Here is a 57671-nt window from a genome sequence, read left to right as displayed (position 1 = left end):
CGACCGCCGCCGTACAACCCGCAACCAGCGAAATATGCAGCGGTTCGCCCAAAAACCACGCCGAAGACAGCACACCGAAAATCGGCACGAGCGTAATATACGCCGCCGCGCTGCCTGCACCCAAAGTCTTCACGCCTTCGAAATACCACGCGTAGGCCAATACCGTCGCGCCGATGACCAGCCACGCCAAGGCTGTCCAGCCTCGCCCATCCATTGCCGCTATCGCCTCAAACGGCATTCCGTCCGTCCACAACGCCACCACCGACAACATCAACGCACCAATGAACGATGTTGCCGCCGTTACCGTCAGCGCATCTATCCCACGCAAAACCGCGCGACCAATTAAAGTATAAGCCGCCCAACAAACCACGCAACCGAAAATCAGCCACTCTCCTGCCTTGATGCCGCCGGATAACACCGTCAACGGCTGCCCTTGCGTTACCACCATAATGGCACCGCCAACCGCCATGAGCATACCCGCCAAAATCTTCGCATTTAAACGCTCGCCGAAAAACCAAGTCGCCATCAGCAGCGTCAGCACGGGATTTACCGCCACGACCACCGCCGCCTTGCCTGCCGGCATAGTCTGCAAACCCAGCATAAAAAACACTGCATAGCCGCACACGCCGACGGAAGCGGCTGCAGTCAAGCCCAGCCATTGCCGCGCCGATAAAGCCGCCAAAGTCGCAAACCTGCTGCGCACAAACAACCAGCCCAACAACAAAACCGAAGCCAAGACAAACCGAACCGCCCCGCCCGTCAGCGGCGGCAGCGACTGCCCCAGCATCCGCCCCATCGGCCAGGACGCGCCCCACAACACCGCCATTCCCAGCAGTTTCAAATGTACAGAATAACGTTCCATCTCATCCCTTTATCGACAAAGGCCGTCTGAAAACCAGATTTCAAGTTTTCAGACGGCCTTCAATATAGCGACTGCAAACAGATTACTTAGGCTGCCAAGAATCTTTCAGCGTGACCGTGCGGTTGAACACGGGATGCTCGGAGCTGTGGTCTTTGCGGTCGGTGACGAAGTAGCCGATACGCTCGAACTGCCAACGGCTTTCTGCCGGCAAATCTTTTGCGACAGGCTCGGCGTAGGCGGTGATTTCCTTAATGGATTCAGGGTTGAGGAAATCGGTAAACGGCAGGTAGTTGCCGTCTTCGCCGCGCACGGCATCGGGACGCTCGACGGTAAAGAGGCGGTCGTAGAGGCGGACTTTGATTTCGGCGGCGTGTTCGGCAGAAACCCAGTGAATCACGCCTTTAACTTTGCGGCCTTCGGGATTTTTACCCAAGGTATCGTGGTCGATGCTGCATTTGAGTTCAACCACATTGCCTGCCTCGCCTTTGACTACTTCATCGCATTTGATGACATAGCCGTGGCGCAAACGCACTTCGCCGCCGGGAATCAGGCGTTTGAAGCCTTTAGGCGGATTTTCGGCAAAGTCGTCGGCTTCGATGTAGATGGTTTGGGACACGGGAATTTCGCGCTCGCCCATTTCTTCGTGATTGGGGTGGAACGCTGCGCGACGGCTTTGGGTTTTGCCGGCTTCAAAGTTGGTCAGGGTTACTTTGAGCGGGTTCAAAACCGCCATCAAACGCGGGGCGGAGTTTTCCAGCTCTTCGCGAATCGCGCCTTCCAACACGCTCATATCGACGATGTTTTCAGATTTGGAAATACCGGCGCGTTTGGCAAACAGGCGCAGGCCTTCGGGCGTGTAGCCGCGGCGGCGCATACCGGAAATCGTCGGCATACGCGGATCGTCCCAGCCGGCAACGTGGCCGTCTGAAACCAGTTGGTTCAGCTTGCGTTTGGACGTGATGGAATACAAAAGCTCCAAACGGGAAAACTCATATTGGCGCGGGCGGTTAGGAAATGGACTCAACAGACTCATAATTTCTTTTATTAAATTTGAATAATCTGAAATTAATTCAGCAATTCTTGTCCATTCTTCATCCCAAAATCCTCCCTCATAGCTACGCAAAGAAATATCAACTAATTTTTGCAATATATTTACATTTAACTTAGATTCTAACTTTAAGTTTTTAAGCTGAAAAGAAATTATCATTCTCATATTTGAAATTTCATTATAAATTTCATCATAAATTTCAATATGCTTATTAATATTATTTCCTAAATCTAGTTGTATATATTTACTTTGCAAATTTGAAAGAATATAACTTAACCTATTGATTGCTAATCTTGTTTTATCATTAGTAACAATAATATTATCCACAACCCAGTCATACAGAGGACGGTGTGCTTCAAATTCGAGCGTACACAAGGAATGCGTGATGCCTTCGATGGCATCGGAAATGCAATGCGTGTAGTCGTACATCGGGTAGATGCACCATTTATCGCCGGTGTTGTGGTGATGGGCGCGGCGGATGCGGTAGATGACCGGATCGCGCATATTGATGTTACCTGAAGCCATGTCAATTTTCAGGCGCAGGGTTTTACTGCCATCGGGAAATTCGCCGTTTTTCATGCGCGTGAACAGGTCGAGGTTTTCTTCGATACTGCGGTCGCGATAAGGGCTGTTTTTACCTGCTTCGGTCAGCGTGCCGCGGTATTCGCGCATTTCTTCAGGGGTCAAATCATCGACATACGCTTTGCCGTCTTTGATTAAACCGACGGCGTAGTCGTAAAGCTGGTCGAAATAGTTGGAAGCGAAACGCGGCTCGCCCGCCCAATGGAAGCCCAACCACTCGACATCCTCTTTGATGGCGTTGACGTATTCGTCGTTTTCTTTTTCAGGGTTGGTATCGTCAAAACGCAGGTTGCACAAGCCGTCGTAAATATACGCCAAACCGAAGTTCAAGCAGATGGATTTGGCGTGGCCGATGTGCAAATAGCCGTTCGGCTCGGGCGGGAAACGGGTTTGGATGGCTGTATGTTTACCGCTTTTGAGGTCTTCTTCGATGATGGTACGGATAAAGTGGTTGTCCGCGAATTGGTCTTTATTCAACATAATATTTCTTTGATGGGAAAATGATTTTCTGTTTTCAGACGGCCTGAGCATTCAATCAGGCCGTCTGAAAGGAATGGAATGATGGCTCAATTGTACCCGACTTGGCTACTTTGATACAGGGTCGGCAACCTGCCACGCTACACCGCGCTCGTTTAGGGTTTTCTGCATGGCGGCGGATGGTATACGGTCGGTAAACAGCTTATCGAATGCGCCGATATCACCCAGTCTGACCAAGGCATTGCTGTTGAACTTGCTGTGGTCGACGCCAAGATAGCGCACGCGGGCATTGTTCACCATCGCCTGCATGACGCTGACTTCCTTGTAATCGTCATCCAAAAGCGAGCCGTCGTTTTCTATGCCGTGGGTACTCATGATGGCATAGTCGACTTTAAATTGGTTGATGAAATCGACGGTCGCCACGCCGGTAATACCGCCGTCCAAGGGGCGGACCACGCCGGAAGCGATGATGACCGTGTAATCGGTACGCGCCGCAGTGATGGAGGCGGCGTAAATATTGTTGGTGATAATCCGCAGGTTTTTACGCTGTCTGACCAACTCGGCGGCAACGGCTTCCATGGTGGTGCCGATGCTGATAAACAGCGAGGCATTGTCGGGAATGGTGGAAGCAATCAGACGGGCAATGGCGTTTTTTTCCTGCTGCTGATGGTTGCGTCGTTCCTGCCCTGCCGTTACGACTGAAACATCGCCCAAAGATGCGCCGCCGTGATAGCGTTTGAGCTGTCCAGTCTCGCTTAACTCTTGAACATCGCGGCGTATGGTTTGCGGCGTAACATCCAAATTTGCCGCCAATTCTTCTACCGTCATAAAGTTATGTTCGCGGACAAGGCTGAGGATATGTTCGTGTCTTTGGATTTTGGGTTTCATGGCGTTTCGTTTTGTAGGGATAAACCAATGGCCGTCTGAATATTTCAGACGGCCTTTTTAATTGTCAAACCGATTACATCTCGAGTTTCTGTTCCAAGCGTTCCATGCACGCGCCCAAGTGGCGGCGCATGACTTTGGTCACACGGTTGCGCTTGCCTGCCAGCAACAAATCGAGGATTTCTCGGTGTTCATGGTGCGAATTGGAATCGATGTTGCGCTTTTCTTTGCGAAGCGGATCGGAAACAGCCACAATCAATGAAGAACGTGCGCACAAGGTATTCATGATTTCAAACAGGACATCGTTGTCCAGCAGCCGCGCCAATTCGACATGGAAGGCATTGGACAGGCGGTTCCAACCCACGCGGTCGCCGCTTTCGGAGGCTGCGCCCTCTTGCTCAATCATGGCGTAAAGCGGTTTCAGACGCGTTTCCAAATCAGGCATATCGATAAGGACGCTCAAAATCATGCTTTCCATTTCGATACGCGTATTGAACACGTCTTTCATTTCTTTCAAGTCCGGCACATGGACAAATGCGCCGCGGTTGGGCTGCAAATCGACGATTTTATCGTGCGCCAAAAGTGACAATGCGCCACGCACGGTATTGCGCGAGCAAACCATTTGCCGGCAAAGCTCGGACTCGGTCAGTTTTTTGCCCGGCAGCAGCAGATGGTCGGTAATGCCGTCCAAAATCAATGCGTACACGCGGAAGAGTTCCGAATCGTGACGCTCTTCCAAAATAAGCGATGAAGTTGCAGGCGCAATGTTGGTATTATTTTCGTAATCCATACTGTTTCCCCAGTATCCGTATTAAGGCGCAAGCGTTTACAAACCTGCAGCTTTCGGGGTTGTTTAAAATATAATTAAAAATTGTTGACAATGTTAAACGAAACTTGCACAATGAGATCAACAAGCCAAGTTATAAAGGCTGATAGAGAGAGAGAAAAAGGAATAAAAAGCAAGCAGATATATTCATGTTAATGCGTGAATATATCTGCTTTTTTTGTGGGTAGCCGGTTCACGCTCCGATACTCCCACCCTGAAACTGCCCTATTCTGTTTCGACGATCTCGAAGCTGTGGCTCATTTTTGCCGCTTTGCCCAGCATAATCGATGCGGAGCAATATTTTTCGGCAGACATCTGTACTGCGCGTTCAATCGCGCTTTCCTGCAAATCCCGACCATACACTTTGAAGTGGATATGGATTTCGGTAAACACGCGCGGCGCGGTGTCGGCGCGTTTGGCAGTCACTTCGGCACGGCAGTCGGTGATTTTTTGGCGTTGTTTCTCGGCAATCATCACGACATCGATGCTGGAACAGCCTGCTACACCCAACAACAGCATTTCCATCGGGCTGGGACCGCGTTTGACTTCGCCTTCAGCCGCCGCGCCTTCCATCACAACGCTGTGTCCGTTTGCCGTTGTACCGACGAAGCACATTCCATCTATCCATTTTGAAGTAACTTGCATGGTGTCTTTTTTATCCGTAAAAGCATTAATCCGATATTGTAAACAATTTCAAGTGATAAACCTAGTCAGGCCGTCTGAAAAATACAATCAATTACAATCGGCCTAAACGCATTATTCGTCCCGATACGCCCAATGGTTGACCGGCCCGTGTCCTGCCCCGATGCCCAAAGGATGGGAAATGGCGGCAGCAATATAGTTTTTTGCCGTTTGAACCGCCTCGGGCACGCTAAACCCTTTTGCCAACTCGGCAGTGATGCAGGCAGAAAACGTGCAGCCCGTGCCATGCGTATGCGGCGTCGGGAAACGTTTGCTGTTCAGCTCGATGGTTTCATATGGCGTAAACAGCCAGTCGGTGCAATATTCGCTTTGGCTGTCGGCAAGATGGCCGCCTTTAATCACCACATTTTTCACGCCCCAATCCTGAAGAATTTTGGCGGCGCGTTCCGCATCTTGGCGGTTTTCAATATTAATACCCGTCAATGCCTGCGCTTCGGGCAAGTTTGGAGTCAAGACGTCCGTATGCGGCAACAACAGGCGTTTCATGGCTTCGACGGCTGAATTTTCCAACAACGGTGCTCCGCCTTTGGCAATCATGACCGGATCCAACACGCGTTTGCCGAAGTCGCATTCGGCGGTTTGTTCCGCCACGCATTCGATGATTTCCGCCGTACCCAGCATACCGATTTTATAGGCGCGGATTTGAAAATCCTCCTGAATCGCAGCAATTTGCGCGGCAATCATGTCAGTCGGTATCGGATGCACTGCCGATACGCCCAAGGTATTTTGTGCGGTAACCGCGGTCAGTACGCTGGTGCCGAACACGCCGCGCATCTGAAATGTCTTCAAATCCGCCTGTATGCCCGCGCCGCCGCCGGAATCTGAGCCGGCAATCGTCAGCGTTTGAATAAAAAGTTCGTCCATCGTGTCCTCCTGTTTTTCAGACGGCCTTATGTTTATCGTTGTTGAGAGCAGTTTGGTTTTATCCGCAAACAAAGGCATTCGCCATCTATCTTTCCGAATGCCTTATCTGTTGTTTTACCCAAAACAAACGTACGTTCTCGGGCGGAATATCTTAACAAACAAAAGGCCATCTGAAAACTATTTTCATTTTCAGACGGCCTGTTCAATTTTAAACCTATTCAGGCTTATTCTTCGTATGCGTCAATCGGCAAGCAGGAGCAAACCAGATTGCGGTCACCATACACTTCATCTACCCGTTTGACGCTCGGCCAGAATTTGTGTTCGCGTACGAACGGCAATGGGAAGACAGCTTCTTCGCGGGAGTACGGATGCGCCCATTCACCGGTTACATCTGCTGCGGTATGCGGAGCATTCACCAGCGGATTATCCTCTTTCGGCCATTCGCCGCGCTCGACTTTCAGCACTTCCTGTTTGATTTGTTTCAGGGCAGCGATGAAGCGGTCGAGTTCGGCTTTGCTTTCGCTCTCAGTCGGCTCAATCATCAGCGTACCGGCAACAGGGAAGGAAACCGTCGGCGCGTGGAAGCCGTAATCCATCAGGCGTTTGGCGATGTCAGTTTCAGTGATGCCGCTTTCGGCTTTAAGCGGACGCAAATCGACGATACATTCGTGCGCGACGCGGCCGTTTTTGCCTGTATACAGGATCGGATAGTCTTCGCTCAGACGCTTGGCAACGTAGTTGGCGTTGAGCAATGCCCAGCGTGTCGCCTGTTCCATGCCTTGTTTGCCCATCATGGTCAGGTACATCCAAGTAATCGGCAGGATGGACGCAGAACCGAAGGCCGCAGCAGCAACGGCGGTTTGGTCGGCACTGGCGCTGTGGATGTCGGTCAAAGCATGTCCCGGTGCAAACGGGGCAAGGTGGGCTTTCAAACCGATAGGGCCGACGCCCGGACCACCGCCGCCGTGAGGGATACAGAAGGTTTTGTGCAGGTTCATGTGCAACACGTCCGCGCCGACTTCGGCAGGCTGCATGATGCCGATTTGGGCGTTGAGGTTGGCGCCGTCCATGTAAACCTGTCCGCCGTTTTCATGGATGATGCGGCAGATGTCGCGGATGCCTTCTTCATACACGCCGTGGGTGGACGGGTAAGTAATCATGATGGCGGACAAAGCGTCGCGGTGTTGCTCTGCTTTGGCTTTCAAATCATCGATGTTGACGTTGCCGTGTTCGTCGGTATCGACGACGACGACTTTCAAACCCAGCATAGCGGCAGTCGCAGGGTTGGTACCGTGGGCGGATTTGGGAATCAGGCAGATGTTGCGGTGTCCCTCGCCGTTGGCTTCTTGATAGCGGCGGATGGAGAGCATGCCGCTGTATTCGCCCTGCGCGCCGGAGTTGGGCTGGAAGGAAATCGCGTCAAAGCCGGTGATGGCTTTCAGGCTGTTTTCCATGTCGGTCAAAAGCGCGCGGTAGCCTGCGGCTTGGTCTTTGGGGGCGTAGGGGTGGATGTCGGTGAACTCTGCCCAAGTAATCGGCAACATTTCCGCAGTCGCGTTGAGTTTCATGGTGCAGCTGCCCAATGAAATCATGCTGCGATTCATCGCCAAATCGCGGTCTTCGAGTTTTTTCAGATAGCGCAGCATTTCGTGTTCGGTGTGGTAACTGTTGAACACAGGATGTTGCAGAATGTCGTCCTGACGCAGCAATTCGGCATTCAGACGGCCTTTGACATCATCGGCAAATGTAGCCGTATCTTTGCCGGTAAACGCACGGTACAAATCGACCAAATCTTCATATGCCGATGTTTCATGGAATGCAGCCGCAATTTGAGTATCGTTGACGCGGCGCAGGTTGTAACCCGACTTCAAAGCAGCGGCAAACACTTGGTCTGCTTTCTCTTTGCTGCCGAAATCGACGGTAACGGTATCGAAGAAGACCTTGTGAACCACATTCAGGCCGTCTGAAACCAGCACATTGGCAAAGGTAGAAGCCAGCGCATGGATACGTTTGGCAATGCGTTTCACGCCTTCAGGACCGTGGTAAACGGCATACATACCGGCCAAGTTCGCCAGCAATGCTTGTGCGGTACAAATATTGGATGTCGCTTTTTCGCGGCGGATGTGTTGCTCGCGGGTGGACAAAGCCATGCGCAAGGCAGGTTTGCCCGATGCGTCTTTGGATACGCCGATGATGCGGCCCGGAGCGGAACGTTTGAACTCGTCTTTAAACGCGAAATAAGCAGCGTGCGGACCACCGAAGCCCATCGGCACGCCGAAGCGTTGGGTGTTACCCAAAGCAATATCCGCGCCCAATTCAGCCGGAGACTTCAGCAAAACCAAGCTCATGATATCGGCGGCAACGGCCACGATTGTGCCTTTGGCTTTCAGACGGCCGATAACGTCCTGCAAGTCTTGCACGTCACCGTCTTTGCCGACGTATTGGAACAGCGCGCCGAAGTATTCGCCCTCGTCGGCTTGGGCAAAATCGCCGACCACCAGTTCAAAACCGAAATATTTAGCGCGGGTTTTCATCACGTCCAAAGTTTGCGGATACACGCGCGCATCCACAAAGAAACGCTCGGATTTCACTTTGCCCACGCGGTGCGCCATCGCCATCGCTTCGGCGGCGGCAGTTGCCTCGTCCAGCAAAGACGCGCCTGCCACAGGGAAACCGGTCAAATCGATACACACTTGTTGGAAGTTCAACAAAGCTTCCAAACGACCCTGTGCAATTTCCGCCTGATACGGGGTGTAGGCGGTGTACCAACCCGGATTTTCCAATACGTTGCGCAAAATCACATTCGGCACGCGGGTCGGGTAATAGCCCAAACCGATATAGGATTTGTTGATCACGTTTTTCGACGCGATGCCTTTCAATTTCGCCAACGCGTCCGCCTCGGTCAACGCTTCGGGCAAATCGAGTTCGGACGGCATACGGATGCTTTGCGGCACGGTATTGCCGACAAAATCATCCATGCTCTTCTCGCCGAGCGCTTCCAAAAGCGCAGCCTCGTCGCCAAAGCTCAAATGGCGCGCGGCAAATTCGTTCGGGTTGAACAATTCAGATAGTTTCATTTCTACTCCTTTGGTGTTATCGATATCAACACTGTTTTTTCTTGCAGATGTTGTTTCAGACGGCCTCCGCCCACTTCGGACGACATGCCAATATTTCCCTATAAACCGGACAGGTTTCCACATGCGCGCCGGGCAGGTAGCCGGTACTCATCAGAAATTCGCCGACGATTTCGCCACCGACAAATTTAAAATGTTTTTTAAACAGCTTCACCCATTCAGCCTTGTCGAGCGGATGGTTCGCATCCAGCCAGTTTTTGAATGAGCCGTATTCTTGCTGTATTTGTTTGATTTGTCGCGCATTGTAGATGGCTGCGTTGATTTTCAGGCGGTTGCGGACGATGCCTGCATCGGCAAGCAGTCGCTCAATATCGGCTTCGTCAAATGCGGCGACCGTATCGATGTCAAAACCTTTAAATGCCGTCTGAAATGCCTGCTGCTTCTTCAGCATCAGCGTCCAGCTCAATCCTGCCTGATTGATTTCCAACACCAGTCGCTCAAACAATTCATTGTCGTCCTCAATCGGAAAACCGTATTGCGCGTCGTGATAATGTTTGTTGGGATTGTCCGTATCGTCAGGAAGCGTGTCGACAAATTCGCAGTAATTCATGTTTGCTGAGGAAAAATTGAAACAAAGGCCGTCTGAAAGCATTTTTCAGACGACCTAAGACCTGCAATATCAAACAGATGAAAAACCTGTTTGGATGTTTGCAAAAATCAAGCTACTTCGCCTGCGTATTGTTCGGCAGTCAGCAGACCGTCGTAATCGGCAGGGTTGGCAGGTTTGATTTTGAAGAACCAGCCTGCGCCGTAAGGGTCGCTGTTGGCAGTTTCCGGAGCGCTTGGCAAATCTTCGTTGACGGCAACGACTTCGCCTGCAATCGGCGCGTACACGTCAGATGCGGCTTTTACAGACTCAACCACACCGGCTTGCTCTTCGGCAGCCAGGTTTGCGCCGACTTCAGGCAGCTCGACAAACACGATATCGCCCAACAGCTCTTGCGCGTGATGGGTAATGCCGACGGTGATGGTACCGTCTTCTTCAAGGCGCAGCCATTCGTGGCTGGCAACGTATTTCAGTTCTGCTGGGATGTTGCTCATGGTTTGATACTCCATTGATAGGGGGTTATTTTCAGACGGCATCTGCATGAATCAATATCCACAGATGCCTTGTTCGATGCTTTCTACAAACGTCCGTATCGGACGACAATTAAAACCTGCTTTCAGACGGCCTTAATTCAAATAAAGGCCGTCTGAACCGATATTAATCAAACTGTTTTTGACCGTTGCGGACAAACGGCAGCTTCAGTACGCGTACGTCCACTTCTTTGCCACGCATCAGCACTTTGGCGGTATCGCCGTCAAAGTCTTTCGGTACGCGTGCGATGGCGATGGATTGTTTCAGGCTTGGAGAAAATACGCCACTAGTGGTTTCGCCTTGGCCTTTGTCGGTCAACACTTCCATATGCGCGCGCAGGATGCCGCCTTTTTCGAGCAACAGACCGACCTGTTTCACGGCAACGCCTTTTTCTTTCAATGCCAGCAAGGCGGCTTTACCGACGAAATCGCGGCTTTCGTCTTTCAAGTCAACGGTCCAACCCATGCCTGCTTCAAGCGGGCTGGTTTCGTCGTCCATATCGTTGCCGTAAAGGTTCATACCGGCTTCCATGCGCAGGGTGTCGCGTGCGCCGAGGCCGCAAGGCTGTACGCCTGCTGCTTGCAGGGCTTTGAAGAATGCGACGGCTTCGGTACCCGGCAGAATCACTTCGACGCCGTCTTCGCCGGTATAGCCTGTACGGGCGACAAACCAGTCGTTGCCCAAGTCTGCACCTTGGAACGGTTTGAGGCCGTGAATCACGTCCGCCCATTCAGGTTTGACGGTCAGGAGTTTTTCGATGGCTTTAGGACCTTGTACGGCGAGCATGCCAAGGTCGTAGCGCGGATTGAAGGCAACGCCGAACTCTTGTCCGACTTTGTGGAATTGCGCCGTGTCTTTTTCGCGGGTCGCGCCGTTGGACACGATGCGGTATTGGGTTTCGGCTTCGTTGGTGCGGTAAACGATCAAATCGTCAATCACGCCGCCGTTGTCGTTGAGCAAAGCGGAATAAAGGGCTTTGCCGACAAAAGCGAGTTTGGCGACATCGTTGGCAATCAATTTGCGGAAAAAGGCTTTGGCATTTGCGCCTGCTACGTCGGTAACGAGCATATGGGATACGTCAAACATACCGGCATCGGTGCGCACGGCTTCGTGTTCGGCGATTTGTGAACCATAATGGATGGGCAGCTCCCAGCCGGCAAAATCTACCAGCTTCGCGCCTGCATCTTGATGGGCTTGATGAAATGGGGTGGTTTTCAGAGCAGTCATTCTCAAGTTTCTCCGGATTTTTTGTTCAGATGCCGCCCGCGCACCTGTGCGCGGATGACCCTATCTGTCCTTGAACCTGAGATTTTCGGCCGTATCCGCATGATGGCAAACCAGTCTGCTCACTGCTTTGCGCGGTTGTCTGAATGGTGGTTCAGACGGCCTTCTCCCCTTCGGTGGACGTTATTCCAACGCCGCTCTCCAGATTGTTTGTTTCAATGTGCAGTCCCTGATACCTGAGCGATTTAAGGGTGTCTGCGCCTTCGGTGGCCACATGTAGTTGGATGTAGCTCTCTCCTGCACATTTCTCGATTATGGCTTGAATCGGCGGTTTGGGCAAGTGGCCGACGAATATTTATGATGTGAATATTCATCTTTTTATCAAAACGGCCGACCGCAAACCTTTGCTAAATTGCCGGATATGCGGCAAACATTTTTGCAAAAGTCTCAGGCCGTCTGAAGCCCTTACCCGTTTTTCCTATATAATTCTGTTTTTTCGATTTATCCGCGCCCACTATGAACCGCCTCAAACGCATCAAAACCATCCTCTGCACGCTCTACCGCTACCGCCTCGCCGAGCTGATTGCCTCGCTGGTCCGTCCGGGTTGGGCGCGGACTTTTCTCAATATGCTGCCGCAGTCGTCCAAGTTCAAACACGAGACGCCTGCCGTGCGCCTGCGTCTGGCTTTGGAAAGCCTGGGGCCGATTTTCATCAAATTCGGACAGGTATTGTCCACGCGCCCCGATTTGATTCCGCATGATTACGCGGTCGAACTGGCCAGGCTGCAAGACAAAGTGCCGCCGTTTGACGCGCAGCTTTCGCGCTCGCAAATCGAAAAATCTTTGGGTCAATCCATCGACACTTTATACGCGGAATTTGAAACCGAACCTGTCGCCAGCGCGTCCATCGCCCAGGTACACAAAGCACGCCTGCATTCTGGCGAACAGGTCGCAGTGAAAGTCTTGCGCCCCAACCTTCTGCCCGTTATCGAACAGGATTTGTCGCTGATGCGCTTTGGTGCAGGCTGGGTGGAACGTTTGTTTTCAGACGGCAAGCGTTTGAAGCCGCGCGAAGTGGTGGCCGAATTTGACAAATACCTGCACGACGAATTGGACTTAATGCGCGAAGCCGCCAATGCCAGCCAGCTCGGACGCAATTTCCAAAACAGCGATATGCTGATTGTGCCGAAGGTGTTTTACGACTACTGCACCAGCGACGTGCTGACCATCGAATGGATGGACGGCACGCCGGTATCCGATATTGCCAAACTCAAAGCAGACGGCATTGATTTGCACAAACTCGCCGATTACGGCGTGGAAATCTTCTTCACGCAAGTTTTCCGCGACGGCTTTTTCCATGCCGATATGCACCCCGGCAATATTTTGGTCGCCGCCGACAACCGCTACATCGCCCTCGATTTCGGCATCGTCGGCACGCTGACCGATTACGACAAACGCTATCTCGCCATCAACTTCCTCGCCTTCTTCAACCGCGATTACCACCGCGTCGCCACCGCCCACATCGAATCGGGCTGGGTGCCTGCCGACACGCGTGCGGAAGAATTGGAAGCCGCCGTCCGCGCCGTGTGCGAACCGGTGTTCAACAAACCGATTTCGCAAATTTCCTTCGGCTTGGTGCTGATGCGCCTGTTTGAAGTCAGTCGCCGCTTCAATGTCGAAATCCAACCGCAGCTGGTATTGCTGCAAAAAACGCTGCTCAACATCGAAGGCTTGGGCCGCCAGCTTGATCCCGATTTGGACTTGTGGAAAACCGCCAAACCGTTTTTGGTGCGTTGGATGAACGAACAGGTCGGCCCCAAAGCCCTTTGGCGCAACCTCAAAAACGAAGCCCCCGACTGGGCGCAAATCATCCCTTCCCTGCCGCGCAAAATCAGCGCGCTGGTTGATGAAAACCGCCAGCAGGAAATGCGCGATGCCTATGTGCATTTGGTCAAAGTACAGCAACGCCAAAGCCTTTGGTTGGCTGTGATTGCGGTTGTTTTGCTGCTGATTTTGCTGTTTAAGTAAACCGTAATACAACTTTAAACGACATATAAAAGGCCGTCTGAAATTTAGTTTTCAGACGGCCTTTTATATGCCGATCTATTCTTTTTTCTCGTGTTGGACATGTCCGCTTTCGGCTTCGATATGCCGTCTGAAGCGCAAACCTGCGGCGTGGTAAAACGGATGCGGCGAGAATTGGCGCGAGACTTGCGAAGCGAAGATGCAAGTCAGCAGCATCCAAAACAGTAAATTCTGTCCGCCTGTCATTTCCATTACCACCACGGCGGCGGTCAACGGCGATTGGGTTGCGGCGGCAAGGAACGCGGCCATGCAGAGCAAAACCGCGACATTGGACGCGTCGCCCAGTTGCGCGAAAGAAGCCATGTGTTCGCCTATCATCGCACCGATGGTTAACGATGGCGTGAAAATACCGCCGGGAATCCCTGCCCAGTAGCTGAACACGGTTGCCGCCCATTTTGCGGCTGCCAAGCCGATTGGTGCTTCATACGCGCCTTTGAGTGCGGCGGCGGCTTCGTGATAGCCCGTGCCATAGGTTTTGCCTTGATAAAACGTACCGAGCAGCGCCAGCAAAATGCCCATTACAAAGGCGACCACCAATAAATGACGGCGGATGAAACTGCGCCAGCGCACCGGTGCGAATGCCGCCGCGCCGCGATACAAAAAGCTGCCGAACAATCCACCAGCCACACCGCAAACGATGCCCGACACTGCGGCCCACATCAGCATATTTGGCAGCTCGTGTCCTTGAAACCCTGAAAAATACGGGTTGTTGCCCTGTATCGCCACTTGAATGAAACCGGCCGCCAACACGCCCATCAGGATTTGGCGTTCCCAACGCAAAATCACGCCGCGCCCCAATTCTTCGATGGCAAACACCACGCCGGCCAAAGGCGCGTTAAACGCCGCCGCCAAACCGCCAGCTGCACCTGCGGCAATCAAATCGTTTTCCTGCATACCCCTAAACGCCAGCCCGTGCTTTTTACACCACGCGCCCCAAGCGTTCATGACCGCCGCACCCACTTGTACAGACGGCCCTTCCCTACCGATCGACGCCCCCAAAATCATGCCCAAAAACGTCAGCGGAATCTTAAAAAAGGTTTCGCCCAGACGAATCAGACGGGTTTTCTGCGCACCATACGGCAAAGACAACGAAGCGATGACCTGCGGAATACCGCTGCCGGAAGTGTACGGCGCAAATTTGCGCGTAAACCACGCCAAAAGCGGCAAGCCCAGCGGCAAGGCCACCCACGCAAACCACGGATATTTGCCCGCCAGCAAAGCATTCCATTCCAAAGCCAAATCCGCCAAACGCGCAAACAGCAAAGCCGTCAGGGCAACCAGTGCCGAGCCTGCCAGCAAAAACAAAAAGGCAATGCTCTTTTTCGACAGGCGTTTGGTTTGGCGGATTTTGTGGGCGAGGCGCGCCGCCCAAGTCTGGGGAAATTTCATCATAAACACGCAGTCAATGTGTTCAGACGGCCTTGATACTTTTCTCAAAGGCCGTCTGAAAACAAGGATAAAAGTTTTTAAGAACGGTAATCCGCGTTAATCGACACATATTCGTGCGACAAATCGCAGGTATAAACAGCCGCCGTCGTATCGCCGCGTTGCAAATCGATGCGGACGGTGATTTCCGGACGGTTCATCACGGCTTGCCCTGCCTCTTCGGTATAGCTTTCCGCACGGCCGCCGTTTTCGGCCACCAACACGTCATCCAGCCACATTTTCAAAGCATCGACATCCAAGTCTTCAATACCGGCATAGCCGACGGCGGCCAACAGACGGCCCAAGTTCGGGTCGGAGGCAAAGAAAGCGGTTTTCACCAAAGGCGAATGGGCGACGGCATAAGCCACTTTGCGCGCCTCTTCGCGGTTTTTTGCGTTTTGCACTTCAATCGTGATGAACTTGGTCGCACCCTCGCCATCACGGACAATCGCCTGCGCCAATTCCAAAGCCAACGAACCGAGCAAGGCTTTGAGCTGCGCATAGCGCGGATCGGCGGTATTGTCGATTTCGCTCTGACCGCAACGGCCTGTCGCCATAATCACGAAGCTGTCGTTGGTGCTGGTATCGCCGTCCACGGTAATCGTATTGAAACTTTCGTCTGCGATTTCTTGCGTCATCAGCTGTAAAATCGGCTGGGACACTTTGGCATCGGTGGCGATAAACGACAACATGGTCGCCATGTTCGGATGAATCATGCCCGAACCTTTGGCGATGCCGGTGGCGCGGACTGTGTGTTTCTCGCCGACCAAGCCTTGGCGCGAAGCGGCTTTCGGTACAGTGTCCGTCGTCATGATGGCACGCGCCGCGTCCGACCAGAATGCAGGGCGCACTTGCGGCAAAGCGGCCACGATTTTATCCACAGGCAGCGGCTCCAAAATCACGCCGGTCGAAAACGGCATCACCTGATTGGATTGGCAGCCAACCTGTTCCGCCACGGCCGCACACACTTTAATCGCGTCCAGACGGCCTTGTGCGCCGGTACCCGCATTGGCATTGCCCGTATTAACGACCAAGGCACACACGCCGTCTTGGTCAAACAGGTGCGACTTGGCGATATGCACCGGCGCGGCGCAGAAACGGTTTTGCGTAAACACCGCACCCACCGTATGGCCGCCGCCCAACACCATCAGCGTCAAATCGTCGCGGTCTTGTTGCTTGATGCCGGCACGACCCGTAAACAAACGGATGCCGTCGATTTCCAACAATTCATCTGCACGTTTTTCAGTCAAATTTACAGCCATATCATTTTCTCCTGTTTTACACTGTTTTCAGACGGCCTAAACGCTATACGCCCAATAAGGGAATCAAGATAGGCACCAATACCGCCGTCAATACGCCGTTGAGCGTCAAGCCCAAACCGGCATAGGCGGCCATACGGCGGCCGTATTCCAAAGACGCCGCAATCCCCATCGCATGGGAGGCCGTCCCTAAAGACATCCCCACTGAAGAAGGCATGTACAACGCCCCTTTCAACACTTTATATCCGGCCATCTGTCCAAAAAGTCCGGCGATAATCACCGTTGCCGCCGTAATCGCCGGAATACCGCCGATAGACGCCGTGATTTCAATCGCAATCGGATTCGTCACGGATTTAGAAGCCAGCGACAGAATCACTTCGCGCGAAGCGCCCAGCCATTTGGCAAAATACACGCCCGTAACAATACCTGTTACGCTGCCCGCCAACTGCGACAACACCACCGGCAACCACTGGCTGCGGATACGGTCCCAATTTCGATAAAGCGGCACGGCCAACAATACGACCGCCGGTTTCAACCAAAAATCGATAAACTGCGCCGCATCGTGATACAGCTCGTAATCAATGGCAAATACCTTCAAATACCCCATCAACACCAGCGTACTGATCAATACCGGATTGCACAAAACGTTTCCCGTGCGCACCCGAATCTGCACCGCCAAAGCATAAACGGCCAAAGTCAGAAACAGCATAAACACGGGCATACGCAACAAATTGTCGATACCGCCCATCACATCAGCCTCCTGACCCACTCATGCACTTTGCCCGTGACCAACAACACACACACCGTACTGGCGATGGTGGCCGTCAAAATCGAAAACCAGTCGTTTGCAATCACATCCAAATAGCTGATGACGGCCACGCAAGGCGGCACCAAAAACAAAGTCAGGTTCGCCATCAAAATGTCCGCCAGCTCTTCCACCCAAGACAATTTGACCCAGCCGGCCTGAAGCGCGGCAAACAGCAAACCCATGCCGACAATGCTGCCCGGCAGCTTCAACCCCAAAATCCAAACGGCCGCCTCGCCCAAAGTCAGGCAACCCAATACCACCAATAAGGCGCGAATAATATTCATTAAGCCGGTTTCTCCCTATCTTTTTCAGACGGCCTCAAAAAATTTATTAATCATTGAATCATATCGTGTCACAGGCCGTCTGAAAAGGGAAGAAACGCCTTCTTTCAAGTTTAATGAAAGATAAGCATGATTGCTCCGGCGGATTGGCTTCGGAGCATTGAAACCCTTGCCCTGCTTTTGTCTTTAACGGCCGCCGCAAACCGGACAGTCGGGATTGCGCCTCACCCCGTATTGCCGCCATTGTCCGCTCAATGCGTTGTAGGTGGAAAGTTTGCCGTGCGACGGCGTGCCGATACCGAGCAGCACTTTGAGCGCTTCGGCGGCTTGGGTCGTTCCGATAACGCCGACCAAGGGCGAAAAAACGCCGAACAATGCACAAGCGCCGTCGTCGGCTTGTTCGCCGTCAAACAGGCAGGCATAACAAGGCGTATCGGGAAGGTCGGGGCGGTACACGGCGATTTGTCCGTCAAAGCGGACGGCCGCGGCGGAAACCAAAGGCGTGCGCGTGGCAACGGCGGCGCGGTTGACCGCCTGGCGCGTGGGATAGTTGTCGGAACAATCGAGGATGATGTCGGCGGCGTTTGCCAATTCGACCAGCTTGGCCTCATCGAGAAATTCGGCAATGGCGGTAATGTGTGTTTGGCTGTTGATCTGTTTCAGACGGCCTTGCATCACCAAAGCCTTGTTTTTGCCGATGTCGGCTTCGGTAAACGTGATTTGGCGTTGAAGGTTGGTCTCGTCGATGGTATCGGCATCGGCAATCGTCAGGCGGCCGATACCGGCGGCGGCAAGATACGGCAAGGCCGCCGCACCCAGCCCGCCGCAACCGACAACGAGCGCATGGGCGGCCAAGAGTTTTTCTTGGCCTTCGATACCGATTTCATCCAGCAGGATATGGCGGCTGAACCGCAAAAGTTGTTGATCGTTCATCATAACAATAAGGCCGTCTGAAACCCAATGTTCAGACGGCCTGAGTGGTTTAGAAATTGATATTTTCGTAGGCGTTGTCAAACAGGAAAGGACGGCCTTCGCTGCTGGTTTCGGATTCGAGGCGAATGCCGCTGAGCATCATATTGCGGTCAACGTCTTTCATCATGTCGTAAACGCTCAAGAGTGCCAGATTGAGGCCGGTCAGGGCTTCGGTGGCAATGCTGCCGTTGCTGTGCGCTTGGACGGTCAATGTGGCTTTCAGGCAGGCCAGCTCGACGTTAATATCGAAATCAACCTGCACGCCGATGATGCGGCCGGGCAGGTGCAGCGGAATCAGGTTGCCGCTTTGTTTGATGTTTTGAATGGCGGCAACGCGGGCGATGGTCAGGATGCTTGCCTTTTCGGTTGCATTCTCTATCAACACCCGTACCGCCTGCTGGCTCATGTTGATGGTGCCGACGGCGACGGCAGTGTGTTGCTCAGGAAAATCAGGCTGGTTGGGGAATTCGATCATGGGGTTCTCGCCTCTGTTTTGATGGACAATATTTTACGGCATTTTACAGACAGCGACCACGCGGCGGATACGGACGGCTGTTTTCTGGTTTGAAATGTATCGGACGGCAGCATTGGCAGTTTACAAAAATTTGCTATACAATGGATTGGGGACAAACCCAAATTAACATTTAAATAAGAGAAAAATCATGCAACTGCATATCTTAAACAATCCTAAAGATGCCGCTCTGGCGGCGGATGCGGAATTTTTAAAACAGTCTCTTTTCAATCTGCTGCATGAGGAAGCGTCGCCTTTGGTGGTCGAAACCGTTAAGTTATTATCGACTTCAGACGACAGCGCTGCCTTGATTGAAAAGGTGTTGCCGCAATTAGATGAACAACAAACCCACGATTTAACCCTGGCCTGCGGCCTGTTCGCACAGATTTTGAACATCGCCGAAGACGTGCACCACGAACGCCGCCGCCAAATCCACGAAGAGGCCGGACACAACAGTGCCGAAGGCAGCCTGACGGAAACCGTGCGCAAGCTCAAAGCCGGAAAAGTCAACGGCAAAGCGTTGCAACAACAACTGGACAATACAGTCGTTACCGCCGTTTTGACTGCGCACCCGACCGAAGTGCAACGCCAAACCGTCTTGAGCTTCAACCGCCGTATCCGCGCGCTGCTGCCGCAACGCGAACGCTGCACCAATCCTGATGCACTGGCTCAGTTGCGCCGCGAAATCGACACCGTGCTTTTGGGCTTGTGGCAGACCAGCGAAACGCGCCGCCACAAACTCAGCGTCAACGACGAGATCAACAACGGTGTATCCATCTTCCCGATGAGCTTCTTTGAAGCCCTGCCCAAACTCTACCGCACAATGGAACGCGATTTTCAGACGGCCTATCCCGGCGTCCGCGTTCCGAATATCCTTAAAATCGGCGGCTGGATCGGCGGCGACCGCGACGGCAACCCGTTTGTTTCTGCTGAAACCTTGCGTTTTGCGTTCAGACGGCATGCCGATGCAGTGTTCCGCTTCTATCGTGGCGAACTCGACAAACTCTACCGTGAATTGCCGCTCTCCATCCGCCGCGTCAAAGTCAACGACGACGTAATGGCACTGGCCGCCCTCTCGCCTGACGAAGAAATCGCCCGCACCGAAGAACCCTACCGCCGCGCCATCGCCTACATCATGGCACGCGCCATGGGCAAGGCACGCTCACTCGGTTTGGGCATGGGCTGCAAATTCGGCTTCCTCGAGCCTTATGCCACGGTCGAAGAGTTCCTCAACGACCTGAAAAAACTGCAACGCTCGCTCCACGAAAACGGCAGCCAACTGCTGGCAGAAGGCCGTCTGTCCGACATTATCCGCAGCGTGTCCGTGTTCGGCTTCCACATGATGCCGCTCGACCTGCGCCAACACGCAGGCAAACACGCCGATGTGGTTGCCGAGCTTTTCCAACACGCAGGCTTGGAAGACTACAACAGCCTGAACGAAGAGCAAAAACAAACCGCCCTGTTGCGCGAATTGAGCCATCAACGTCCGCTGTACAGCCCGTTCATCACATACAGCGACCATACCCGCCACGAACTGGCAATTTTCAACGAAGCGCGCAAAATCAAAGACGAATTTGGCGAAGATGCCGTTACACAAAGCATTATTTCCAACTGCGAACAACCCAGCGACCTGCTCGCCTTGGCATTGCTGCTGAAAGAAAGCGGCCTGTTGGTGGTTGAAAACGGCAAACCGCACAGCCGCATCAATATCGTGCCTCTGTTTGAAACCATCGAAGCGCTCGAAAATGCCTGTCCGGTCATGGAAACCATGTTCCGCCTCGACTGGTATGACGCCCTGCTCGAAAGCCGCGGCAATATCCAAGAAATCATGCTGGGCTACTCCGACTCCAACAAAGACGGCGGCTACGTTACCAGCTCATGGTGTCTGTATCAGGCAGAGTTGGGCTTGGTCGAACTCTTCAAAAAATACGATGTCCGCATGCGCCTGTTCCACGGCCGCGGCGGCAGCGTAGGTCGCGGCGGCGGCCCTTCTTACCAAGCTATTTTGGCGCAACCTGCAGGCAGCGTTGCCGGACAAATCCGTATTACCGAGCAAGGCGAAGTCATTACCGCCAAATATGCCGACCCGGGCAATGCCCAACGCAACTTGGAAACCTTGGTTGCCGCGACGTTGGAAGCCAGCATCCTGCCGGATAAAAAAGACCCTGATGCCAAACTGATGCAGGACTTGTCGGACGTATCGTTCAAATACTACCGCGAACTGATTACCCACCCCGACTTCATCGACTACTTCCTGCAAACCAGCCCGATTCAGGAAATTGCCACCCTCAACCTCGGCAGCCGCCCCGCCAGCCGCAAAACCTTGGCGCGGATTCAAGACTTGCGTGCGATTCCGTGGGTATTCTCATGGATGCAAAACCGCCTCATGCTGCCGGCTTGGTACGGTTTCGGCAGCGCAGTGGAAACCTTGTGCGAAGGCAATCCCGACACACTGGCCGCCCTGCGCGAACATGCCCAAAGCAATCCGTTCTTCCAAGCCATGCTCTCCAATATGGAGCAAGTAATGGCAAAAACTGACATCACCTTGGCAGAAAACTATGCCGGCTTGAGCGAATCGCCAGATAAAGCAAAAGTCATCTTCGGCATGATTAAGGAAGAATACCAACGCAGCCGCAAAGCACTGCTCGACCTGTTGCAAACCGAAGAGCTCCTGCGCGACAACCGCAGCCTCGCCCGTTCGCTTGCCTTGAGGATTCCATATTTGAACGCCCTCAACGGCCTGCAAGTCGCCATGCTCAAACGCCTGCGCAAAGAGCCCGACAATCCTCACGCCCTGCTGATGGTTCACCTGACCATCAACGGCGTGGCGCAAGGTTTACGTAATACCGGTTAAGGCAGCACGGAAAAAGGCCGTCTGAAACAATTTTCAGACGGCCTTTAAACTAACTGCGAACCGCGGCAAAGTATTTACCCACAAACTCCATACTGTTTCTCAACCTGCTTGCCACTCTGACCCTATTTATTTAACTTACCCTGTATTTCAGACTATTTGGAGAAATAGCAGATAACCCTCTGCTAAATCAATATGTTCACTTAAGTATGGCAACTGCTTCAGCATGGTGGATGGTCGACCTACTGACACGCGGCACTACCCCATATCGCCGCACAATACGCTTTCAGACAACCCTGAGGCCGTCTGAAAAACAAAAACATCTCACACCAAGGCAACTATCAATATGTTTGACATTGTATTTATCTTGTTATTTGGCAGACTTCAGCCCCACAAAACACCCGACTCATCCGACACGCCCGTCCCTTTTGGGAGTTCGGCTGCAGGCTCAGCTTTAATTTATTTATGCATACGCATAGGGATAATCATCCTTCATGATTCGATTTCCGGAGCCATTGACAGCCTCCCCCTCATTCTGTTTCAAACAATCTGCATGTTCGGCTGTCTGGTTTTGTATTTCAAAATGTTACGTACCGCATCCAACCCGAAACACCGTCAGATGATTTATTGGGTACTGGGCATTCTTTTGGGTTTGATCTTAAGCCTCCTGTCTGAAAAATTGTTTTATTTAACGGCTTTATTCATTTACTCATTCTTCGGAAGAACAATAAGCTGAATGCCTACCCCTCTTTTTTCAGACGGCCTTTTATTATAAGAACACACCAGCATTGCGGCTGTTTTGAGTGCCTCCACAATATGCTATAATCCGCCGTTAAACTTTTATCTTTTCAGGAAAAACCATGAGCTTGAAATGCGGCATCGTCGGTTTGCCCAACGTCGGCAAATCCACCCTCTTTAACGCGCTGACCCAATCGGGTATCGAAGCGGCAAACTATCCTTTCTGTACCATCGAACCCAACGTCGGCATCGTTGAAGTCCCCGATCCGCGTATGGCCGAATTGGCAAAAATCGTCAATCCGCAAAAAATGCAGCCTGCCATCGTCGAATTTGTCGACATCGCCGGTTTGGTTGCAGGCGCGAGCAAAGGCGAAGGCTTGGGCAACCAGTTCCTCGCCAACATCCGCGAGACTGACGCGATTGTTAACGTTGTACGTTGCTTTGACGACGACAACATCGTTCACGTTGCAGGCAAAGTCGATCCGATCGCCGACATCGAAACCATCGGCACCGAGTTGGCACTGGCTGACTTAGCCAGCGTCGAAAAAGCCATCGTCCGCGAAGAAAAACGTGCACGCTCAGGCGACAAAGACGCGCAAAAACTGGTAGATCTGTGTAAAAAACTGCTGCCGCATTTGGACGAAGGCAAGCCTGTACGCTCCTTCGGTTTGGACGCAGAAGAACTTGCCATGCTCAAACCGCTGTTCCTGCTGACTGCCAAACCTGCCATGTATGTCGGCAACGTTTCCGAAGACGGTTTTGAAAACAACCCGCACCTCGACCGCCTGAAAGAATTGGCTGCAAAAGAAAACGCGCCGGTTGTGGCCGTCTGCGCCGCGATGGAAAGCGAAATCGCCGAACTGGAAGACGACGAGAAAGCCGAATTCCTCGCCGAAATGGGCTTGGAAGAACCGGGCCTGAACCGCCTGATTCGTGCCGGCTACGACCTCTTGGGCCTGCAAACCTACTTCACCGCCGGTGTCAAAGAAGTCCGCGCTTGGACCATCCACAAAGGCGACACAGCCCCACAAGCCGCCGGCGTAATTCACACCGACTTTGAACGCGGCTTCATCCGTGCCCAAGTTATCTCCTACGAAGACTTCATCGCTTTAGGTGGCGAAGCCAAAGCCAAAGAAGCAGGCAAAATGCGTGTGGAAGGCAAAGAATACGTCGTACAAGACGGCGATGTGATGCACTTCCTGTTTAACGTATAAACCCAGCGTAACGCTTTTTCAGACGGCCTTTTCTAAGATTAAGGCCGTCTGAATTTATTTTCAGACGGCCTCATGTCTTGAAATATCAACAAAACAAGACATTATCTCTATAATGAATGCGGGTATAGCCCGTAATTTTTCTTTCTTAAAATCTCTCATTTCTTGCCGACACCTCACCTAAAAATAGCGCAAGATTACATCATCAATAACAATACCACTGATATGACAATAAATAATTAAACAATACCACATCGTATTGATTCATTATAAAAACAACATATTAAACATTATGTTGAAACTATCAACCGTATTCCTACTCTAATCTATTACTATTCAAACGCATATCATCAGCAATCATTCTAAGAAGGCAAACAAACTGCCCAGTACTGACAAACGATGGCCGACCTCCGAAATGCCCCATTCTCGGCAGGAATCACTTTTCAGACGACGCCATTAAAATAAACTAATTAAAATCAAAATATTATGAGCAAAGTTTTATCTTACCGCCCAGATATTGATACATTGCGTGCCGTTGCTGTTCTATCCGTTGTCGTTTTCCATATTGAAAAAAACTGGCTGCCTGGCGGCTTTCTTGGTGTCGATATCTTTTTTGTCATTTCCGGCTTTCTGATCACGATGATTATCCATCGTGAAATGAGCAGCGGGATTTTCTCGTTCAAAAAATTTTACATCCGCCGTATCAAGCGGATACTGCCCGCATTTTTTACCGTATTGACGGTAACGCTGATATGCGGCTTTCTTTTATTCACCAAAGATGATTTCTTCCTTTTATGGAGGACAGCCCTGTCCACCTTGGGGTTCATCTCCAATATCTTTTTTGCAAAGGGTCAGGGCTATTTCGATCCCATACAAGAAGAAAAACCTTTGCTTCACATTTGGTCTTTATCGGTCGAAGAACAATATTATTTCGTCTTCCCGATATTGCTGTTGCTGGTTGTCCGCAAAAGCTGGCGCACCCAGTTTGCCTTCCTCATCACGCTATGCGTATTCAGTATTTTGGCTTCTTTTATACCGACTGCGCTGGATAAATATTACCTTCCCCATCTGCGCGCCTGCGAAATGCTGATCGGCTCGTTGACGGCAGTGTGGATGCAATATCGGCAACAACAAGGGCTGGATACCGGCAAACAATATGCAGCGGCAGGCGCATTACTTTCCGTATGCGTACTGTTTGCCTGCCTGTTTACCTATACGGAAAAAACTGCCTATTTCCCGGGGCCTGCCGCCATGATTCCTTGTTTGGCCGCCGCCGCATTCATTTATTTCAATCAATTTGAACACCGGCTGAAAAAATTTTTCCAATGGAAGATTACTGTCGGTATAGGCTTGATTTCCTATTCACTGTATCTGTGGCATTGGCCTGTATTGGCTTTTATGAGATACATCGGTTCAAACAATCTGCCTTCTTATTCGACTGCAGCCCCGATTGTCTTAATGTTTGCACTCTCCCTGCTTTCTTATTATTTTGTCGAGAAGCCGTTTAAAAACTGGAAAGGCTCTTTTGCACAATCTGTGACATGGGTTTATGCCGTCCCCATGCTTGTTTTGGCCATTACGCCTTTTCTTGCCATGAAGCTCCCGTTTATGCAGCAATACGACCGTATGGGATTGGCACGTTCCTACACTTCTTGTCACAACAATACCGACAAACAGTGTATTTGGGGCGATACAGACAAACAGCCGGAATTACTGATTCTAGGCGATTCGCATGCCGACCAATATAAAACGTTTTTTGATACCGTCGGCAAAAAAGAAAAATGGTCGGCAACGATGGTTTCTGCGGACAGTTGCGCCTATGTAGAAGATTATGCCGCACCCGTATTCAAGAAAAACGCCTCCTGCCGTGCCGTTTATCAGTATGCCAAAGAGCATCTGCCCCAATACTCAAAAGTGCTTTTGGCCATGCGCTGGGGCAGCCAAATGCCTGAAAACAGCAACTCCCTTGCTTACGATGCCGATTTTTTCAAAAAATTCGACCTCATGTTGCAAAAACTTTCTTCGGAAAAACAAGCGGTTTACCTGATGATAGACAACCCTAATCTGTCATACAACGGCTTGCGCGCCTATATCCTGTCTTACCGCATACCGGGATTTAGTCAGAATCTTGCCATTGATGAAACAGTTACTTCAAAAGGAAATGAACGCATCAAAAATTTGGCGGAAAAATATGCCAATGTGCACATTGTCGATGCCACTGCCTATATTCCGGAGAACTTCAAAATAAACGGATTGCCGGTTTATTCCGATAGAGACCACATCAACCCTTACGGCGGCAGAGAACTGGCCAAGCGTTTTTCTGAAAAACACACGCTTCTTCAGTAAGCCATAGCCATTCATCCGATGAAATTTGTTACAATTAGCAGTTTGTAAAACTGCTAATTTTTTTGGAAGATAACAATGAGCGTCATCAAAGACCTACAATCGCGTGGCTTAATCGCCCAAACTACCGACATCGAAGCCTTAGACGCTTTGCTAAACGAACAAAAAATTTCCCTCTATTGCGGTTTTGACCCGACAGCCGACAGCCTACACATCGGCCACTTGCTGCCTGTATTGGCATTGCGCCGTTTCCAACAAGCTGGCCATACGCCGATTGCTTTGGTAGGCGGCGCGACCGGCATGATCGGCGACCCAAGCTTTAAAGCCGCCGAACGCAGCTTGAATTCTGCCGAAACCGTTGCCGGCTGGGTTGAAAGCATCCGCAACCAACTGACCCCTTTCTTAAGCTTTGAAGGCGACAACGCAGCCATTATGGCGAACAACGCCGACTGGTTCGGCAGCATGAACTGCCTCGACTTCCTGCGCGACATCGGCAAGCATTTTTCCGTCAACGCTATGCTGAACAAAGAGTCCGTCAAACAGCGTATCGAGCGCGACGATGTGGGTATTTCCTTTACCGAGTTCGCCTACTCCCTGCTGCAAGGCTACGACTTTGCCGAATTGAACAAACGCCATGGCGCAGTTTTGGAAATCGGCGGTTCCGACCAATGGGGCAACATCACTGCCGGTATCGACTTGACCCGCCGTCTGCACCAAAAACAAGTATTCGGCCTGACCCTGCCTTTGGTAACCAAATCAGACGGCACCAAATTCGGCAAAACCGAAGGCGGCGCGGTATGGTTGAACGCGAAGAAAACTTCTCCGTATCAGTTCTACCAATTCTGGCTGAAAGTGGCCGATGCCGATGTGTATAAATTTCTGAAATACTTTACCTTCCTGTCTATCGAAGAAATTGATGCCATCGAAGCCAAAGACAAAGCCAGCGGCACCAAGCCAGAAGCGCAACGCATTCTTGCCGAGGAAATGACCCGCCTGATTCACGGCGAAGAAGCCCTTGCCGCCGCCCAACGTATTTCTGAAAGCCTGTTTGCCGAAGACCAAAGCCATCTCACCGAAAGCGACTTCGAGCAGCTGGCACTCGACGGCCTGCCGACTTTTGAAGTTTCCGAGAGCCTCAACGTGGTAGAGACTTTGGTAAAAACCGGTTTGGCGTCTTCCAACAAAGAAGCGCGCGGTTTTGTAAACAGCAAAGCGGTTTTGCTCAACGGCAAACCTGCTGAAGCCAATAATCCGAACCATGCCGCTGAAAAACCTGACGATGCCTACATGCTGACCGACGAACACAAACGTTTCGGTAAATACACCATCGTCCGCCGCGGCAAACGCAACCATGCTTTGTTGGTTTGGAAATAATCTTTAAACGCATCGTTTAAAAACAAAAGGCCGTCTGAAATCAGCCACGCTTTTTTCAGACGGCCTTTTCTATTGATGGTATTCAATTTCCCAAAAAGAAAGGGCAGGTTTTGCACCTGCCCTTCTATTAAGCCAATTTCCTTAAGAAACTTTTATCCCGTGCTTACTGCAAACGCTCATTTTCCTGACGGACGGCATTCACCACATCCGCGCCAAACAAAGCGTTGACATCGGTTTCATCAAACACATACTTGCTATGGCAGAAATCGCAATCGATTTGAATGCTGCCTTGTTCTGCCACCACGCCGCCGACTTCCTGACCTCCAAGCATCAGTAGCATATCGCTGACTTTGCCGCGAGAGCAGGTGCAGGCAAATTCAATGGCTTCCGGTTCAAAAACACGGGGCGGGGTTTCATGGTAAAGGCGGTAAAGGGCGTGATGCGCATCCAAACCGGTCAATTCTTGCGGAGTAAGCGTTTGCGCAAGCGTAGTCACATGCTCCCACGCGGCATCATCCAATTCTTCTTCCGGCAGACGTTGCAGCAATAATGCACCTGCGGCTTGGTCATCGGCAGCAAGCGTAATATAGGTATCGAGCTGCTCGGAACGTTTCATATAGTTAACCAGCATTTGCGCAATGCTGTCGCCTTCTAGAGGGACAACACCTTGCCATGGGTCGGCATCTTTAGGCTGATGGGTCAAAACGAACACGCTGTTTTCGCCCAACAGCGCAGTCAGGCTTTCGTCATCACGGATTTCAGCAGTTTCGTCCCAACGCGCGGTAGCACGGACAGTATTTTCAGAAGTCGCTTCCACCACCAACATTTTCAGACGGCCCTGACCTTGAACCTGAACAATCAGCGCGCCTTCATTTTTAAGGTTGGCAGACAATAAAGCACCGGCGGCCAACAATTCGCCCAATGCGCGACGGATGGCGACAGGATAATGTTTTTGGTTGACGATGTGGTGCCAAACCTTTTCAAGGCGGATGTGCATACCGCGGATAGGCATATCATCGAAGATAAAGCGTGTACGAATATCGCTGTGATTTTGTGTCATGTCAGTCTCTGAAAATAAATCAATGAATGCTGCTTATATGGTTGCAGCGGCGGATAAATCAAGCGAAACCGCATTTAATGTTTTTCTAGTTTGTTTGGAAACAAGGGTTTAACGCAAAATAACAGCAGTTTTTTTGCCAAAAAGACGGTTTTTGAATACAATCAAGCAGATAACAAAAGAATGATACGGGATAACATCTCAGAAACCGGCAATGTGCCTGCAATCGGCAGGGAATGCCTTCTGAAACGGAAGTTTTTATAATGAATTTTTTACTCCGGCTCGCAGCAGTTTGGACTTCGGTCGCCATGCTCGCGAGCGTCAATTTTTCTTACGCCGATGATTTGGAAAACCTGATTACCACCCGTCAGCATGTTTTAAACCAATTCAACGACAACGCCAACGTTTACGGCAATACGCGTCAGGCAACCCCTGTCCACCCCGTCAATACACGTCCAGCCCCAAGCAACAATACGCGCGCACCTTCAGGTAATTCAGACGAATTGATCGGCAGCGCCATGGGCTTGCTCGGCGTGGCCTACCGCTACGGCGGCACATCAGCCTCTACCGGCTTTGACTGCAGCGGCTTCATGCAACACATCTTTAAACGCGCCATGGGTGTAAACCTGCCGCGCACCTCTGCCGAACAGGCACAAATGGGCGTTGCCGTGAACCGTTCCGAGTTGCAGCCGGGCGACATGGTCTTTTTCCGCACCATGGGCCGCGGCCGTATTTCCCACGTCGGCCTTTACATCGGCAACAACAATTTCATTCACGCACCGAGAACGGGCAAACGTATCGAAATTACCAGCCTCGGCCACAAATATTGGAACGGAAAATACGCCTTTGCCCGCCGCGTGAAGAAAAACGACCCATCCCGTTTCTTGAATTGAGGTGCACGATGGCGATGCCGCAAATGCCCAAATGGTATGACGACGACGGTCAGATTGTTTCCTGCACCGAAAAAGTCAAAGTCATGACCGAAAACTTGAACGAACTGTACCAAATAGCGCAGGACGCATTTGAAGACGCGTTACTGATGGGTTGCTCCGAAAAACAGTTGCGCGAATACTTCCGCGACTTAATGGCCGGACTGGAAAACCCTTATCAAAAAAACGGTTAGTGATTCGATTCATACAAAAAAAGGCCGTCTGAAAGTTTTTCAGACGGCCTTTTTTATTGGGCAGATCCCCTACCCTATTTCTAACATTCCACCACGCGCACGGATACCGGCACGGCTTTTTTCTGCAAGGTAACGGCCAGGCCTGCGAGTGAGGTTTCTTTGTAGGTTGCCTTCATATCGCGGCCGGTTTGCAACATGGTTTGAATCACTTCATCAAGTGAGACTTTTTTGTCTGTGCCGTCTTCCAAAAGCGCGAGGGTAGCGAGCTTGAGGGCTTTTTCGGCGGCGATGCCGTTGCGCTCGATACAGGGGATTTGCACCAAGCCACCGACAGGGTCGCAGGTCAGGCCCAAGTGGTGTTCCATGGCCATTTCGGCGGCGTTTTCCACTTGTTTCGGGGTACCGCCGATAACTTCGGCGTATGCGCCTGCCGCCATGGAACACGCCACGCCGACTTCACCTTGGCAACCGACGTCCGCGCCAGAAATCGACGCGTTGGTTTTATACAAAATACCGATAGCGCCGGCAGTCAGCAGGAAATCTTCGACACGCGATTGGTTAGCGTGCGGATTAAATTTGCGGAAATAGTGCAATACGGCAGGAATAATGCCTGCCGCGCCGTTGGTCGGTGCGGTTACGACACGGCCGCCGGCGGCATTTTCTTCATTGACCGCCATGGCGTACACCATCGGCCAAAGTTGGGTATTGACGATTTCGCTCTCGCGCAGGACTTTGAGTTTGGCCGCCAACTGCGGCGCACGGCGGCGGACGTTCAAGCCGCCCGGCAACTGCCCTTCCGCACCCAAGCCGCGCTTGATGCAGTTTTCCATCACATCTGCCACGGCAGCCACACGGCGGCGCACTTCCACCTCATCGCAACCTGCCAACGCCACCTCATTGGCCAACACAACTTCGGAAATATTCAACTGGTTCAGACGGCATTGTGCCAACAACTCGTCGCAGTTTTTGTAAGGATATGGCACGTCCGAATTTTCCTGCGCTTCTTGTGCAAATCCCTCGTCTGTTACGATAAAACCGCCGCCAACCGAATAATAAATCTGCTCTTTCAGCTTCAGGCCGTCTGAATGGTAGGCGATAAAGTTCAAACCGTTCGGATGTTTGGGCAACACTTTGTCGCCGCGGATATCCAAATCTTTTTCGGGATCGAAGACCATTTCGCGGCCGTTGAGTTTTAAAACGTGTTGCGTGCGGATACATTCCAAGCGTTGAGGGATGTCTGCAAGCGGGATATCGTGCGGCAGGCTGCCTTCCAAACCGAGCAATAATGCGTCGAATGTGCCGTGTCCGATACCGGTCAAAGCAAGCGAGCCGTACACTTCAATGACAATGCGCACCACTTGTGTATCCAAGTTTTCGGCATTCAGCAAATCAGCAAAAGCGGCCGCTGCCTTCATCGGGCCGACGGTGTGCGAGCTGGACGGGCCGATGCCGATTTTGAAAATATCAAAGATGCTGATCATAATTTTCCTATTATTGTGTGTGCGGTCTGTGTTTTTCAGACGGCCTTAAGGCCTAAAGAGGAATCTTGTGCGCCGCTTGCCAATGCAAGTACCAGATGTCCGACAGTCATCAAAGGATCACCTGCTTCCAGCGAGGTGTATTTCAGCATCAGCGGTTTTTTACGCAAGGGTTCGTAACGGCTGACTTTACAATGCGGGTCTTCCAAACTTGTAGAACCGGCGCGGTATCTGTATGCCAACAGCCGTAAATTGTTCAAGTCCATCTTCATGCCGTTGTCCAACAATTCGCGCAACTGGTTTTCCCAGGCAATATCATTGCTTCCGTCTTTAATGGCAATCAAGATGGACTTTTCGAGGATTTTTTTGATGTGCTGGTTCAAGGATCGGATTGGGAAATGCCCCAGCCACAACAAATCGGTCTCTGCAAATTGTGCGGAAAACTGCTCGATAAACCAGGAATGTAAACCTCGATAATTCGGCGAATGAAACAGGGTTGATTCAACCTTGTTGCCATCTTTATCCAACATGTAATGGCAGCCGATAATCACGCTGCAAGATTCGGCAGCCCATCTGGGAATAATGACTTTAGGGGTAAAGAGCGTTTCGAGGCGTTGCTCGGTAAATTGAGTGGTGAAATCGGGATTGTATTGCAACGATGTCGGCAAATAGCCGCGCCAAAGGTACATGCCGATCCTATTTTCGCCGATGACATCCAAGAGTTGTTCCAGCATGGTACGGCTAGGACATGAAATAAATTCGTCCGCATCCAGCGGAAAAACGAAATCTATCGCTTCATCTTTTGCTACAAGCTGCTTCATCAGCTGGTTGACCAATTGCTCATGATTAAACTTGAGCGCTTGATATTGATAGATAAATACCGGTAAACCTTCTTCTTTCAATTGAATCAGGATTTCCCTTGTTCCATCGCTGCTGCCGTGATCGATGATGTGCATTTCATCCATCAGCTCGAGATTATGACGGGCAAACGATTCGATAACGTCGTTTTCGTTGCGCACCATACTGATGCTGATTAATTTTTTTCCCATAAATTACGCAATGTATTGAGATATTTTAATATTTTTCAGACGGCCTCTATCCAACCGGCAATCCGTTTTTCAACGGATTCGGCATTCAGCCCCAAATCGGCTAAGAGTTTTTTCGGGTCGCCGTGTTCGGTAACTTTGTCTTCTACACCCAGCAGCAATACCGGTTTGCAAATGCCGTGTTTCGCCAACACTTCCAACACCGCGCTGCCTGCGCCTCCTAGTTCAGCATTCTCTTCAACGGTAACGATGTAATCGTGGCTTTGTGCAAGATGGACGATCAGCTCTTCATCTATCGGTTTGACAAAGCGCATATCGGCAACGGTCGCGTTCAGATTATCGGCAGCGGTCAATGATGGGACAACCATGCTGCCAAAGGCGATAACGGCAATTTTCTCGCCTTCTCGACGGATGATGCCTTTGCCGATTTCAACGGTTTCCAGGCCGTCTGAAACAGTTGCGCCCGTGCCTGTACCGCGCGGATAACGGACGGCGGACGGCGAATTTGCCTGATAGCAGGTTGAGAGCAGCAAGCGACATTCGTTTTCATCGCTGGGAGCGGCAATAATCATGTTCGGCACGCAACGCAAAAAGCTCAAATCGTACAAACCGGCATGGGTCGGGCCGTCTGCACCGACAATACCTGCGCGGTCGATGGCGAACAAAACAGGTAGGTTTTGTAGGGCAACGTCGTGTACCAACTGGTCGTAAGCGCGTTGCAGGAAAGTGGAGTAAATCGCTACGACAGGCTTAATGCCTTCGCATGCCAAACCGCCGGCAAAGGTAACGGCGTGTTGCTCGGCGATGCCGACGTCGAAATAGCGGTCGGGGAATTGCTGTTCAAACTCAACCAAGCCGCTGCCCTCGCGCATGGCAGGCGTGATGGCAACCAGACGCTCGTCCGCCGCCGCTTGGTCGCACAGCCATTGGCCGAATACTTGCGTATAAGTCGGTTTGGCCGCGGCAGGTTTGACTTCCGGCGCAGGCACTTCGCTCGGCAGCTTGGCGACAGCGTGGTATTTGACAGGATCGTTTTCGGCGAATTTGTAGCCGTTGCCTTTTTTGGTGATGACGTGCAGCAACTGAGGGCCTTTGCGGCCGCGCAAGTCTTTTAATACATCCACCAGATTTTCAACGTTGTGTCCGTCCACCGGGCCTGTATAACGGAAACCGAAGTTTTCAAACAAAGACAGCGACTGTTTGGCGTGTTCCGCTTCGCCTGCCAAGGTTTTGATTTTATTTTCAACTTTTTGGGCAAGCTCCATCGCGCCGGGCAATTTATCCAATACTTTGCTCGATTGGGCTTTGATGGTGCTCAATAGGCCGTGCATATCGCGCACGACGTTACTGGCGAGATATTTCGGCAGCGCGCCGACATTGGGGGAAATCGACATTTCGTTGTCGTTGAGGATGACCAGCAAATCGACATCCATATCGCCTGCGCAATTCAGGGCTTCAAACGCCTGACCTGCCGTCATGGCTCCGTCGCCGATGATGGCAACGCTGCGGCGGTTGTTGCCCAACTGTTTGTCCGCAACAGCCATGCCCAAGGCCGCACCGATGGATGTGGAAGAATGGCCTACGCCGAACGCGTCGTATTCCGACTCGCTGCGTTTTGGGAAACCGGCCAAACCGCCGTATTGGCGCATGGTGTGCATTTGATTTTTGCGGCCGGTGAGGATTTTGTGTGGATAGCTTTGGTGGCCGACATCCCAGACCAAATGGTCTTCGGGCGTGTCGTACACATAATGCAGCGCCACTGTCAGCTCGACTGCGCCCAAGTTGCTGGCGAAATGGCCGCCCGTCTTACCGACGGAATCCAACAGAAATTCGCGCAATTCGGCGGCGACTTGCGGCAGCTGTTTTTTCTCCAGACGGCGCAAATCCTGAGGCGTATCGATAATATCGAGCAAAGGGCTTGGGTTCATGATTTTTGGCGGTGAATTTTTGTGTAACGGACGATTATATCAAGAGATTGCACAACTTGTTACAAATGCTTTCAGACGGCCCGAACCTTTATCCTTTATAATACTGCCAACTGAAAACACAAGGCCGTCTGAAATGACCCAAAACGCAAACAATCTCTGCTGGCTCGATATGGAAATGACCGGCCTCAACCCGGAACACGACCGCATTATCGAAGTCGCCATGATCATTACCGATTCCGATTTGAATGTACTGGCGCAATCGGACGTTTACGTCATCCATCAAAGCGATGAGTTACTCGACGGTATGGACGAGTGGAACACCGCCACCCACGGCCGCACCGGCCTGACCCAACGCGTACGCGAATCCAAACTAACCGAAGCCGAAGTAGAACAAAATCTGTTGGACTTCATGTCCGCATGGATACCCGAGAAATCCACGCCCATGTGCGGCAACTCCATCCATCAAGACCGCCGCTTCATGGTCAAATACATGCCGCGCTTGGAAGCCTATTTCCACTACCGCAACTTAGACGTATCCACGCTGAAAGAATTGGCCAAACGCTGGAATCCGGCCGTCGCCAAAAGCGTGGTCAAACGCGGTTCGCACAAGGCATTGGACGATATCCTCGAAAGTATCGAAGAAATGCGCCATTATCGCGATCATTTCCTCAAATTCCCTTCCGAATAATAATCTTAAGGCCGTCTGAAACAGGTTTCACACCGTTCAGACGGCCTGATCGGCTTCCCTCATCTCATGAAAATCACCAAAATCTTTACCTTCGATTCCTCGCACATGCTTGACGGGCATGACGGCAAATGCCAAAACCTGCACGGCCACACCTACAAACTTGAAATCACTGTCTCCGCGCCCGTTATCCAAGGCGGCGCAAAAGACGGCATGGTGATGGACTTTACCGACCTGAAAGCCATCGTCAAACAACACATTACCGACCCGTTCGACCACGCCTTCATCTATCACGGCAACAACAAACGCGAAAGCCAAATCGCCGCACTTTTGGAAGGCTGGAACATGAAAACCCTGCGCCTGCCCTGCCGCACCACCGCCGAAAACATGAGCGTAGAAATGTATGGCCGTCTGAAAAATGCCGGTGTCAAAGTGTGCAGCGTGAAACTATGGGAAACGCCGACGTCGTGTGCGGAATATGAAGGAGACTAAACCGGCATTTTGTATTTTTCAGACGGCCTGTTCCACAAACACACCCATCCGCTAAACATCAAAAGGAATCTTCATGAAAATCATCTCCACCCTCCTCGTTCTCTTCGTCGCTGTCGAACACTTCTACATCGCTTGGCTCGAAATGACGCAAATCCCAAGCGAAAAAACGTCAGAGCTGTTCAACATGCCTTACGAATTTATGGAACAAAAGCGCGTACAAACTCTGTTTTCCAACCAAGGCCTGTACAACGGTTTCCTCGCCATCGGCTTGGTATGGGCGCGCTTTGCCGCACCCGACAACGCGGTTTACGGCGTGACCATCCTGTTCCTCGGCTTTGTCCTCATCGCCGCCGCATGGGGCGCGTTTTCATCCGGCAACAAAGGCATTTTGCTCAAACAAGGCTTGCCGGCATTTTTGGCCGCCGCAGCCGTCATTGCCGCTTAAACACCCCAGCCGTTCTTTCCACTCGAACTAACAGAAAGAATGGCTGCCTCACCCGATTTCTCAAAACGCTTCACCACAACAATTAAAACCCGCACACCCGACATTCATGACCATTCAAATCACTCCGAACAATCCCCAATACCGCATTGTCGAAATCTTTGAAAGCCTGCAAGGCGAAGGCTGGAATACAGGCATGCCCGCCATTTTCATCCGCCTGGGCAAATGCAATCTCGCGTGCAGCTGGTGCGACACCGACTACCTCAAATTCGGCATGATGAGCCTGTCCGATATTTTAGGCCGTCTGAAAACCTACACGGCGCGCAACATCATCATTACCGGCGGCGAACCCACCATCCAACCGCATTTGGATACCCTGCTCAATGCACTCAAAGCCGAAGGCTATTTCCTGTGTATCGAAACCAACGGCCTCAACCCCGCGCCGCCGCAAATCGACTACGTTGCTACCAGCCCTAAGGCCTGCTACGCCGCCAAATATCAATCTAGTTGCATCGAGAAAGCTAATGAAGTGCGCATTGTTGCCGACGGCGATGTCATTGCGTTTTGCCAAGAGATGGAACGCAAAATCCTCGCCCAACATTACTACCTCTCGCCTTGCGAGCAAGAAGGTGTGATGAATATCTACGACACCATCCGCCAAATCGGTGTGTTAAACAGCCGACCCGATACACTCGTCCATTGGCAATTGAGCGTACAAACGCATAAATGGGCAGGAATAGAATAATTCGTTTGAAATCAATTAAAAACAAAATCTTTACAAAATATTGAATGTAAATACCATTCGATATTTGACCAAATGCACTACTGGCAATGCTCTCAGGCCGTCTGAAAACCCTATTTCAGACGGCCTTTTTTATTACAAACCTCTTGACCGATTACATAAGATTACGTAAAGTGTGCAACAGTTTTCATAAATTGGTAAAACCAATTTACCTGATAACTGGTTGCATCTAAAAAAATAGCAATCCTTATTCGAAAAACATTAACTACTCAACACATCGCATCAAACCGCCATTGATTGACGGTTATGATGCTTGTTGCCCCGAGGATAATCCCATGGCTCTCTTTCTCAGTATTTTTCCCATCGTGCTGCTGATCTGGCTGATGGTTAAGAAAAACAGTATGCCGTCCTACGTCGCGTTGCCGATTACCGCCGCGCTGATTTATGCCATCAAACTGTTTTATTTCGGCGACGACGCCATGTTGCTCAACGCAACAGCCGCGTCCGGCCTCGTCTCTACCCTGACCCCGATTACCGTAATTTTCGGTGCCATTATGTTTAACCGCATGATGGAAACCACCGGCTGTATCGATGTCATCCGCAAATGGCTGGCCACCATCAGCCCGAATCCGATTGCCCAGTTGATGATCATCGGCTGGTCTTTCGCCTTTATGATTGAAGGCGCATCCGGTTTCGGCACACCTGCCGCCATTGCCGCGCCAATCCTGATGAGCTTGGGCTTCAACCCATTAAAAGTAGCCATCTTCACTTTGGTCATGAACTCCGTACCCGTATCCTTCGGTGCAGTAGGTACCCCGACTTGGTTCGGCTTCGCTCCTTTGGGCTTGGATCAAAAGAGCATTATGGAAATCGGTATGCAAACCGGCGTAATGCACTTCTTTGCTGGTTTCATCATCCCTGTGATCGGCTTGAGCTTCATCGTACCTTGGGCTGAAATCCGCAAAAACTTGGGCTTCATCGGTATCGCCGTATTCTCCTGTACCCTTCCTTACGTTGCATTGGCGATGGTCAATGAAGAATTCCCATCTCTGGTTGCCGGCGCAATCGGCCTGATGGTATCCGTATTCGCCGCAAACCGCGGCTGGGGCTTGAGCAAAGATTACGCCAAAGACCCGAACGCAGAAAAAGTACCTTTCGCACAAGTTGCCAAAGCACTGGCTCCTTTGGGTATGCTGATCGGCATGCTGGTGATAACCCGTATCAAACAGCTGGGCATCAAAGGCCTGCTGACCAGCAAAGAAGAATGGTTCAGCTTCCAACTGCCGTTTGATTTGTCCAAAATCACCGTCAGCGACTCCCTGACCATCACCTTCGGCAACATCTTCGGCCAAGGCGTAAACGCTTCCTACCAAACCCTCTACGTTCCGGCTTGGATTCCGTTTGTCTTCACCGTTTGGATTTGCATCCTGCTGTACAAAACCAAATTCAAAGATGCGTGGTCTTTCTACGCTGCAACCTTCAACCAAACCAAAAAACCTCTGCTTGCCCTGATGGGTGCGCTGATTATGGTTCAACTGATGATGGTTGGCGGCGACGACTCCATGGTGAAAATCATCGGTAAAGAATTTGCCAATATGGCTGGCGAACACTGGGTGTACTTCTCCCCATACCTGGGTGCAATCGGTGCATTCTTCTCCGGCTCCAACACTGTATCCAACTTGACCTTTGGTCCGATTCAACAACAAATCGCGCTTGATACCGGCCTGTCCGTTACCCTCATCCTCGCCCTGCAATCCGTAGGCGGCGCAATGGGTAACATGGTCTGCATCAACAACATCATCGCCGTATGCAGCGTGTTGAACGTAAACAACGCCGAAGGCGCGATCATCAAGAAAACTGTCATCCCGATGAGCATCTATGGTGTCATCGCCGTGACTATCGCTTCAATTTTCTTCTTGTAAACCGCTTCATATCAAAGGCCGTCTGAATATTCAGACGGCCTTTTTTGTATTCTTTTGCTATATTTCTTAAAGAATCATTAATGTATATATTCCGCAACAATCCGCATAACCACTTTGCAACACCAAATTACAAACAACTTTCTATTAATAAACAATCGGGTAAGCATAAGTAAACACTGTTTTGCAATTTACCTAATTGCCACTACCGACAAAACGCCTAAAATACGCTTCATCTGCAAACGGAAACCCTTTCTCATTTTGCAAGATAACACACAACCCTCATATGGAGCTTAGATCATGAAATTACTTTCTGTTATCACTGCAGCCGCATTGGCTACTGTTTCCTTCTCTGCTGCCGCTGCACCTGCCGGCTTCGTTTCTTACCATTGTGACGGTGGCAAATCACTGAACGTGATGTACGGCTTTGACCGTAGCGGCCGTGCAGTTACTGCTGACGTAAACGCCGGTGGCAAAAAAGCCTCTTTGGTTGTCAACAAAAAACGTTCTGACAGCACTGGCACTACTTTCACCAACCGTCAAGGTTATGCAATGTCTGCCGGTTTCATCGACAAAAACACCCACACTACTTCTGAAGTAGTTGGCGTGAACGCCCCTAACGGCTCATTCCTGGTGAAAAACTGCGAACCACGTCCACGTTAATCCCAGTTTTCCTATTTAACCGAATCATCCCGGTTTAATCAAAAGGCCGTCTGAAAAACAATTTTCAGACGGCCTTTTGATTCAATCCTATAAAAAAGAGCGTGTACCATACACGCTCTTTTTGTTTGTTCACACACCAATTAAATACGCATCGGCATTACGATGTATTTGAAATTCGGATTGTTCGGCACGGTAAACAGCGTTGAACGGTTGGCATCGCCGAAAGCAAGCTGCATATCGTCGGAGTGGATGTTACGCAACACATCCATCAAGTAGCCAATATTGAAACCGACTTCGAGTTCTCCGCCCTGGTAAGCGATTTCCAGCTCTTCGCGCGCTTCTTCCTGCTCATTGTTGCTACATACGACACTCAGCAAACCAGGCTGCAGGAACAGTCGCGCGCCGCGGAATTTTTCATTGGCAAGAATGGCCGCACGTTCGAGCGCACCCAAAAGCTGGGTACGGGATACGAGGAAAATCTTGTCGTTATCCAAAGGAATCACGCGGTTAAAGTCAGGGAATTTGCCATCGATGACTTTGCTGACAATGGTCGTGCCATTGCATTGGAAGCGTACTTGATTGTCCAAAAGCTCAACGGTGATGGACTCGGACGGATTATTTAACAGCTTGAAGAGTTCCAATACCGTTTTGCGCGGCAGGATTACTTCCGTTTTCGGCAGTTCTGCTTCAATTTGGCTGGCCGCATAAGCAAGGCGGTGACCGTCGGTTGCAACAAGGCGCAATTGGTTTCCTTCAACCTGCATCAGCAAGCCGTTGAGGTAATAGCGGATATCTTGAACCGCCATGCTGTATTGCACTTGCGAAAGCATGGTTTTGAAGGTTTCTTGAGTCAGCGAGAAAGTCGCGCTGACGTCGCTGCCGACGTTCATCAACGGAAAGTCTTCAGCCGGCAGGGTTTGCAGGGCAAAACGGGATTTGCCCGCGCGCAGAGTCAAACGGTTGTCCGCCCAATCCAGTGACACCAGCGCACTGTCAGGCAGGGCGCGCAAAATGTCTTGGAATTTTTTAGCGTTGGTCGTAATACGGAAATCGCCTGCCTGACTTTCAGGGCCGGCGGTATTGATTTGGATTTCCAAGTCGGTTGCCAAAAGTTTGGTTTGTCCGTCTTTGCTTTCCAGCAACACATTGGACAAAATCGGCAGAGTATGGCGACGTTCGACAATACCGGTAACGGCTTGCAACGGCTTGAGCAGACTGTCGCGATCGGCTTGTAAAATCAGCATGTTCCATTCCTTTGAATTTGAAATCGGTTGATTTGGGTATTTTAAAATATTTTTTGTATTCAGACGGCCTCACATTGACATCAGGCCGTCTGAATATTGCATTGGGTCAGTTCTGAATCAAAATCAGCAGTTTTTCGTAGTCTTGCGCCAATTCGGGATCTTCTTCACGCAGTTTCGCCACCGCTTTAACACCGTGCATCACAGTCGTGTGGTCGCGGCCGCCAAAGGCATCGCCAATAGAAGGCAGACTGAGCGTGGTCAGCTCTTTGGTCAGGCTCATGGCAACTTGGCGCGGACGGGCGATGTTGCGCGTACGTTTTTTGCCTAATATATCGCTGATTTTAATACGGTAGTATTTGGCTGTCGCATCTATGATGATGTCGGCAGTAATGACTTTGTGTTTCTCGGCAATAATATCCTGCAAAGCCGTACGCGCCAAATCCATGTCGATGACAGGACGGTTCATAAAACGGCTGCTGGCGCTGACACGGTTGAACGCGCCTTCCAGCTCACGCACATTGGAGCGGATCAGATTGGCGATAAACAGAGCGGCTTCGTCTTCGATACTGATGCCGGCTGCTTCTGCCTTTTTCTGCAAAATCGCCACGCGCATTTCCAATTCGGGCGGCTCGAGTTCCAAAGTCAAACCCCATGAGAAACGAGATTTGAGACGGTCGTCCATGCCCTCGATTTTGGCAGGTAATACGTCGCACGTCAGAATCAGCTGTTTTTTCTCGTTGTGAAAATGGTTGTACAGATAGAAGAATTCTTCCATCGTACGGTCTTTGCCTTTGATGAACTGAATATCGTCGATAATCAGCAGGTCATATTGTTTGTATTGTTGCTTGAATACATCGTAAGTATTGTTGCGCACAGCCTTCATAAAGCTGCGGATATAGTCGTCCGAGTGCATATAGCGCACTTTGGCATCGGGGCGGTTTTTCAGCAATTCGTTGCCGATGGCCTGCACCAAGTGGGTTTTACCCAAACCGGTACTGCCGTATAAGAAAAACGGGTTGTAGCCCTGCCCCGGATTTTCAGCAATCGCCTGGGCGGCTGCAGCGGCAAGGCGGTTGCCCTTACCTTCCACCAAGGTTTCAAATGTATAGTCGCGCGACAGATTGGTCTGTTCGTAGCGCGCTTCTTCCGCATCGTGTTGCGCGTCGGCTTTAGCTTTGGCAACTGCTTTAGACTCAGCCGGAGCGGCAATTTGCACTTGAGGCTCATGCGGCAGGTTTTTCATGCGTTGCGCCAAAATCTCGGCAGCCGTCATGGCAGCGGCAGGCTTGGAAACCGTTTCAGACGGCCTATCTTCTTCCGCTGCCGCAGCAGTTTGCAAAGACATTTGAACAGGCTCTACAAATTCTTCAACTTCAATGACTTCTTGCACTTGCACCGGCGCAACAGCCTGAGCCGCCATTTCATAATGCGTACCTACGCCCGGCTTAAACGCAAACGCAGCCTGCTGAGGCACCAATTCGGCACGCACGGCGTCAATTTTGGCGGCAAACTGGCTTTTGAGCATATTGCAGGCAAATTGGTTTTTACCATACACCACCCATACGCCGTTTTCTTCGCCCACGGTCAAAGGCGCAATCCATTGCGCAAACTGCCCGGCAGGCAACATTTCGTGAAGGCGGCAAAGGCACAGCGGCCAAAATTCAGCTAACGTCATGAGATTAAGCTCGGAAAATGGAAGACTTGGGAAATACAAGAAGGCAGAGCAGACAGGCAATCCGATAAAAATCAAATTTTTACGATACTCCCGCTGCTTTCATACGGCCTTGCGCACAGAGAAAAGCAAGGTTGGGCGATTATACCCATTCCGCTCTTTTTTATCCACAACCGCCGCAAAATTTTATCCACAAATTCTATCAATGCATAAAACCCGTTGTCACACTTTGGTCAACGAAAAGTTTTTATATTGATTGACAAAAGCGGCAAATTAGAGTGTAATTCACGGTTTAATTATCTACCAATTTTTAGGAAACATCATGAAACGCACTTATCAACCTTCCGTTACCAAACGCAAACGCACCCACGGCTTCTTGGTTCGCTCCAAAACTCGTGGTGGTCGCGCAGTATTGGCTGCCCGTCGCGCCAAAGGCCGCAAACGCTTGGCTGTATAATTTTGAATTACGGCTTCTCGAAGCAGTATCGCTTATTAAAAACGGATGATTTTTCATCCGTTTTTGCGTTGAAAAACCGACGCAGCCGCGATTTGCTGCAAGTCTCCCAGTCCGCAGACAACACGCTCGGCCATCCGCGCCTTGGTTTGGTTGTCAGCAAAAAGACCGCCAAACGCGCCCATGACCGCAATTATATGAAGCGCGTCATCCGCGACTGGTTCAGGCTGAATCAACACCAGCTGCCGCCGCATGATTTTGTTGTGCGCGTGCGTCAGGCGTTTAATCGTGAAACAGCCCCGGAAACCCGAAACCAACTTGCCCAGCTGATGAAAAAACGCCGATGAATACCCTGCTTTCCAAGCTCCTCCTCGCACTCATCCGCTTTTACCAATACTGCATCAGCCCCTTCATTCCGCCGCGCTGCCGCTATACCCCGACCTGTTCACAATACGCAGTCGAAGCCGTCAAAAAATACGGCGCATTCAAAGGCGGATGGCTGGCAATCAAACGCATCGCACGATGCCATCCTTTCGGCGGACACGGACATGACCCTGTTCCATAATGCTGCTGTCAACCATTTAAAGAACACGATTTCCTTTAATTTCCCGTCGGTTTCTATATAATGCCGTCTGAAGCAGTTTTCATCTCGATTACCTATCCGTCAATTCCAGGAATCTCTTATGGATTTTAAAAGACTAATGGCGTTTTTTGCCATTTCAGTGGCAATTTTTGCCGGCTGGGAACATTTTTTCCCCAGCCCCAAACCTAATCCGGCGCAACAAGCCGCGCAACAGCAAACGGCCGCCACTCCGGCGAAAGCCGCTGCCGAAGCCGCGCTTACCCCGGCAGCCCCCATTACCGTTACCACAGACACAGTTAAAGCCGTCATCGACGAAAAAAGCGGCGACCTGCGCCAGCTGACCCTCTTGCAATACAAAGCAACCGGTGACGAACACAAACCTTTCGTCCTGTTTAACGACGGCAAAGAATACACCTACGTTGCCCAATCCGAGCTTTTGGACGCACAAGGCAACAACGTTCTGAAAGGCATCAGCTTTACCGCTCCGCAAAAACAATACAGTTTGGAAGGCGACAAAGTTGAAGTCCGCCTGAGCGCACCTGAAACCAACGGCCTGAAAATCGACAAAGTTTATACTTTTACCAAAGGCAGCTACTTGGTTAACGTCCGCTTTGACATCACCAACAGCAACGGCCAACCTGTCAACCTGAGCGCAGACTACCGCATCGTTCGCGACCACAGCGAACCTGAAGGCCAAGGCTACTTCACCCGCTCTTACGTCGGCCCAGTGGTTTACACCCCTGAAGGCGGCTTCCAAAAAGTCAGCTTCTCTGATTTGGACGACGATGCCAAATCCGGCAAATCCGAAGCCGAATACATCCGCAAAACCCCGACCGGCTGGCTCGGCATGATTGAACACCACTTCATGTCTACTTGGATTTTGCAGCCTAAAGACGGCCAAAGCGTATGCACCGCAGGCGACTGCCGTATCGACATCAAACGCCGCAACGACAACCTGTACAGCGCAAGCGTCAGCGTGCCTTTAGCCGCCATCCAAGCAGGTGCAAAAGCCGAAACCGCCATCAACCTGTATGCCGGTCCGCAAACCACTTCCGTTATCGCCAACATCGCCGACAAACTGCAACTGGCAAAAGACTACGGCAAAGTACACTGGTTCGCCTCCCCGCTCTTCTGGCTCTTGAACCAACTGCACAACATCATCGGCAACTGGGGCTGGGCAATCATCGTTTTGACCATCATCGTCAAAGCTGTACTGTATCCATTGACCAACGCCTCTTACCGCTCTATGGCAAAAATGCGTGCTGCCGCACCTAAATTGCAAGCCATCAAAGAGAAATACGGCGATGACCGCATGGCGCAACAACAAGCCATGATGCAGCTTTACAAAGACGAGAAAATCAATCCGCTGGGCGGCTGTCTGCCTATGCTGTTGCAAATCCCCGTCTTCATCGGCCTATACTGGGCATTGTTCGCCTCCGTAGAATTGCGCCAAGCGCCTTGGTTGGGTTGGATTACCGACTTGAGCCGTCCGGATCCTTTCTACATCCTGCCTTTTATTATGGCGGCAACCATGTTTGCACAAACTTATCTGAATCCGCCGTCAACCGACCCTATGCAGGCGAAAATGATGAAAATCATGCCTTTGGTTTTCTCCATCATGTTCTTCTTCTTCCCTGCCGGCTTGGTTCTGTACTGGGTAGTCAACAACCTCTTGACCATCGCCCAACAATGGCACATCAACCGCAGCATCGAAAAACAACGCGCCCAAGGCGAAGTCGTTTCTTGATAAAGGTATAGGCAATACAAAGGCCGTCTGTTGTTCAGACGGCCTTTTTTTATTTCCTCAAATACAGTTTGAGATTGAACCCAATCCAGTTTTAAGCGGAATACAACACAAAAATCGTCGGACGTTTTTTCAAATTCGGCATTTCTTTTCTTTTCCTCCACTGCGCAATCGTCTGGCTAATGATTTCCTGTGTCGGCAAGGTCAAGTCCGTAGCCACACATAAGCGCGTTTCAGGATGCAGGTTTTCCACCGCATCAGCCAACAACGCATCGTTGCGATACGGCGTTTCGATAAACAGCTGCGTTTCATTCTGCTGGCGCGAACGTTGCTCCAAAGCCTTCAAACGCTGAATGCGCTCATTTTTTTCAGACGGCAGATACCCCTTAAACGCAAAGTTTTGCCCATTCGCACCCGAAGCCATCAGCGCCAGCAACAAGCTGGACGGGCCGACCAAAGGCCGTACTTCAAAACCGTGTTTATGCGCCAACGCCACCAAATTCGCGCCTGGATCGGCAACAGCCGGGCAACCCGCCTCGCTGACAATGCCCATACTGCGCCCTTCTTGCAAAGGTTTCAGCAATTCCGGCAAAGTCTTCAAATCCGTGTGTTCATTCAGCGTTTGCAGATTCAGCTCGCGGATAGGCGTAGTCACGCCCAAATGTTTCAAATGCGCGCGCGCTGTTTTTTCCGCTTCCACGACAAAATCCGTCAGCCCGACAATCGCCTGTTGTTCATGCGGCAACAGGCATGGCGTATCAGGCGCACCCAAAGGGGTAGGAATCAAATACAAAATCGGTTTCATTCTTGCAACTCCAAAAAATCTCAGGCCGTCTGAACACATTCAGACGGCCTCAAACTATAAAACTTCCACACCTTCGTTTTTCAAAAAATCAATCAGACGGAAAATCGGAAGGCCGATTAAAGCATTCGGATCCGTACTTTCAATCCGCTCCAACAAAGCGGCGCCCAAACCCTCGCTCTTCGCCGCACCGGCACAATAAACCGCATCCGGCTCACGTTCCAAATATCGGCTGATTTGTTCCTGCGTCAACTGGCGCATGGCAACCACCGTATGATCGACATGATGCTGAACCTTGCCCGTAGCAGTATTCAAAAGCACAATTGCGCTGTAAAATTCAATCCGTTTTCCGCTTAAGTCCGCCAGCATCTGTTGTGCATTTGCGACGTTCATCGGCTTGCCCAACTGCCGTCCTTCGCACCATGCGACTTGGTCTGCGCCGATAATCAGCGCGGCAGGAAAAGTTGCCGCCAATGAACGGGCTTTGCCTTCCGCCAAACGCAGCGCCGTCTCGCCTGCATGCTCGCCCTCAATAGGCGTTTCATCAAAATCAGGCGATGCCGTCTGAAAATCGATACCTAAACGGCGAAGCTGTCCGCAGCGGAAAACCGAACTCGACCCTAAAACCAAAGGCAGTTTTACTTCCATATTTTTACTTAAAAACATTGACGTTAGACTGCCGAAATTATATCATACTCCGTTTATGTCATACCCTAATTTGATTGACCCAGAAGTTTTCGCCGCCGAAGGGCAGAATCTGCAAGGCAGCTTCCTGCTCGAAGAATTGGATGAACGAGTCAGTTCGCACGATTATCCGGCCGACAAACAGACACGCGTGTCGTTTACGCTGCAAGGCGGTCGCGACCGGCTGCAACGTCTGTTTCTCGATTTAAACGTCAAAGCCGACATGCCCCTGATTTGCCAGCGTTGCATTACGCCCATGCCGTTTCTACTCGATGAAACCAGCCGTATCGTCCTGTTTGCCGATGAAGAGAGTTTGGACGAAGCCATGCTTGCCGATGAAGAATTGGAAGGCATGCTGCTCGAAAAAGAGCTTGACGTGCGGACTCTGGTTGAAGACCAAATCCTGATGTCGCTCCCTTTCTCCCCTCGACACGAAGACTGCGGCAACAATGGAATACTGGACGAAGTCAATCGGGACAAACCAAACCCCTTCGCTGTTTTAGCAGGTTTGAAAAGCAGTTAATTAGGACACAGTTTATTTATCTAGGAGCTTGAAATGGCCGTTCAACAAAACAAAAAATCCCCTTCTAAACGCGGTATGCACCGTTCACACGACGCTCTGACTGCGCCTTCTCTGTCTGTTGACAGCGCAACCGGCGAAGTACATCGTCCACACCATATTTCTCCAAACGGTATGTACCGTGGCCGTAAAGTGGTAAAAGCTAAAGGCGAATAATCCGTTCGTCTGACTGAAAAAGCCAGAATATTGCCATGCAATGACTGGCTTTTTTGCATTGCACCCTGTATTTTCCTCTTCGGAAGCACACCATGAAACGTAAAATCTGGTACACCTACGACGACATTCACCGCGTAATCAAAGGATTGGCGGAAAAAATCCAAAACTCCGGCACCAAATACGATGCCATGATTGCCATTGGCGGCGGCGGTTTTATCCCTGCCCGCATGTTGCGCTGCTTCTTGGAAATTCCGATTTACGCCGTCACCACAGCCTACTACGACAGCGATAACGAAGGTCAAGTTACCGAGGAAGTGAAAAAAGTCCAATGGCTTGATCCCGTTCCCGATGTACTGAAAGGCAAAAACGTACTGGTCGTTGACGAAGTGGACGACAGCCGCGTTACCATGGAATTCTGCCTGAACGAATTGCTGAAAGAAGATTTCGGCACTGTCGGCGTGGCAGTATTGCATGAAAAAATCAAAGCCAAAGTCGGTAAAATTCCTGAAGGCGTCCCTTATTTCAGCGGCATCACCGTTGAAGACTGGTGGATCAACTATCCTTGGGACGCGCTAGACATTGACGAACACAACAAATTGGCCGCGCAAAACCAATAAATCTGGTACGACCGTCGCAACAAGCCTTTTCATCTGATTTTCAATTCAATCTCCTGAAAATCAGATGAGTGTGCTTGTCCGATTGTTTGAGACCGTCTGAAACACACAAACCGGAGAACAACATGATTACACTGGCCGTAGATGCCATGGGCGGAGATGCAGGCCTTGCGGTTACCGTCCCCGGTGCAGTGGATTTCCTGAAACAGCAATCCGACGTACATCTGATTATGGTCGGAGGTGAAGCAGCAGTCCGCCAAGCATTAAGCTCGGCAGGCGCGCCTATGGACCGTATTACCGTCTGCCATGCAGCGCAAGTCGTCGAAATGGATGAAGCGCCGCAATCTGCGCTGAAAAATAAAAAAGAATCATCCATGCGCATCGCCATCAACCAAGTCAAAGAAGGCAATGCGCAAGCCGCCGTATCGGCAGGCAATACCGGCGCACTGATGGCGACCGCCCGATTCGTCCTCAAGACCATTCCCGGTATTGAGCGCCCTGCCATCGCCAAATTCCTGCCTTCCGACAGCGAACACGTTACCCTGGCTTTGGATTTGGGCGCCAACGTTGACTGTACGCCCGAACAACTGGTTCAATTTGCCATCATCGGCAGCGAGCTGGTACATGCGCTGCACCCTGAAAAAGGCAGCCCGCGCGTCGCCCTTTTGAACGTCGGCACAGAAGACATCAAGGGTACGGATGCCGTCAAACAAACCTTTAAACTGTTGAGCAGCAGCAAACTCAACTTCATCGGTAATATCGAAAGCAACAGCGTTTTGTATGGCGAAGCCGATGTTGTTGTTGCAGACGGATTTGTTGGCAACGTTATGCTCAAAACCATCGAAGGCGCGGTTAAATTCATGAGCGGCGCCATCCGCCGTGAATTCCAAAGCACCCTGCTCAACAAACTTGCCGCTATTGCCGCCCTGCCCGCACTCAAAGGTCTGAAAGGCAAATTGGATCCGCGCAAATTTAACGGCGCTATTCTGCTTGGTTTACGCGGTATTGTGATTAAGAGCCACGGCGGAACCGACGAAGTCGGCTTCCGTTATGCTTTGGAAGAAGCCTACCACGAAGCCAAATCCGCCGGACTTGCACAAATCGAACAAGGCGTAGCCACCCAGTTGGCTGCTTTGGAAGCCGCCAAAGCAGCAGCCGAACTGGAAGAAACCGCTGCTCTAACAACGGAAGCTTAAGGCTGATATATACAGGCCGTCTGAAACTTCACAATGTTCAGACGGCCTGTTTTTATCTTTAATCACTGACTTCATTCTTAATATTGGGAATTTTCCCATTTTCGCTTACAATACCCGACTATCTGAATCAACTCTCTAAAAAGGCCGTTCTCATGCAATATGCCAAAATTTCCGGTACAGGCAGCTACCTTCCTGCCAACCGCGTCAGCAATGACGACCTTGCCAAAAAAGTGGACACTTCCGACGAGTGGATTACCACGCGTACAGGTATCAAATTTCGCCATATTGCAGACGACAGCGAAAAAACCAGCGACTTGGCCGCCGAGTCAGCGCGCCGCGCCTTGGCAGATGCCGATTTGCAGGCTAACGATATCGATCTGATTATCGTCGCCACAGCCACTCCCGATATGCAATTCCCTTCTACGGCAACCATCGTGCAGCAAAAATTGGGTATTGCCAACGGCTGCCCTGCCTTTGACGTACAAGCCGTGTGTGCCGGTTTTATGTATGCCCTGACCACTGCCAATGCCTACATCAAAAGCGGCATGGCAAAAAACGCTTTGGTCATCGGCGCGGAAACCTTCAGCCGCATCGTCGATTGGAACGACCGCACCACCTGCGTCCTCTTTGGTGACGGCGCAGGCGCGGTTGTCTTAAGCGCATCTGACGAACCGGGCATCATCCACGGCAAACTTAAAGCCGACGGCAACTACCTCAACCTTTTGAACGTCCCCGGGCAAATCGCTAACGGCCAAATTTGCGGCTCACCCTACATCAGTATGGACGGCCCCGGCGTATTCAAATTTGCCGTCAAAATGCTGTCCAAAATCGCCGATGACGTTATCGAAGAAGCCGGTTACACCACCGATCAAATCGATTGGATTGTGCCGCACCAAGCCAATAAGCGCATTATCGACTCTACCGCCAAACACTTGGGCTTGAGCATGGATAAAGTGATCTTGACCGTCCAAGACCACGGCAACACGTCCGCCGCCTCCATTCCGCTGGCACTGGATGTCGGTATTAAAAACGGCCAAATCAAACGTGGACAAAACCTTTTGCTCGAAGGCATCGGCGGCGGTTTTGCCTGGGGTGCGGTTTTGGTGAAATACTAACGGCTGGGCCGTCTGAACACCCCTTTCAGACGGCCTATTCTGCTCAAACCCATGAAATCCCTAACGTTTGCACTCTGCATCAGCAGCCTGTTTTTAAGCATAACGGCTGTAATATTGCCCAAACTGGCAATCGCCTATCTCGCACTGAGTGCATACGTTTTCCTGCTTTACTACCAAGACAAACAGCGCGCACGCAACCACGGCAGACGCATACCCGAAGCAAAATTGCATCTGCTCAATCTGCTTGGCTGCTGGCCGGGCGGTTATTGCGGCAGCCTCGCATTCCGGCATAAAACCAGCAAACTCAGTTTTGTCCGCATCTTCCGACTGACCGCTGCAACCAATACTGTCGCCACCCTCCTTCTGCTGGCGGACACCCTCAAACATTCAAACCAATAAGGAATTACCATGTCTTTCGCATTCTTTTTCCCCGGACAAGGCTCACAAAGCCTAGGCATGATGAACGGCTTTGCCGAGCAAGCCATCGTTAAAGCCACATTTGACGAAGCTTCCGCCGTATTGGGTCAAGACCTGTGGGCAATGATTAACGGCGAAGATGCCGAATTAATCGGACAAACCGTCAACACCCAACCCATCATGCTGGCTGCCGGCATTGCCACCTACCGCGCCTACTTAGAAGCCGGCGGTAAAATCCCTTCCGTTGTTGCAGGCCACAGCCTCGGCGAATACACCGCCCTCGTCGCTGCCGGTGCATTGGATTTCGCAGACGCGGTCAAACTGGTTCGTCTGCGCGCCGAACTCATGCAATCTGCCGTACCACAAGGCGTAGGCGCAATGGCCGCTATTTTGGGTTTGGAAGACGAACAAGTGAAAGCCATTTGTGCCGAAGCTGCACAAGGCGAAGTCGTTGAAGCCGTTAACTTCAACTCCCCAGGCCAAGTCGTGATTGCCGGCAACACTGCTGCAGTCGAACGCGCCATGGCCGCCGCCAAAGAAGCCGGAGCCAAACGCGCCCTGCTGCTGCCTGTTTCTGTTCCCTCACATTGTAGCCTCATGAAGCCTGCAGCGGAAAAACTTGCCGAAGCATTGAAAGACATCACCATCAAACAACCGCAAATCCGTGTCATCCATAACGCCGATGTTGCCTCTTACGATGATGCCGACAAAATCAAAGATGCCCTGGTACGCCAACTGTACAGCCCGGTGCGCTGGACAGAAACCGTCAACGCGCTTGTTTCCGAAGGCATTACCGAATCAGCCGAATGCGGTCCCGGCAAAGTCCTCGCAGGTCTCGCCAAACGCATCAACAAAGAAGCCGCGTGCAGCGCATTGACCAATGCCGACCAAGTGGCGGCATTTATCGAAGCTCACTAAAATGTTTTCAGACGGCCTTATCCTGTCAGGCAAGGCCGTCTGAAAAATCAGCCCACCCCAATCCGAATACATTATGAAAAAAACCATTATTCTTGCCGTTCCCTACATGTACGGACTGGATCAATGTATCGAAAAAAATCTGCGTTTTCTTGGTTTTGATGTCATTAATCTGTGCTATGACGACCGAGATTCCTATTACCCGAACTTGGGCAGCAGACTCAAAAAACTCTACCACAAACACATCACCAAAGACGGCAACTATAAAAAATACCTCAAATACAGCCGCCACCTCGACGACATTCAGCAAAAACTGGCCTCACTAAACGGCAAAAAAGCCGATTATGCGCTCTGTATCCGTGCCAATATTTACCCCAAAGAAATCATCGCCACCATCCGCGAACACAGCAATGTTTGTGTGAATTATCAATGGGATGGCGTAGGTCGTTTTCCAGATATTATTGAATATTTGGATTATTTTGACCAATGCTGGGTTTTCGATCCCGACGATATTCAAAAATATCCACAATGCCGTTTCAAAGCCACCACCAATTTTTACTTTGACTTTCCCGTGGCGAAATATGCCCCCACCAACAAACTCTACTTTTTAGGCGGCTACGAACTCAGGCGCGAAGAGCAAACCAAACGTTTTATCCAAGAAACCGAACGCCTCAACCTACCCTTGGATTTTCATATCTACTGCAAAGACGACAGGGCTGAAAAAGCCTTCGGACACAACGGCATCCGCTATCTTGACCGCAACAGCATACTCAGCTTTGAAGAAAATCTCAGCCAAGTGCAAAGTTGCGGTGCGGTTGTCGACTTTGCACAATTCGAACATTACGGCTTATCATTCCGTATCTTCGATGCGTTGCGTTTCGATAAAAAACTGATTACCACCAACAAACATATCTTGGAAACCGACCTATACCACCCGGACCGCGTGTTCGTATGGGACGGCGGTAATTTAGACGCATTGCCTGAATTTTTGGCACGTCCGTATCAGCAACCTGCCCCTGAAATCAAAGCCTATTATTCGTTTACACAATGGCTAAACCGCCTGCTCGGCATTGATTAACCCTATTGCCTATGGCAAATACCCCTGCCTGACAAAATATTACATTAAATACATTATGAGTAAGAAAAAAGTCATTCTCGCCATGCCGGAACTCTTCAAAATCCACGAACTCATTATTGAGAACTTGGAGAAATGCGGATTTGAAGTGCTGTCCCTGACCTATGAAGAAAAAGAGTTCAAATACAAAAATGTATTTCAACGGCTGAAAAAAATCTGGTATCGAAATATTCTTGGACAAAAAGACTTCAAAAAACGGACTATGTTCCGCGCCGTAGAAGAACGCCTCAATACCCTGTTAAGCGAACATCCCGAACAAGCGGATTATTGCTTCATGATTTGGCTGGGGGCCTATCCGAAAGACTTCATCGCCAAGCTCAGAGCGCATTCAAAATTGATGGTGTATTACAACTGGGAAGCCCTGACCTTCTTAAAAGAAGACTTCGACAACATCGAATTTTTCGACAAATTTTACTTTTTCGATCCATTTGACCAAGGCAAACACCCTGAATACACCGAAAAACTCTTTCCAACCACCAGCTTCTACTTTGATAGCTTCAGGCCGTCTGAAAACCCGCAAAACAAAATCTTGTTTATCGGCTCGTACGCTGCCGACCGCAACAATGACATCCGTGCATTTTGCGAAGCTGCGCGTTCAATCGGTTTAGAAATAGATTTCCGCTTGGCCAGTAAGAAAATCGAAGAAGAAAAAGCGGCTTTAGGCATTCCCGAAGTCGAGTTCTTCTCATTTGAAAACGCCCTCTCCTATCGTCAAAACTTAGAAGAAGCGGCCAAATCCTCCGTATTGGTAGATTTCCTCAACCGCAAGCACTACGGCCTCTCTTTGCGGATTTTCGAAGCGATCGGTTTAGACAAAAAACTGATTACGACCAATCCGACCATCGTACATTACGATTTTTATCACCCGAACAATATGTTCTACTGGAATGGAAGCAACCTTGACGAACTCAAAGCCTTCCTGACCTTGCCGTACGTACCGCTTGCCCCCGGCCTAAAACACAAATACAGCTTCAGCAACTGGATCAGCTGCGCATTTGATATTGAACCGAATATCCCTATCGGATTACCTGAAATCGATAGAGAAGTTGTGGAGAATTTAAATGTTTAATCGAGAAAAATTAGTATTAGAAACCGTTCATATCCGCAAACGAGAATTCATTGAACAGCCGAAACATATTGTTTATGCAGCTGATCAAAACTATATCAAACACATCGGCACTGCGTTACTTTCTGTATTGCAAAACAATACCAGCCCAATACATTTTCATTTGTTAGTTAGCGGTTCAGAAGGTTATGATTTTAATATTTTTAATCAAATTGAAACATCAAATCAAAACTACTCAATAAGCGTTTACCATTTAAATACAGAATACTTTTCTACCCTGCAGACTACCCATTATTTTACTATCGCTATGTATTACCGTATGAGTATCCCTTGCTTATTAAAAGGTATTGCTCATACTGCGCTTTATTTAGATACTGATGTACTGTGCTTGGGCAACATTGATGATTTATTTGAAATCGACATTTCAAATTCTTTGATTGCTGCCGTACCTGATGCAATCTTATACAGAGCATATATAAAACAACTCAATCAATTTGGTTTTACAGATACTGAGCCTTATTTCAACTCTGGGGTCATTCTATTCAATATTGACAAATGGAATGATATGGCAATAGATAAAATTTTGTCTGAAAAAATGCAAGCCGTAGAAAAACAGAATTTTAAACTCTCCTGTCCAGACCAAGATATTTTGAATTTAGCCTGTATAGGTCATGTACACTGGCTTTCAGAAAACTTTAACTGGATACATTGGCATCAAAAATACAGTGAATTAATCGACAATCCCAACAATATCCGCTTAGTCCATTTTGTTGGCCATATCAAACCGTGGCATCAATTAGGCTTCCACCCCGCATATGATCAATATTTTAAGAATTCCCCATGGAATAACGGATATCTAGAACAACCTCTATCAACTTGGTTGCCCTTTCCAAATCCTAAAAGGAAATTTAGACAAGCAGCCAAACGACTTTGGAAACAAGGACAAAAAAAGCAAGCATGGGCATACTACAAAGAATATTTATTACGCAGAATCAACAAACGACGGTATCAAGCACCCTCCCTAGGTAAATAAGGCCGTCTGAAACCATTTTTCCCAATCGCAATTAAGGAATAAAACATGAGTACACAAGATTTGAGCGGCAAAATCGCTTTGGTAACCGGCGCTTCTCGCGGTATTGGTGCGGCGATTGCCGATACTTTGGCTGCGGCCGGTGCAAAAGTTATCGGCACAGCCACCAGTGAGAGCGGTGCGGCTGCAATCGGTGAACGCTTGGCACAATGGGGCGGCGAAGGCCGTGCATTGAATTCTGCCGAGCCTGAAACCATCGAAAACCTGATTGCCGACATCGAGAAAGAATTCGGTAAACTGGATATTTTGGTCAACAACGCCGGCATTACCCGCGACAACCTCCTGATGCGCATGAAAGAGGAAGAGTGGGACGACATCATGCAGGTTAACCTCAAATCTGTGTTCCGCGCCTCCAAAGCGGTATTGCGCGGCATGATGAAACAACGTGCCGGCCGCATCATTAACATTACTTCCGTTGTCGGCGTGATGGGCAATGCCGGCCAAACCAACTATGCGGCCGCAAAAGCAGGCTTAATCGGCTTCTCCAAATCTATGGCGCGTGAAGTCGGCAGCCGCGGCATTACCGTCAACTGCGTCGCCCCCGGCTTTATCGACACCGATATGACCCGCGCCCTGCCGGAAGAAACCCGCAAAACCTTTGAAGCGCAAACTTCTTTGGGCAAATTCGGTGAAGCGCAAGATATTGCCGATGCAGTCTTGTTCTTGGCTTCTGATCAGGCAAAATACATTACCGGTCAGACACTTCATGTCAACGGCGGCATGTTGATGCCTTAACCCGTTTGTTTATTTAAAGGCCGTCTGAATATTTCAGACGGCCCTTTTTTTCAATCAAAACACTACTTTACATTCTATCTTGATATAATCTTAATAATCCGTTAGATAACGCTCGAAACAGTAAGTCCAAATAAGCATGATACGGGAAATCAAATCGCAGAAATGAAGTTCATTCTGTGCGTTTTTATTTGGGTTTGCTGTCGGTTTTCGACGTGTTTCAGACGGCCTATATAACAATAGCTACTTTTAACGAAAGGCCGCCCACTCTATGCACGAATTCTCCCTCGGTCCCATTGTCATTGTCCTGTTGGTTTCCGTCATTACGGTTATCTGCTGTCGCAAGTTCAACATTCCTTCCATGCTCGGTTATCTTTTGGTCGGTTTTATTGCCGGTCCGGGTATGTTCAAACTGATTCCGCAAAGCCACGCTACCGACTATTTGGGCGAAATCGGCATTGTGTTCTTGATGTTCAGCATCGGTCTCGAATTCTCCCTACCCAAACTCAAAGCCATGCGCCGCCTCGTATTCGGCTTGGGCGGTTTACAAGTCATCATTACCATGCTCTCGATTATGGGCATTTTGATGGCAATGGGCACGCCGTTTAACTGGGCGTTTGCCACTGCGGGTGCACTGACCATGTCGTCCACCGCCATCGTCAGCCGCATTCTGTCGGAGAAAACCGAGCTGGGTCAGCCGCATGGACAAATGGCCATGGGCGTTTTGCTGATGCAAGATATTGCCGTGGTACCGCTGATGATTCTGATTCCGGCACTTGCTGGCGGCAGCGAAGGCAACTTGTGGGTAGAGCTGGGCTTGGCCGGTTTGAAAATGTTGCTGACCTTGGGCATTTTATTCGTTGTCGGCAGTCGAGTGATGTCGCGCTGGTTCAGACTGGTTGCCAAACGCAAATCGTCCGAACTCTTCATGATCAACGTTTTGCTGGTTACTTTGGGCGTAGCCTATCTGACAGAGCTTGAAGGCCTGTCTATGGCATTGGGCGCATTCGTCGCCGGTATGCTGCTTTCCGAAACCGAATACCGTATTCAGGTAGAAGACGACATCCGTCCATTCCGCGATATCCTGCTGGGCTTCTTCTTTATTACCGTCGGTATGAAGCTAGATATTCAGGCGCTGATCGGCAACTGGCAGCAAATCCTGATTTTATTGGCAATCCTGTTGGTCTTGAAAGCACTGGTCGTCTTCATCATCGCTTTGCGCATGAAAAATCCTGTGGGCGACAGCCTCAAAAGTGCGCTTTATTTGGCGCAAGGCGGCGAGTTCGGCTTCGTGATGCTGGCTATTTCCAGCAAAATCAATATGGTTTCGCCCGAATTGGAACAAGCAGCCACTGCTGCCGTCTTGCTTTCCATGATTGCTGCGCCATTTATCTTGGACAGCAGCGATGCCATCGTCAGCCGCTTCGTTAAATCCGACTGGGACATGAAAGCCTTGGACTTACACTCCATGCTGGTGGAAACCATGAGCAAATCCGAACACGTCCTGATTATCGGTTTCGGACGCGGCGGTCAATCGGTTGCCCGTGTATTGGCGCAAGAAGGCATCCCCTACTTTGCCCTTGACTTGGATATTGCCCGCGTACAAGTGGCACGCAACGCAGGCGAACCGGTTTCCTTTGGCGATGCCAAACGCCGTGAAGTCTTGGAAGCCGCCGGCTTGGGACGCGCCAAAATGGTGGTCATCACGCTGAACAATATGCATGAAACCCAACATGTTCTCGGCAACATCATGTCCATGCATCCGAGCATGCCGGTTTATGTTCGAGCCACCAATGACGATTACGTCAAAACCTTTACCGAAATGGGGGCAGAAGAAACCGTTTCCGATACCAAAGAAACCAGCCTGGTGCTGGCAAGCTATGCCATGTTGGGCCACGGTCTCTCTTACAACCATGTTTATCAAACCATAACCCACATCCGTCACAGCCGCTATGCATCTTTGCAAGACTTGTTTGTCGGCAGTGATGATGACAGCTTCTCCGACGAAGACAGCAAGGCCGTCTGCCGCCATGCTTTCCCATTGCACGGCGAGGCACACGCCATCGGCAAAACCATCCGTGAATTGCCATTGGCAGCACATTATCTGAAACTATTGTTTATCCGCCGCAACACCGGAAAAATCCAAGACCTTGACCCTGATTTCGTTCTGGAAACCGGCGACATTTTGGTTGTCGCAGGCAAACAGGAAGAAATTATTTCCTTTGAAAACTGGTGCTTGCAGGGAGATATCTAATTATCGGCAAATAAATCTTGCGCGCATCAGGATTTTTTGGTTTAATAGCGTCTTCGCAATTTTGCGCATGGGTGATTAGCTCAGTTGGTAGAGCGTCTGCCTT

53 protein-coding genes and 1 riboswitch (1 of these 54 only partly in view) are annotated in these 57671 nt (G+C 50.6%); of the genes, 29 read left to right on the top strand and 24 right to left on the bottom strand.

Translation table 11 applies throughout. From position 1 onward, the window contains the following. The 10 genes from HMPREF2865_RS07745 to gcvT all read right to left on the bottom strand — a co-directional run. On the bottom strand, positions 1-862 hold the 5' portion of the coding sequence (locus tag HMPREF2865_RS07745) for a DMT family transporter (protein ID WP_070646636.1). Its footprint begins 41 nt before the window's first position; 862 of the gene's 903 nt are visible here — the first part of the coding sequence; it begins with the start codon at positions 860-862; its stop codon lies beyond the left edge, outside the window. A gap of 82 nt (positions 863-944) precedes the next feature. Then, entirely contained in the window at positions 945-2972 is a 2028-nt protein-coding gene (locus tag HMPREF2865_RS07740; protein ID WP_070646635.1) for a glutamine--tRNA ligase, read from the bottom strand. 105 nt (positions 2973-3077) lie between these two features. Continuing rightward, on the bottom strand, positions 3078-3857 hold the full coding sequence (locus HMPREF2865_RS07735) for a DeoR/GlpR family DNA-binding transcription regulator (RefSeq protein ID WP_070646634.1): 780 nt from the start codon (positions 3855-3857) through the stop codon (positions 3078-3080). Between the two features lie 73 nt (positions 3858-3930). Then, the gene (locus HMPREF2865_RS07730) at positions 3931-4644 is read right to left on the bottom strand and encodes a GntR family transcriptional regulator (RefSeq protein WP_070646633.1); all 714 of its coding nucleotides are present in this window, start codon (positions 4642-4644) and stop codon (positions 3931-3933) included. A 261-nt stretch (positions 4645-4905) separates the two neighbouring features. Further along, positions 4906-5325, bottom strand: coding sequence for an OsmC family protein (locus HMPREF2865_RS07725; protein ID WP_003679886.1), 420 nt, complete (start codon positions 5323-5325; stop codon positions 4906-4908). Positions 5326-5436: 111 nt separating this feature from the next. Beyond that, a complete protein-coding gene (thiD, locus tag HMPREF2865_RS07720) occupies positions 5437-6246 on the bottom strand; it encodes a bifunctional hydroxymethylpyrimidine kinase/phosphomethylpyrimidine kinase (protein ID WP_049332169.1) in 810 nt (269 codons plus the stop codon). A gap of 224 nt (positions 6247-6470) precedes the next feature. Beyond that, complete coding sequence (gene gcvP / locus HMPREF2865_RS07715) at positions 6471-9323, bottom strand: aminomethyl-transferring glycine dehydrogenase (protein ID WP_070646632.1); 2853 nt, start codon at positions 9321-9323, stop codon at positions 6471-6473. 55 nt (positions 9324-9378) lie between these two features. Beyond that, complete coding sequence (locus HMPREF2865_RS07710) at positions 9379-9930, bottom strand: DNA-3-methyladenine glycosylase I (RefSeq protein WP_070646631.1); 552 nt, start codon at positions 9928-9930, stop codon at positions 9379-9381. A gap of 107 nt (positions 9931-10037) precedes the next feature. Then, positions 10038-10436, bottom strand: a complete 399-nt coding sequence (gene gcvH / locus HMPREF2865_RS07705) for a glycine cleavage system protein GcvH (RefSeq protein ID WP_036492952.1) — start codon at positions 10434-10436, stop codon at positions 10038-10040. Between the two features lie 148 nt (positions 10437-10584). Next, a complete protein-coding gene (gene gcvT / locus HMPREF2865_RS07700; RefSeq protein ID WP_070646630.1) occupies positions 10585-11685 on the bottom strand; it encodes a glycine cleavage system aminomethyltransferase GcvT in 1101 nt (366 codons plus the stop codon). A 210-nt stretch (positions 11686-11895) separates the two neighbouring features. Next, positions 11896-11992: riboswitch (glycine riboswitch) on the bottom strand. 206 nt (positions 11993-12198) lie between these two features. Here gcvT and ubiB point away from each other — a divergent pair. Then, positions 12199-13710 (top strand): ubiquinone biosynthesis regulatory protein kinase UbiB, encoded by a 1512-nt coding sequence (gene ubiB, locus HMPREF2865_RS07695; protein WP_070646629.1) that lies wholly within the window; start codon positions 12199-12201, stop codon positions 13708-13710. A 75-nt stretch (positions 13711-13785) separates the two neighbouring features. Here the strand turns inward: ubiB and HMPREF2865_RS07690 are convergent, their stop codons facing one another. The 6 genes from HMPREF2865_RS07690 to HMPREF2865_RS07665 form a co-directional block, all read right to left on the bottom strand. Continuing rightward, positions 13786-15156 (bottom strand): chloride channel protein, encoded by a 1371-nt coding sequence (locus HMPREF2865_RS07690; protein WP_083309585.1) that lies wholly within the window; start codon positions 15154-15156, stop codon positions 13786-13788. A gap of 77 nt (positions 15157-15233) precedes the next feature. Continuing rightward, on the bottom strand, positions 15234-16454 hold the full coding sequence (gene argJ / locus HMPREF2865_RS07685; protein ID WP_070646627.1) for a bifunctional glutamate N-acetyltransferase/amino-acid acetyltransferase ArgJ: 1221 nt from the start codon (positions 16452-16454) through the stop codon (positions 15234-15236). A gap of 43 nt (positions 16455-16497) precedes the next feature. Further along, the gene (locus HMPREF2865_RS07680) at positions 16498-17190 is read right to left on the bottom strand and encodes an LrgB family protein (protein ID WP_141752535.1); all 693 of its coding nucleotides are present in this window, start codon (positions 17188-17190) and stop codon (positions 16498-16500) included. An 8-nt stretch (positions 17191-17198) separates the two neighbouring features. After that, positions 17199-17543: a CidA/LrgA family protein gene (locus HMPREF2865_RS07675; protein WP_049322516.1), complete on the bottom strand. Its 345-nt coding sequence runs from the start codon at positions 17541-17543 to the stop codon at positions 17199-17201. Between the two features lie 183 nt (positions 17544-17726). After that, complete coding sequence (locus tag HMPREF2865_RS07670; protein ID WP_210399359.1) at positions 17727-18473, bottom strand: HesA/MoeB/ThiF family protein; 747 nt, start codon at positions 18471-18473, stop codon at positions 17727-17729. Between the two features lie 49 nt (positions 18474-18522). Then, entirely contained in the window at positions 18523-18987 is a 465-nt protein-coding gene (locus tag HMPREF2865_RS07665) for a cyclic pyranopterin monophosphate synthase MoaC (protein WP_070646624.1), read from the bottom strand. Between the two features lie 187 nt (positions 18988-19174). Here HMPREF2865_RS07665 and ppc point away from each other — a divergent pair, with 187 nt between their 5' ends. The 4 genes from ppc (at position 19175) to tyrS (ending at position 27540) form a co-directional block, all read left to right on the top strand. After that, positions 19175-21877 (top strand): phosphoenolpyruvate carboxylase, encoded by a 2703-nt coding sequence (gene ppc, locus HMPREF2865_RS07660; RefSeq protein WP_070646623.1) that lies wholly within the window; start codon positions 19175-19177, stop codon positions 21875-21877. An 857-nt stretch (positions 21878-22734) separates the two neighbouring features. After that, entirely contained in the window at positions 22735-23826 is a 1092-nt protein-coding gene (ychF, locus tag HMPREF2865_RS07650) for a redox-regulated ATPase YchF (RefSeq protein WP_049330669.1), read from the top strand. Positions 23827-24309: 483 nt separating this feature from the next. Continuing rightward, a complete protein-coding gene (locus HMPREF2865_RS07645) occupies positions 24310-26169 on the top strand; it encodes an acyltransferase family protein (protein WP_070646621.1) in 1860 nt (619 codons plus the stop codon). Between the two features lie 75 nt (positions 26170-26244). After that, on the top strand, positions 26245-27540 hold the full coding sequence (tyrS, locus tag HMPREF2865_RS07640) for a tyrosine--tRNA ligase (RefSeq protein WP_063069041.1): 1296 nt from the start codon (positions 26245-26247) through the stop codon (positions 27538-27540). Between the two features lie 163 nt (positions 27541-27703). Here tyrS and hslO read toward each other — a convergent pair whose 3' ends face one another. Further along, positions 27704-28600 carry an Hsp33 family molecular chaperone HslO gene (gene hslO, locus HMPREF2865_RS07635; protein ID WP_070646620.1) on the bottom strand — a complete coding sequence of 299 codons (897 nt, stop codon included), beginning with the start codon at positions 28598-28600 and terminating at the stop codon, positions 27704-27706. Between the two features lie 260 nt (positions 28601-28860). Between hslO and HMPREF2865_RS07630 the strand changes: the two genes are divergently transcribed. Both HMPREF2865_RS07630 and HMPREF2865_RS07625 read left to right on the top strand, forming a co-directional pair. Continuing rightward, positions 28861-29490 (top strand): C40 family peptidase, encoded by a 630-nt coding sequence (locus HMPREF2865_RS07630; RefSeq protein WP_070646619.1) that lies wholly within the window; start codon positions 28861-28863, stop codon positions 29488-29490. 8 nt (positions 29491-29498) lie between these two features. Next, on the top strand, positions 29499-29720 hold the full coding sequence (locus HMPREF2865_RS07625; RefSeq protein ID WP_004519529.1) for a hypothetical protein: 222 nt from the start codon (positions 29499-29501) through the stop codon (positions 29718-29720). An 80-nt stretch (positions 29721-29800) separates the two neighbouring features. Here HMPREF2865_RS07625 and HMPREF2865_RS07620 read toward each other — a convergent pair whose 3' ends face one another. The 3 genes from HMPREF2865_RS07620 to dxs are packed head-to-tail and all read right to left on the bottom strand — an operon-like array spanning position 29801 to position 34172. After that, complete coding sequence (locus HMPREF2865_RS07620; RefSeq protein ID WP_070646618.1) at positions 29801-31201, bottom strand: L-serine ammonia-lyase; 1401 nt, start codon at positions 31199-31201, stop codon at positions 29801-29803. 35 nt (positions 31202-31236) lie between these two features. Next, positions 31237-32247: a glycosyltransferase family 2 protein gene (locus HMPREF2865_RS07615; protein ID WP_070646617.1), complete on the bottom strand. Its 1011-nt coding sequence runs from the start codon at positions 32245-32247 to the stop codon at positions 31237-31239. A gap of 35 nt (positions 32248-32282) precedes the next feature. Continuing rightward, complete coding sequence (dxs, locus tag HMPREF2865_RS07610; protein ID WP_070646616.1) at positions 32283-34172, bottom strand: 1-deoxy-D-xylulose-5-phosphate synthase; 1890 nt, start codon at positions 34170-34172, stop codon at positions 32283-32285. Between the two features lie 133 nt (positions 34173-34305). Here dxs and orn point away from each other — a divergent pair, with 133 nt between their 5' ends. The 6 genes from orn to HMPREF2865_RS07580 all read left to right on the top strand — a co-directional run bounded on the left by orn (position 34306) and on the right by HMPREF2865_RS07580 (position 39115). Continuing rightward, on the top strand, positions 34306-34860 hold the full coding sequence (gene orn, locus HMPREF2865_RS07605) for an oligoribonuclease (RefSeq protein ID WP_070584759.1): 555 nt from the start codon (positions 34306-34308) through the stop codon (positions 34858-34860). A gap of 66 nt (positions 34861-34926) precedes the next feature. Continuing rightward, positions 34927-35349, top strand: a complete 423-nt coding sequence (queD, locus tag HMPREF2865_RS07600; protein ID WP_070584757.1) for a 6-carboxytetrahydropterin synthase QueD — start codon at positions 34927-34929, stop codon at positions 35347-35349. Positions 35350-35422: 73 nt separating this feature from the next. Then, on the top strand, positions 35423-35794 hold the full coding sequence (locus HMPREF2865_RS07595; protein WP_070584755.1) for a DUF1304 domain-containing protein: 372 nt from the start codon (positions 35423-35425) through the stop codon (positions 35792-35794). A 106-nt stretch (positions 35795-35900) separates the two neighbouring features. Further along, on the top strand, positions 35901-36536 hold the full coding sequence (locus tag HMPREF2865_RS07590) for a 7-carboxy-7-deazaguanine synthase QueE (RefSeq protein ID WP_070646615.1): 636 nt from the start codon (positions 35901-35903) through the stop codon (positions 36534-36536). Between the two features lie 332 nt (positions 36537-36868). Further along, positions 36869-38455, top strand: a complete 1587-nt coding sequence (locus HMPREF2865_RS07585; protein WP_070460394.1) for an L-lactate permease — start codon at positions 36869-36871, stop codon at positions 38453-38455. Positions 38456-38752: 297 nt separating this feature from the next. Further along, entirely contained in the window at positions 38753-39115 is a 363-nt protein-coding gene (locus tag HMPREF2865_RS07580; protein WP_070460395.1) for an ACP-like domain-containing protein, read from the top strand. 140 nt (positions 39116-39255) lie between these two features. Here HMPREF2865_RS07580 and dnaN read toward each other — a convergent pair whose 3' ends face one another. Further along, the gene (gene dnaN, locus HMPREF2865_RS07575; RefSeq protein WP_004520410.1) at positions 39256-40359 is read right to left on the bottom strand and encodes a DNA polymerase III subunit beta; all 1104 of its coding nucleotides are present in this window, start codon (positions 40357-40359) and stop codon (positions 39256-39258) included. 106 nt (positions 40360-40465) lie between these two features. Next, the gene (gene dnaA, locus HMPREF2865_RS07570; RefSeq protein ID WP_070646614.1) at positions 40466-42034 is read right to left on the bottom strand and encodes a chromosomal replication initiator protein DnaA; all 1569 of its coding nucleotides are present in this window, start codon (positions 42032-42034) and stop codon (positions 40466-40468) included. A 319-nt stretch (positions 42035-42353) separates the two neighbouring features. Between dnaA and rpmH the strand changes: the two genes are divergently transcribed. The 4 genes from rpmH (at position 42354) to yidC (ending at position 44815) form a co-directional block, all read left to right on the top strand. Then, positions 42354-42488, top strand: coding sequence for a 50S ribosomal protein L34 (rpmH, locus tag HMPREF2865_RS07565; protein WP_002214728.1), 135 nt, complete (start codon positions 42354-42356; stop codon positions 42486-42488). A 2-nt stretch (positions 42489-42490) separates the two neighbouring features. After that, positions 42491-42832, top strand: a complete 342-nt coding sequence (rnpA, locus tag HMPREF2865_RS07560) for a ribonuclease P protein component (protein ID WP_070646613.1) — start codon at positions 42491-42493, stop codon at positions 42830-42832. Continuing rightward, positions 42829-43050 carry a membrane protein insertion efficiency factor YidD gene (yidD, locus tag HMPREF2865_RS07555; RefSeq protein WP_070646612.1) on the top strand — a complete coding sequence of 74 codons (222 nt, stop codon included), beginning with the start codon at positions 42829-42831 and terminating at the stop codon, positions 43048-43050. The genes rnpA and yidD overlap by 4 nt, the downstream gene beginning before the upstream one ends. A gap of 118 nt (positions 43051-43168) precedes the next feature. Continuing rightward, entirely contained in the window at positions 43169-44815 is a 1647-nt protein-coding gene (gene yidC / locus HMPREF2865_RS07550; protein WP_070646611.1) for a membrane protein insertase YidC, read from the top strand. 91 nt (positions 44816-44906) lie between these two features. Here the strand turns inward: yidC and HMPREF2865_RS07545 are convergent, their stop codons facing one another. Together HMPREF2865_RS07545 and HMPREF2865_RS07540 are read right to left on the bottom strand one after the other, a co-directional pair. Further along, positions 44907-45617: an SAM-dependent methyltransferase gene (locus HMPREF2865_RS07545; RefSeq protein WP_070646610.1), complete on the bottom strand. Its 711-nt coding sequence runs from the start codon at positions 45615-45617 to the stop codon at positions 44907-44909. A 54-nt stretch (positions 45618-45671) separates the two neighbouring features. After that, on the bottom strand, positions 45672-46262 hold the full coding sequence (locus HMPREF2865_RS07540; RefSeq protein WP_070646680.1) for a Maf family protein: 591 nt from the start codon (positions 46260-46262) through the stop codon (positions 45672-45674). Between the two features lie 55 nt (positions 46263-46317). On the opposite strand from HMPREF2865_RS07540, the gene HMPREF2865_RS07535 reads away from it, so the two are divergent. From HMPREF2865_RS07535 to HMPREF2865_RS07480, 12 genes are all read left to right on the top strand, one after another. Beyond that, positions 46318-46821: a YceD family protein gene (locus HMPREF2865_RS07535; protein ID WP_070646609.1), complete on the top strand. Its 504-nt coding sequence runs from the start codon at positions 46318-46320 to the stop codon at positions 46819-46821. Between the two features lie 33 nt (positions 46822-46854). Next, positions 46855-47034 (top strand): 50S ribosomal protein L32, encoded by a 180-nt coding sequence (rpmF, locus tag HMPREF2865_RS07530; protein ID WP_002240035.1) that lies wholly within the window; start codon positions 46855-46857, stop codon positions 47032-47034. A 92-nt stretch (positions 47035-47126) separates the two neighbouring features. Next, on the top strand, positions 47127-47651 hold the full coding sequence (locus tag HMPREF2865_RS07525) for a phosphoribosyltransferase (protein ID WP_063069055.1): 525 nt from the start codon (positions 47127-47129) through the stop codon (positions 47649-47651). A gap of 122 nt (positions 47652-47773) precedes the next feature. Continuing rightward, entirely contained in the window at positions 47774-48844 is a 1071-nt protein-coding gene (gene plsX, locus HMPREF2865_RS07520) for a phosphate acyltransferase PlsX (protein ID WP_070646608.1), read from the top strand. A 152-nt stretch (positions 48845-48996) separates the two neighbouring features. Continuing rightward, positions 48997-49959 carry a beta-ketoacyl-ACP synthase III gene (locus tag HMPREF2865_RS07515; RefSeq protein WP_070646607.1) on the top strand — a complete coding sequence of 321 codons (963 nt, stop codon included), beginning with the start codon at positions 48997-48999 and terminating at the stop codon, positions 49957-49959. 51 nt (positions 49960-50010) lie between these two features. Then, positions 50011-50358, top strand: coding sequence for a DUF1294 domain-containing protein (locus HMPREF2865_RS07510; RefSeq protein ID WP_070646606.1), 348 nt, complete (start codon positions 50011-50013; stop codon positions 50356-50358). A gap of 9 nt (positions 50359-50367) precedes the next feature. Continuing rightward, entirely contained in the window at positions 50368-51294 is a 927-nt protein-coding gene (fabD, locus tag HMPREF2865_RS07505) for an ACP S-malonyltransferase (RefSeq protein ID WP_070646605.1), read from the top strand. A 73-nt stretch (positions 51295-51367) separates the two neighbouring features. Then, positions 51368-52369: a WaaS/CpsH family glycosyltransferase gene (locus HMPREF2865_RS07500; protein WP_070646604.1), complete on the top strand. Its 1002-nt coding sequence runs from the start codon at positions 51368-51370 to the stop codon at positions 52367-52369. 55 nt (positions 52370-52424) lie between these two features. Then, the gene (locus HMPREF2865_RS07495) at positions 52425-53495 is read left to right on the top strand and encodes a WaaS/CpsH family glycosyltransferase (protein ID WP_070584842.1); all 1071 of its coding nucleotides are present in this window, start codon (positions 52425-52427) and stop codon (positions 53493-53495) included. Next, a complete protein-coding gene (locus tag HMPREF2865_RS07490) occupies positions 53488-54525 on the top strand; it encodes a glycosyltransferase family 8 protein (protein ID WP_070584735.1) in 1038 nt (345 codons plus the stop codon). The genes HMPREF2865_RS07495 and HMPREF2865_RS07490 overlap by 8 nt, the downstream gene beginning before the upstream one ends. 45 nt (positions 54526-54570) lie before the next feature. Continuing rightward, the gene (fabG, locus tag HMPREF2865_RS07485; RefSeq protein WP_003682193.1) at positions 54571-55317 is read left to right on the top strand and encodes a 3-oxoacyl-ACP reductase FabG; all 747 of its coding nucleotides are present in this window, start codon (positions 54571-54573) and stop codon (positions 55315-55317) included. 268 nt (positions 55318-55585) lie between these two features. Further along, the gene (locus HMPREF2865_RS07480) at positions 55586-57568 is read left to right on the top strand and encodes a monovalent cation:proton antiporter family protein (protein WP_070646603.1); all 1983 of its coding nucleotides are present in this window, start codon (positions 55586-55588) and stop codon (positions 57566-57568) included. Positions 57569-57671: the final 103 nt, after the last annotated feature.

Origin of the sequence: Neisseria sp. HMSC073G10 (assembly GCF_001812605.1) — a bacterium.
Taxonomy (GTDB): domain Bacteria; phylum Pseudomonadota; class Gammaproteobacteria; order Burkholderiales; family Neisseriaceae; genus Neisseria; species Neisseria subflava_A.
Note: the sequence above shows the minus strand (reverse complement) of the source record. Positions and strands in the feature narration are given on the sequence as shown.

Bases quoted from the DNA above. Each gene is read 5' to 3' on its own strand.
- HMPREF2865_RS07740 (WP_070646635.1), bottom strand. From the start codon at position 2,972: ATGTTGAATAAAGACCAATTCGCGGACAACCACTTTATCCGTACCATC.
- HMPREF2865_RS07735 (WP_070646634.1), bottom strand. From the start codon at position 3,857: ATGAAACCCAAAATCCAAAGACACGAACATATCCTCAGCCTTGTCCGC.
- HMPREF2865_RS07730 (WP_070646633.1), bottom strand. From the start codon at position 4,644: ATGGATTACGAAAATAATACCAACATTGCGCCTGCAACTTCATCGCTT.
- HMPREF2865_RS07725 (WP_003679886.1), bottom strand. From the start codon at position 5,325: ATGCAAGTTACTTCAAAATGGATAGATGGAATGTGCTTCGTCGGTACA.
- thiD (WP_049332169.1), bottom strand. From the start codon at position 6,246: ATGGACGAACTTTTTATTCAAACGCTGACGATTGCCGGCTCAGATTCC.
- gcvP (WP_070646632.1), bottom strand. From the start codon at position 9,323: ATGAAACTATCTGAATTGTTCAACCCGAACGAATTTGCCGCGCGCCAT.
- HMPREF2865_RS07710 (WP_070646631.1), bottom strand. From the start codon at position 9,930: ATGAATTACTGCGAATTTGTCGACACGCTTCCTGACGATACGGACAAT.
- gcvH (WP_036492952.1), bottom strand. From the start codon at position 10,436: ATGGAGTATCAAACCATGAGCAACATCCCAGCAGAACTGAAATACGTT.
- gcvT (WP_070646630.1), bottom strand. From the start codon at position 11,685: ATGACTGCTCTGAAAACCACCCCATTTCATCAAGCCCATCAAGATGCA.
- ubiB (WP_070646629.1), top strand. From the start codon at position 12,199: ATGAACCGCCTCAAACGCATCAAAACCATCCTCTGCACGCTCTACCGC.
- HMPREF2865_RS07690 (WP_083309585.1), bottom strand. From the start codon at position 15,156: ATGAAATTTCCCCAGACTTGGGCGGCGCGCCTCGCCCACAAAATCCGC.
- argJ (WP_070646627.1), bottom strand. From the start codon at position 16,454: ATGGCTGTAAATTTGACTGAAAAACGTGCAGATGAATTGTTGGAAATC.
- HMPREF2865_RS07675 (WP_049322516.1), bottom strand. From the start codon at position 17,543: ATGAATATTATTCGCGCCTTATTGGTGGTATTGGGTTGCCTGACTTTG.
- HMPREF2865_RS07670 (WP_210399359.1), bottom strand. From the start codon at position 18,473: ATGAACGATCAACAACTTTTGCGGTTCAGCCGCCATATCCTGCTGGAT.
- HMPREF2865_RS07665 (WP_070646624.1), bottom strand. From the start codon at position 18,987: ATGATCGAATTCCCCAACCAGCCTGATTTTCCTGAGCAACACACTGCC.
- ppc (WP_070646623.1), top strand. From the start codon at position 19,175: ATGCAACTGCATATCTTAAACAATCCTAAAGATGCCGCTCTGGCGGCG.
- ychF (WP_049330669.1), top strand. From the start codon at position 22,735: ATGAGCTTGAAATGCGGCATCGTCGGTTTGCCCAACGTCGGCAAATCC.
- HMPREF2865_RS07645 (WP_070646621.1), top strand. From the start codon at position 24,310: ATGAGCAAAGTTTTATCTTACCGCCCAGATATTGATACATTGCGTGCC.
- tyrS (WP_063069041.1), top strand. From the start codon at position 26,245: ATGAGCGTCATCAAAGACCTACAATCGCGTGGCTTAATCGCCCAAACT.
- hslO (WP_070646620.1), bottom strand. From the start codon at position 28,600: ATGACACAAAATCACAGCGATATTCGTACACGCTTTATCTTCGATGAT.
- HMPREF2865_RS07630 (WP_070646619.1), top strand. From the start codon at position 28,861: ATGAATTTTTTACTCCGGCTCGCAGCAGTTTGGACTTCGGTCGCCATG.
- HMPREF2865_RS07625 (WP_004519529.1), top strand. From the start codon at position 29,499: ATGGCGATGCCGCAAATGCCCAAATGGTATGACGACGACGGTCAGATT.
- HMPREF2865_RS07620 (WP_070646618.1), bottom strand. From the start codon at position 31,201: ATGATCAGCATCTTTGATATTTTCAAAATCGGCATCGGCCCGTCCAGC.
- HMPREF2865_RS07615 (WP_070646617.1), bottom strand. From the start codon at position 32,247: ATGGGAAAAAAATTAATCAGCATCAGTATGGTGCGCAACGAAAACGAC.
- dxs (WP_070646616.1), bottom strand. From the start codon at position 34,172: ATGAACCCAAGCCCTTTGCTCGATATTATCGATACGCCTCAGGATTTG.
- orn (WP_070584759.1), top strand. From the start codon at position 34,306: ATGACCCAAAACGCAAACAATCTCTGCTGGCTCGATATGGAAATGACC.
- queD (WP_070584757.1), top strand. From the start codon at position 34,927: ATGAAAATCACCAAAATCTTTACCTTCGATTCCTCGCACATGCTTGAC.
- HMPREF2865_RS07595 (WP_070584755.1), top strand. From the start codon at position 35,423: ATGAAAATCATCTCCACCCTCCTCGTTCTCTTCGTCGCTGTCGAACAC.
- HMPREF2865_RS07590 (WP_070646615.1), top strand. From the start codon at position 35,901: ATGACCATTCAAATCACTCCGAACAATCCCCAATACCGCATTGTCGAA.
- HMPREF2865_RS07585 (WP_070460394.1), top strand. From the start codon at position 36,869: ATGGCTCTCTTTCTCAGTATTTTTCCCATCGTGCTGCTGATCTGGCTG.
- HMPREF2865_RS07580 (WP_070460395.1), top strand. From the start codon at position 38,753: ATGAAATTACTTTCTGTTATCACTGCAGCCGCATTGGCTACTGTTTCC.
- dnaN (WP_004520410.1), bottom strand. From the start codon at position 40,359: ATGCTGATTTTACAAGCCGATCGCGACAGTCTGCTCAAGCCGTTGCAA.
- dnaA (WP_070646614.1), bottom strand. From the start codon at position 42,034: ATGACGTTAGCTGAATTTTGGCCGCTGTGCCTTTGCCGCCTTCACGAA.
- rpmH (WP_002214728.1), top strand. From the start codon at position 42,354: ATGAAACGCACTTATCAACCTTCCGTTACCAAACGCAAACGCACCCAC.
- yidD (WP_070646612.1), top strand. From the start codon at position 42,829: ATGAATACCCTGCTTTCCAAGCTCCTCCTCGCACTCATCCGCTTTTAC.
- yidC (WP_070646611.1), top strand. From the start codon at position 43,169: ATGGATTTTAAAAGACTAATGGCGTTTTTTGCCATTTCAGTGGCAATT.
- HMPREF2865_RS07545 (WP_070646610.1), bottom strand. From the start codon at position 45,617: ATGAAACCGATTTTGTATTTGATTCCTACCCCTTTGGGTGCGCCTGAT.
- HMPREF2865_RS07540 (WP_070646680.1), bottom strand. From the start codon at position 46,262: ATGGAAGTAAAACTGCCTTTGGTTTTAGGGTCGAGTTCGGTTTTCCGC.
- HMPREF2865_RS07535 (WP_070646609.1), top strand. From the start codon at position 46,318: ATGTCATACCCTAATTTGATTGACCCAGAAGTTTTCGCCGCCGAAGGG.
- rpmF (WP_002240035.1), top strand. From the start codon at position 46,855: ATGGCCGTTCAACAAAACAAAAAATCCCCTTCTAAACGCGGTATGCAC.
- HMPREF2865_RS07525 (WP_063069055.1), top strand. From the start codon at position 47,127: ATGAAACGTAAAATCTGGTACACCTACGACGACATTCACCGCGTAATC.
- plsX (WP_070646608.1), top strand. From the start codon at position 47,774: ATGATTACACTGGCCGTAGATGCCATGGGCGGAGATGCAGGCCTTGCG.
- HMPREF2865_RS07515 (WP_070646607.1), top strand. From the start codon at position 48,997: ATGCAATATGCCAAAATTTCCGGTACAGGCAGCTACCTTCCTGCCAAC.
- HMPREF2865_RS07510 (WP_070646606.1), top strand. From the start codon at position 50,011: ATGAAATCCCTAACGTTTGCACTCTGCATCAGCAGCCTGTTTTTAAGC.
- fabD (WP_070646605.1), top strand. From the start codon at position 50,368: ATGTCTTTCGCATTCTTTTTCCCCGGACAAGGCTCACAAAGCCTAGGC.
- HMPREF2865_RS07500 (WP_070646604.1), top strand. From the start codon at position 51,368: ATGAAAAAAACCATTATTCTTGCCGTTCCCTACATGTACGGACTGGAT.
- HMPREF2865_RS07495 (WP_070584842.1), top strand. From the start codon at position 52,425: ATGAGTAAGAAAAAAGTCATTCTCGCCATGCCGGAACTCTTCAAAATC.
- HMPREF2865_RS07490 (WP_070584735.1), top strand. From the start codon at position 53,488: ATGTTTAATCGAGAAAAATTAGTATTAGAAACCGTTCATATCCGCAAA.
- fabG (WP_003682193.1), top strand. From the start codon at position 54,571: ATGAGTACACAAGATTTGAGCGGCAAAATCGCTTTGGTAACCGGCGCT.
- HMPREF2865_RS07480 (WP_070646603.1), top strand. From the start codon at position 55,586: ATGCACGAATTCTCCCTCGGTCCCATTGTCATTGTCCTGTTGGTTTCC.